53 protein-coding genes and 1 pseudogene (2 of these 54 only partly in view) are annotated in these 56,659 nt (G+C 62.8%); 30 read left to right on the forward strand and 24 right to left on the reverse strand.

Annotated features, from left to right (window positions below):
- Positions 1-266 carry the final stretch of a response regulator gene (locus ACJO2E_RS19025; protein WP_406965953.1) on the forward strand. Its footprint begins 568 nt before the window's first position, so the window shows 266 of its 834 coding nt (coding positions 569-834); its start codon lies off the left edge, out of view; the stop codon is at positions 264-266.
- Here ACJO2E_RS19025 and phoR read toward each other — a convergent pair.
- The 5 genes from phoR to ACJO2E_RS19050 all read right to left on the reverse strand — a co-directional run bounded on the left by phoR (position 237) and on the right by ACJO2E_RS19050 (position 4,569).
- Positions 237-1,577 carry a phosphate regulon sensor histidine kinase PhoR gene (phoR, locus tag ACJO2E_RS19030; RefSeq protein WP_406965954.1) on the reverse strand — a complete coding sequence of 447 codons (1,341 nt, stop codon included), beginning with the start codon at positions 1,575-1,577 and terminating at the stop codon, positions 237-239. The two genes, ACJO2E_RS19025 and phoR, sit on opposite strands and share 30 nt — an antisense overlap.
- Before the next feature lie 68 nt (positions 1,578-1,645).
- A complete protein-coding gene (gene phoB, locus ACJO2E_RS19035; RefSeq protein WP_406965956.1) occupies positions 1,646-2,335 on the reverse strand; it encodes a phosphate regulon transcriptional regulator PhoB in 690 nt (229 codons plus the stop codon).
- Positions 2,336-2,472: 137 nt separating this feature from the next.
- The gene (ubiA, locus tag ACJO2E_RS19040) at positions 2,473-3,360 is read right to left on the reverse strand and encodes a 4-hydroxybenzoate octaprenyltransferase (protein WP_406965958.1); all 888 of its coding nucleotides are present in this window, start codon (positions 3,358-3,360) and stop codon (positions 2,473-2,475) included.
- Positions 3,361-3,455: 95 nt separating this feature from the next.
- Positions 3,456-4,004 carry a chorismate--pyruvate lyase family protein gene (locus ACJO2E_RS19045; protein WP_406965959.1) on the reverse strand — a complete coding sequence of 183 codons (549 nt, stop codon included), beginning with the start codon at positions 4,002-4,004 and terminating at the stop codon, positions 3,456-3,458.
- Positions 4,005-4,011: 7 nt separating this feature from the next.
- Positions 4,012-4,569: a hypoxanthine-guanine phosphoribosyltransferase gene (locus tag ACJO2E_RS19050; RefSeq protein WP_406965960.1), complete on the reverse strand. Its 558-nt coding sequence runs from the start codon at positions 4,567-4,569 to the stop codon at positions 4,012-4,014.
- 248 nt (positions 4,570-4,817) lie between these two features.
- Between ACJO2E_RS19050 and ACJO2E_RS19055 the strand changes: the two genes are divergently transcribed.
- From ACJO2E_RS19055 to tesB, 3 genes are all read left to right on the forward strand, one after another.
- Complete coding sequence (locus tag ACJO2E_RS19055) at positions 4,818-4,985, forward strand: rubredoxin (protein WP_406965961.1); 168 nt, start codon at positions 4,818-4,820, stop codon at positions 4,983-4,985.
- A gap of 11 nt (positions 4,986-4,996) precedes the next feature.
- On the forward strand, positions 4,997-6,184 hold the full coding sequence (locus ACJO2E_RS19060) for an FAD-dependent oxidoreductase (protein ID WP_406965962.1): 1,188 nt from the start codon (positions 4,997-4,999) through the stop codon (positions 6,182-6,184).
- A gap of 127 nt (positions 6,185-6,311) precedes the next feature.
- Positions 6,312-7,178, forward strand: coding sequence for an acyl-CoA thioesterase II (gene tesB, locus ACJO2E_RS19065; protein WP_406965964.1), 867 nt, complete (start codon positions 6,312-6,314; stop codon positions 7,176-7,178).
- A 34-nt stretch (positions 7,179-7,212) separates the two neighbouring features.
- Here tesB and ACJO2E_RS19070 read toward each other — a convergent pair whose 3' ends face one another.
- Entirely contained in the window at positions 7,213-9,771 is a 2,559-nt protein-coding gene (locus ACJO2E_RS19070) for an EAL domain-containing protein (RefSeq protein ID WP_406965965.1), read from the reverse strand.
- 210 nt (positions 9,772-9,981) lie between these two features.
- Positions 9,982-10,431, reverse strand: a complete 450-nt coding sequence (locus ACJO2E_RS19075; RefSeq protein WP_406965967.1) for a flavodoxin — start codon at positions 10,429-10,431, stop codon at positions 9,982-9,984.
- Between the two features lie 215 nt (positions 10,432-10,646).
- Between ACJO2E_RS19075 and ACJO2E_RS19080 the strand changes: the two genes are divergently transcribed.
- Positions 10,647-12,209, forward strand: coding sequence for an inorganic phosphate transporter (locus ACJO2E_RS19080; RefSeq protein ID WP_406965968.1), 1,563 nt, complete (start codon positions 10,647-10,649; stop codon positions 12,207-12,209).
- Between the two features lie 153 nt (positions 12,210-12,362).
- Positions 12,363-12,629 (forward strand): hypothetical protein, encoded by a 267-nt coding sequence (locus ACJO2E_RS19085; protein ID WP_328190112.1) that lies wholly within the window; start codon positions 12,363-12,365, stop codon positions 12,627-12,629.
- A gap of 210 nt (positions 12,630-12,839) precedes the next feature.
- Here ACJO2E_RS19085 and panP read toward each other — a convergent pair whose 3' ends face one another.
- From panP to ACJO2E_RS19100, 3 genes are all read right to left on the reverse strand, one after another.
- On the reverse strand, positions 12,840-14,510 hold the full coding sequence (gene panP, locus ACJO2E_RS19090) for a pyridoxal-dependent aspartate 1-decarboxylase PanP (RefSeq protein WP_406965970.1): 1,671 nt from the start codon (positions 14,508-14,510) through the stop codon (positions 12,840-12,842).
- Positions 14,511-14,686: 176 nt separating this feature from the next.
- A complete protein-coding gene (locus ACJO2E_RS19095; protein WP_406965971.1) occupies positions 14,687-15,028 on the reverse strand; it encodes a DUF503 domain-containing protein in 342 nt (113 codons plus the stop codon).
- Positions 15,021-16,727, reverse strand: coding sequence for an isovaleryl-CoA dehydrogenase (locus ACJO2E_RS19100; protein WP_406965972.1), 1,707 nt, complete (start codon positions 16,725-16,727; stop codon positions 15,021-15,023). The genes ACJO2E_RS19095 and ACJO2E_RS19100 overlap by 8 nt, the downstream gene beginning before the upstream one ends.
- Positions 16,728-17,019: 292 nt before the next feature.
- Here ACJO2E_RS19100 and ACJO2E_RS19105 point away from each other — a divergent pair, with 292 nt between their 5' ends.
- The 4 genes from ACJO2E_RS19105 to ACJO2E_RS19120 all read left to right on the forward strand — a co-directional run bounded on the left by ACJO2E_RS19105 (position 17,020) and on the right by ACJO2E_RS19120 (position 21,974).
- Complete coding sequence (locus ACJO2E_RS19105; RefSeq protein ID WP_406965974.1) at positions 17,020-17,238, forward strand: hypothetical protein; 219 nt, start codon at positions 17,020-17,022, stop codon at positions 17,236-17,238.
- A 171-nt stretch (positions 17,239-17,409) separates the two neighbouring features.
- On the forward strand, positions 17,410-18,420 hold the full coding sequence (gene hemB / locus ACJO2E_RS19110) for a porphobilinogen synthase (protein WP_406965976.1): 1,011 nt from the start codon (positions 17,410-17,412) through the stop codon (positions 18,418-18,420).
- A gap of 1 nt (position 18,421) precedes the next feature.
- Positions 18,422-20,557 (forward strand): polyphosphate kinase 1, encoded by a 2,136-nt coding sequence (gene ppk1 / locus ACJO2E_RS19115; RefSeq protein ID WP_406965978.1) that lies wholly within the window; start codon positions 18,422-18,424, stop codon positions 20,555-20,557.
- 112 nt (positions 20,558-20,669) lie between these two features.
- Complete coding sequence (locus ACJO2E_RS19120) at positions 20,670-21,974, forward strand: DUF945 family protein (protein WP_406965980.1); 1,305 nt, start codon at positions 20,670-20,672, stop codon at positions 21,972-21,974.
- Positions 21,975-22,101: 127 nt separating this feature from the next.
- On the opposite strand, the gene coaD is transcribed toward ACJO2E_RS19120, so the two are convergent.
- Both coaD and ACJO2E_RS19130 read right to left on the reverse strand, forming a co-directional pair.
- Positions 22,102-22,581, reverse strand: coding sequence for a pantetheine-phosphate adenylyltransferase (gene coaD / locus ACJO2E_RS19125; RefSeq protein ID WP_406965981.1), 480 nt, complete (start codon positions 22,579-22,581; stop codon positions 22,102-22,104).
- Between the two features lie 34 nt (positions 22,582-22,615).
- On the reverse strand, positions 22,616-24,061 hold the full coding sequence (locus ACJO2E_RS19130) for a coniferyl aldehyde dehydrogenase (RefSeq protein WP_406965982.1): 1,446 nt from the start codon (positions 24,059-24,061) through the stop codon (positions 22,616-22,618).
- A gap of 183 nt (positions 24,062-24,244) precedes the next feature.
- Here ACJO2E_RS19130 and ACJO2E_RS19135 point away from each other — a divergent pair, with 183 nt between their 5' ends.
- Positions 24,245-24,928: a TetR/AcrR family transcriptional regulator gene (locus tag ACJO2E_RS19135; RefSeq protein ID WP_406965983.1), complete on the forward strand. Its 684-nt coding sequence runs from the start codon at positions 24,245-24,247 to the stop codon at positions 24,926-24,928.
- Between the two features lie 142 nt (positions 24,929-25,070).
- Here ACJO2E_RS19135 and yihA read toward each other — a convergent pair whose 3' ends face one another.
- Positions 25,071-25,688 (reverse strand): ribosome biogenesis GTP-binding protein YihA/YsxC, encoded by a 618-nt coding sequence (gene yihA / locus ACJO2E_RS19140; RefSeq protein WP_406965984.1) that lies wholly within the window; start codon positions 25,686-25,688, stop codon positions 25,071-25,073.
- A 207-nt stretch (positions 25,689-25,895) separates the two neighbouring features.
- On the opposite strand from yihA, the gene ACJO2E_RS19145 reads away from it, so the two are divergent.
- From ACJO2E_RS19145 to ACJO2E_RS19155, 3 genes are all read left to right on the forward strand, one after another.
- Positions 25,896-26,504, forward strand: coding sequence for a c-type cytochrome (locus tag ACJO2E_RS19145; RefSeq protein WP_406965985.1), 609 nt, complete (start codon positions 25,896-25,898; stop codon positions 26,502-26,504).
- 203 nt (positions 26,505-26,707) lie between these two features.
- On the forward strand, positions 26,708-27,346 hold the full coding sequence (locus ACJO2E_RS19150; protein WP_406965986.1) for a thiol:disulfide interchange protein DsbA/DsbL: 639 nt from the start codon (positions 26,708-26,710) through the stop codon (positions 27,344-27,346).
- 61 nt (positions 27,347-27,407) lie between these two features.
- The gene (locus tag ACJO2E_RS19155; RefSeq protein ID WP_406965987.1) at positions 27,408-28,268 is read left to right on the forward strand and encodes an endonuclease/exonuclease/phosphatase family protein; all 861 of its coding nucleotides are present in this window, start codon (positions 27,408-27,410) and stop codon (positions 28,266-28,268) included.
- A gap of 99 nt (positions 28,269-28,367) precedes the next feature.
- Here ACJO2E_RS19155 and rpmG read toward each other — a convergent pair whose 3' ends face one another.
- The 3 genes from rpmG to radC form a co-directional block, all read right to left on the reverse strand.
- Positions 28,368-28,523 (reverse strand): 50S ribosomal protein L33, encoded by a 156-nt coding sequence (gene rpmG / locus ACJO2E_RS19160; RefSeq protein ID WP_328189573.1) that lies wholly within the window; start codon positions 28,521-28,523, stop codon positions 28,368-28,370.
- Between the two features lie 11 nt (positions 28,524-28,534).
- Entirely contained in the window at positions 28,535-28,771 is a 237-nt protein-coding gene (gene rpmB / locus ACJO2E_RS19165; protein ID WP_328189572.1) for a 50S ribosomal protein L28, read from the reverse strand.
- A gap of 231 nt (positions 28,772-29,002) precedes the next feature.
- Positions 29,003-29,677, reverse strand: a complete 675-nt coding sequence (gene radC, locus ACJO2E_RS19170) for a RadC family protein (RefSeq protein WP_406965988.1) — start codon at positions 29,675-29,677, stop codon at positions 29,003-29,005.
- A 133-nt stretch (positions 29,678-29,810) separates the two neighbouring features.
- Between radC and coaBC the strand changes: the two genes are divergently transcribed.
- The 8 genes from coaBC to ACJO2E_RS19210 all read left to right on the forward strand — a co-directional run bounded on the left by coaBC (position 29,811) and on the right by ACJO2E_RS19210 (position 43,241).
- On the forward strand, positions 29,811-31,013 hold the full coding sequence (coaBC, locus tag ACJO2E_RS19175; protein ID WP_406965989.1) for a bifunctional phosphopantothenoylcysteine decarboxylase/phosphopantothenate--cysteine ligase CoaBC: 1,203 nt from the start codon (positions 29,811-29,813) through the stop codon (positions 31,011-31,013).
- A 76-nt stretch (positions 31,014-31,089) separates the two neighbouring features.
- Entirely contained in the window at positions 31,090-31,551 is a 462-nt protein-coding gene (dut, locus tag ACJO2E_RS19180) for a dUTP diphosphatase (protein ID WP_406965990.1), read from the forward strand.
- A gap of 123 nt (positions 31,552-31,674) precedes the next feature.
- Entirely contained in the window at positions 31,675-34,302 is a 2,628-nt protein-coding gene (locus ACJO2E_RS19185; protein ID WP_406965991.1) for a phosphomannomutase/phosphoglucomutase, read from the forward strand.
- A gap of 45 nt (positions 34,303-34,347) precedes the next feature.
- Complete coding sequence (gene argB / locus ACJO2E_RS19190) at positions 34,348-35,244, forward strand: acetylglutamate kinase (protein ID WP_406965993.1); 897 nt, start codon at positions 34,348-34,350, stop codon at positions 35,242-35,244.
- A 52-nt stretch (positions 35,245-35,296) separates the two neighbouring features.
- Complete coding sequence (locus ACJO2E_RS19195) at positions 35,297-36,592, forward strand: LSm family protein (RefSeq protein ID WP_406965994.1); 1,296 nt, start codon at positions 35,297-35,299, stop codon at positions 36,590-36,592.
- 51 nt (positions 36,593-36,643) lie between these two features.
- The gene (gene argE, locus ACJO2E_RS19200; RefSeq protein WP_406965995.1) at positions 36,644-37,825 is read left to right on the forward strand and encodes an acetylornithine deacetylase; all 1,182 of its coding nucleotides are present in this window, start codon (positions 36,644-36,646) and stop codon (positions 37,823-37,825) included.
- A complete protein-coding gene (gene argA, locus ACJO2E_RS19205) occupies positions 37,822-39,132 on the forward strand; it encodes an amino-acid N-acetyltransferase (RefSeq protein WP_406965996.1) in 1,311 nt (436 codons plus the stop codon). Before argE ends, argA begins: the two co-directional genes overlap by 4 nt.
- A gap of 323 nt (positions 39,133-39,455) precedes the next feature.
- Positions 39,456-43,241, forward strand: a complete 3,786-nt coding sequence (locus ACJO2E_RS19210) for a DUF1631 family protein (RefSeq protein ID WP_406965997.1) — start codon at positions 39,456-39,458, stop codon at positions 43,239-43,241.
- Between the two features lie 14 nt (positions 43,242-43,255).
- Here ACJO2E_RS19210 and ACJO2E_RS19215 read toward each other — a convergent pair whose 3' ends face one another.
- From ACJO2E_RS19215 to ACJO2E_RS19225, 3 genes are all read right to left on the reverse strand, one after another.
- Complete coding sequence (locus ACJO2E_RS19215) at positions 43,256-44,101, reverse strand: pirin family protein (protein ID WP_406965998.1); 846 nt, start codon at positions 44,099-44,101, stop codon at positions 43,256-43,258.
- Positions 44,102-44,245: 144 nt separating this feature from the next.
- Positions 44,246-45,037: an adenosylmethionine decarboxylase gene (gene speD / locus ACJO2E_RS19220; RefSeq protein ID WP_406965999.1), complete on the reverse strand. Its 792-nt coding sequence runs from the start codon at positions 45,035-45,037 to the stop codon at positions 44,246-44,248.
- 257 nt (positions 45,038-45,294) lie between these two features.
- Positions 45,295-45,714: an OsmC family protein gene (locus tag ACJO2E_RS19225; RefSeq protein WP_406966000.1), complete on the reverse strand. Its 420-nt coding sequence runs from the start codon at positions 45,712-45,714 to the stop codon at positions 45,295-45,297.
- Between the two features lie 310 nt (positions 45,715-46,024).
- Here ACJO2E_RS19225 and crp point away from each other — a divergent pair, with 310 nt between their 5' ends.
- The gene (gene crp, locus ACJO2E_RS19230) at positions 46,025-46,666 is read left to right on the forward strand and encodes a cAMP-activated global transcriptional regulator CRP (protein WP_092015555.1); all 642 of its coding nucleotides are present in this window, start codon (positions 46,025-46,027) and stop codon (positions 46,664-46,666) included.
- A 47-nt stretch (positions 46,667-46,713) separates the two neighbouring features.
- Positions 46,714-47,649, forward strand: a complete 936-nt coding sequence (locus ACJO2E_RS19235) for an alpha/beta fold hydrolase (RefSeq protein ID WP_406966001.1) — start codon at positions 46,714-46,716, stop codon at positions 47,647-47,649.
- On the opposite strand, the gene ACJO2E_RS19240 is transcribed toward ACJO2E_RS19235, so the two are convergent.
- Positions 47,639-48,379 carry a glutathione S-transferase family protein gene (locus tag ACJO2E_RS19240; RefSeq protein WP_406966002.1) on the reverse strand — a complete coding sequence of 247 codons (741 nt, stop codon included), beginning with the start codon at positions 48,377-48,379 and terminating at the stop codon, positions 47,639-47,641. The genes ACJO2E_RS19235 and ACJO2E_RS19240 overlap by 11 nt on opposite strands.
- Before the next feature lie 8 nt (positions 48,380-48,387).
- Positions 48,388-49,167, reverse strand: a complete 780-nt coding sequence (locus ACJO2E_RS19245) for a pseudouridine synthase (RefSeq protein ID WP_406966004.1) — start codon at positions 49,165-49,167, stop codon at positions 48,388-48,390.
- Positions 49,168-49,315: 148 nt separating this feature from the next.
- Here ACJO2E_RS19245 and ACJO2E_RS19250 point away from each other — a divergent pair.
- From ACJO2E_RS19250 to ACJO2E_RS19275, 6 genes and pseudogenes are all read left to right on the forward strand, one after another.
- Positions 49,316-50,311: pseudogene (locus ACJO2E_RS19250) on the forward strand (tryptophan--tRNA ligase); the annotation flags it as partial.
- Between the two features lie 87 nt (positions 50,312-50,398).
- A complete protein-coding gene (locus ACJO2E_RS19255; RefSeq protein WP_406966005.1) occupies positions 50,399-51,496 on the forward strand; it encodes a M14 family zinc carboxypeptidase in 1,098 nt (365 codons plus the stop codon).
- A gap of 13 nt (positions 51,497-51,509) precedes the next feature.
- A complete protein-coding gene (locus ACJO2E_RS19260) occupies positions 51,510-52,247 on the forward strand; it encodes an alpha/beta fold hydrolase (RefSeq protein ID WP_406966006.1) in 738 nt (245 codons plus the stop codon).
- A 61-nt stretch (positions 52,248-52,308) separates the two neighbouring features.
- Positions 52,309-52,923, forward strand: coding sequence for a glutathione S-transferase family protein (locus tag ACJO2E_RS19265; RefSeq protein ID WP_406966007.1), 615 nt, complete (start codon positions 52,309-52,311; stop codon positions 52,921-52,923).
- A 17-nt stretch (positions 52,924-52,940) separates the two neighbouring features.
- Positions 52,941-53,546, forward strand: coding sequence for a DUF4202 domain-containing protein (locus tag ACJO2E_RS19270; protein WP_406966009.1), 606 nt, complete (start codon positions 52,941-52,943; stop codon positions 53,544-53,546).
- 54 nt (positions 53,547-53,600) lie between these two features.
- Complete coding sequence (locus ACJO2E_RS19275) at positions 53,601-53,891, forward strand: DUF2218 domain-containing protein (RefSeq protein WP_406966010.1); 291 nt, start codon at positions 53,601-53,603, stop codon at positions 53,889-53,891.
- Here the strand turns inward: ACJO2E_RS19275 and ACJO2E_RS19280 are convergent.
- The 3 genes in view from ACJO2E_RS19280 to trpD are tightly spaced (at most 12 nt apart) and all read right to left on the reverse strand, a layout consistent with a single transcriptional unit that may run on beyond the window.
- Positions 53,867-55,276 carry an MATE family efflux transporter gene (locus ACJO2E_RS19280; protein WP_406966011.1) on the reverse strand — a complete coding sequence of 470 codons (1,410 nt, stop codon included), beginning with the start codon at positions 55,274-55,276 and terminating at the stop codon, positions 53,867-53,869. The genes ACJO2E_RS19275 and ACJO2E_RS19280 overlap by 25 nt on opposite strands.
- Positions 55,277-55,287: 11 nt before the next feature.
- Positions 55,288-56,100, reverse strand: a complete 813-nt coding sequence (gene trpC, locus ACJO2E_RS19285) for an indole-3-glycerol phosphate synthase TrpC (RefSeq protein ID WP_406966012.1) — start codon at positions 56,098-56,100, stop codon at positions 55,288-55,290.
- Positions 56,101-56,112: 12 nt separating this feature from the next.
- Positions 56,113-56,659, reverse strand: partial view of an anthranilate phosphoribosyltransferase gene (gene trpD, locus ACJO2E_RS19290; RefSeq protein ID WP_406966013.1) — the 3' portion only. 485 nt of this gene lie beyond the right edge of the window; only the last 547 of its 1,032 coding nucleotides appear in the window; the start codon falls outside the window, past its right edge — the gene reads right to left on this strand; the stop codon is at positions 56,113-56,115.

The following is a 56,659-nucleotide window of genomic DNA, read 5'->3' on the forward strand; positions in this document are numbered from 1 at the left end:
AGTGTGTGATCAAGGACATTACCCTGTCGGAGGTCCGGGTCATTGCCCGGCGGGACCAGGCCTTTCCGGGTATTCTCGACCAGGCGGTGGTGGACCTGGAGGTGGCGGACGGCCAGATGGCCCGGCTCAATGGCTATGTGCACCAGCTACAGGCCGTGGACAAGCGTCGGGATACGGATTTTGTCAGCGTGACCGTACGCTTCGTGGACGATGACCCGAAGAAGCTGGAAGACCTGTCACACTTCATTGCTGGTTTCAGGCGCTGATTCGTCTTCCGGGTCTGGTTCCGCCAGCCGTTCCCGGGGGAAGTGGCAGATGAACTCGCTGCCGTCGCCAATCTCGCTGAGGATCTCCAGTTCACCATCGTGGTTCAGCAGTACATGCTTGACGATGGCCAGGCCCAGGCCGGTACCGCCAGTTTCCTTGTGGCGGCTGGGGTCGGCCCGGTAGAAACGCTCGGTGAGCCGGGGAATATGGATGGGGTCGATGCCGATGCCGGTGTCCTTCACTGACAGGTGGGCACCGTCGCGGTTGGTAAACCAGGTCACGTAGATGCTGCCCCTGGCGGGGGTGTACTTGACCGCATTGAAGATCAGGTTGGAAAAGGCGCTGCGCAACTGGTCCTCGTCGCCCCGCAGGTGATGGCGGTCGCCGATATCCAGGTGGAATTCGTGGCCGGAGTCGCCACTGAGGGCCCGGGCGTCCTGACAGATCTGCTCGCACATGGTGCGGATATCCACCGCCGCTTCGGCGCCGTGCTGCTCCCCGGTTTCCAGTTTCGACAGCAGCAACAGGTCAGTGATCAGTGCTTCCATGCGGGTGGACTGCTGGGCCATGGTCTCGATGGCCCGCTTCCACCGGGCCGGCAGTTCGTCGGAATAGTCCACCATGGTTTCCAGGTACCCACTGATCACCGTCAGCGGCGTACGCATCTCATGGGACACGTTGCTGACAAAATCCCGGCGCATCTGCTCAAGCTGGAACAGGCGGGTGACATCCTTGACCACAATCAGGCGGTCATCCTCTCCGAACAGGCTGATCTGGATCTGCAGGTGCAGGTGGGATCGGGCGGGGGAATTCAGTTCCAGGGGCTCGCGGTAGTCGCGCTTTTCGAAGTAGGCCTGGAAGGCGGGCGCGCGCAGCAGGTTCTGGATGGGCTGGCCACGGTCGGTCTGGCGCTGGAGACCCAGCAGGTAGGACGCGGAACCGTTCCACCACACCAGCACGCCGTTGGCATCGGTCATCACCACACCGTCACGCATGGCATTGGTGGATTCCTGCAGGCGGTTGAACTGGGCGAGCAATCGGTCCTGGGTCGCCAGGTGGCCCTGGTGCAGCTTGTGCAACCCGTCGAAGATGTCACCCCACAGGCCGATGCTGGCCGGGGCTTCCTGGCCGGCGCCGGGATGGCTCAGCCACTGGTAGAGCTTGCGGGCCTGGGCGAGGGTCCAGCCCAGGTACAGCAGCAGGCCGGCAAGCAGGCCTTCCATGGGGTACCCGAAGATGGCTCCAACCCCGGTGGCCAGGGCCAGGATGACCAGGATCAGCCTCAGATATCGGGACCACTTGTAATTCATGGAAACCTGACCTGCTCCTGGTTGTTTTTGCGCGGATTGCGTCGGCATCGGGGACGCAAGCCCGGGCATCAGGCAGCCCTGGTCGAGAACCGGTAGCCGGTACCGCGCACCGTCTGGATCAGGTGATCATATTGGTCGCCCAGGGCCTTGCGCAAGCGTCGGATGTGGACATCCACCGTGCGTTCCTCCACATAGACGTTGCCACCCCAGACCTGGTCCAGCAATTGTGAGCGGGTGTAGACCCGTTCCTGGTGGGTCATGAAGAACTGCAGCAGGCGGTATTCCGTGGGCCCCATGCTGATGGCGCCTTCCGGTGCGGTTACCCGGTGGCCCACCGGGTCCAGGGTCAACCCATCCACTTCGATGGGGGACTCAACGCCCGCTGGCGTGGTCCGCCGTAGCACCGCCTTCAGCCGTGCCACCAGTTCCCGGGGGGAGAAGGGTTTGGTGATGTAATCATCCGCGCCTACTTCCAGGCCCTGGATCTTGTTGTCTTCCTCCACCTTGGCGGTAAGCATGATGATGGGGATTTCCGCCGTGGTTTCGTCCTTCTTGAGACGGCGGGCCAGCTCGACGCCACTGGTGCCGGGCAGCATCCAGTCCAGCAGGACCAGATCCGGCTGTTTGTCCACGATCAGGGCGTGGGCTTCGCGGGCGTCTGCAGCCTCCAGATAGTTGTAATCTGCCATCTCCAGGGCAACGGCGATCATCTCGCGGATCGGCGCTTCATCGTCAACGATCAGAACGGTCTTGGACATTGCGCTTATACCTGTAGTCCTTTAGTTGTTGCTGCCTCATTACAACGGGGAACTGTTACAAGTTTATGACAAAGGCGGCGTCCCATCCGAAAAAATACGGATTCCGTCGACGATCTGGCCGGCACCCGCAAACCGGCTCAGAAAAGCTTGTCCAACGCCAGGCCGGCAAACACCACGAAGCCGGCCCAGTTGTTGTTCAGGAAAGCCTCGAAACAGCCCTCGCGGCTCCGGTTCCGGGCCAGGTACTGGTGCCAGCCAAACAGCGCCGCCATCAGGGCCACACCCAGGTACCAGAAGAAGCCCAGCTCCGCCTGGGTACCCACCATCACCAGGGTGAGCACCACCATGGCCTGGAGGCAGCCGACAATCACCCGGTCCGCATCCCCGAACAGGATGGCGGTGGACTTGATGCCGATCTTGAGGTCGTCGTCCCGGTCCACCATGGCGTAGAGGGTGTCGTAGGCCACGGTCCACAATACGTTGGCGGTGAACAGCAGCCAGGTCAGGCGGCTCAGTTCACCGGCCTCCGCCGCCCAGGCCATGGGGATGGCCCAGGAAAAGGCGGCGCCAAGGAACAGTTGCGGCAGGTGGGTGTACCGCTTCATAAAGGGATAGATGAAGGCCAGCACCAGCCCGCCGAAGGAGAGGTAGAACGTCAGCGTATTGGTGAACAGCACCACCAGCAGGAAGGACGCCAGCACCAGCCCCAGGAACAGGGCGATGGCTTCCTTCGGCTGGATACGGCCGGAGGTGAGCGGGCGATCTTTGGTGCGCCGGACGTGCCGGTCCACCTTGCGGTCGGCGAAATCGTTGATGGCGCAGCCCGCCGCCCGCATGAAGAATACGCCGAGGGTAAACACCACAATATTGCCGATGGCGGGATAACTGCCGTCCGCCGCCAGCCACAGGGCCCACCAGGTGGGCCAGAGCAGCAACAGCGAGCCGATGGGGCGGTTGATGCGCAGCAGTTGCGCATAGTCCATCAGACGGTTGCGAAGGCTGGGTGAGAGGGTGGCCTGGGCCATCGGGTTACTCCATCGGCTGGTGATCGGACGACGGCAGTTTAGCATTATCGGGCTGTGTCGTAAGACTGCGCGATGGGCGACAGGCGTCGGGTCGTTTACCGGGGCTGGTCGAGCAGCGCGGGCAGGAAGTACTCGCCCACCAGCAGTCGGTGGTTGTCGCTGGAGAACACCGAGCGCCGGGCGCAACGGGGGGCGTCGGGGTCAACGCCGTGGCAGAGGCCCGCCTGCAAGGGGCCACGGCTCCATTCCCGGTGGCTGAACAGCCAGGCACCCAGGGGAATCCGGCCCAGATGGCGAAGGCGGCGGCCTCGGCCATTGAGGGTATCCAGGGGAATAATGGTGCGGGCCAGCACCCAGGGCCTGCCGTCGCCACAGAGCCGGACCTCGCGGATCCAGGCCCTCTGGCGGTGGGGGATGCCCAGGGTCAGGGCCTCTTCCCGGCTGGGGAGGGAGAAGCCTTCGTTGGCCACTTCCACGTGGAAGCTTTCCCGGCAGCGCAGTTGCAGGTGGCGGGTGAGGGAGCCCTCAACCTGTAGCCAGAAGGCAGCATTGCCCAGCAGGTCGGGCTGATGCAGCCGGGCCTGCCGGAACGAGCGACACCAGCGTACAGCGGGAACGATGGAGCGTGCGACGGGTTCGATCACTGCCGGGTCACAGTCCCTTGACCGCATAGATGCCCGGGGCGTTGCGCCAGTAGCCTTTATAATCCATGCCGAAACCGAACAGGAAGCGGTCTTCCACCTCCAGGCCGGTGAAGTCCGCCTTCAGGTCCGGGCGGGCCTTGCGGTCATGTTGCTTGTCCACCAGTACCGCCGTCAGTACCTCACTGGCGCCATGGGCGCGGCAGTAGTCGGCGATGGCGGTCAGGGTGGTGCCTTCGTCAAGGATGTCATCCACGATCAGCACGGTGCGGCCGTCCATGTCGGCGTCCGGGCGCAGTTTCCACTCCAGGATGCCGCCGGTGGTTTCCTGGCGGTAGCGGGTGGCGTGTAGGTATTCGGCCTGCACCGGAAACTTCAGGCGTGGCAGCAGTTGCCCGGTCAGGATCAGACCACCATTCATGACACAGAACAGCAGGGGGTTACGGTCTTCCAGGGCGGCGGTGATGTCCCGGGCCAGGGTGTCGATGGCCTCGTAGACCTGCTGCTCGGGGACCAGGCAGTCGGCTTCCGCCATTACCTGGTTCAGCTCGTCGACGGTGTTGGTCATAGTCGTCGGATCCTGTCGTAAAACGCGCAAGTATAGCGAAAATGATGGCGGTAAGGGAGTATCGGCGCCGGACGGCAGGTACGCAAAAATAACGATTGCCATGGTTTTGGCCATGGGGCGGGGCATGGATTACGGAATCGTCCTTTAGCGGTTTCCCGGGTATGCGTATTATGGGCCTGAATTCATGTGCCCCGGCCGGACCAGACATTCAGGGGGCGCGGACCGTTTTTTGTTTCAGGAGGACAGGCGTGAGGAAATGGCAGTGTGTGGTATGTGGCTTTATCTACGATGAGGCCGAAGGCTGGCCGGAAGATGGTATTGAACCCGGCACCGCCTGGGAAGACGTGCCGGAAGACTGGGAATGCCCCGACTGCGGCGTTGGCAAGGAAGACTTCGAAATGATTGAGATTGGTTGAGGAACAGCACCATGACAGCCACCCAGGGTAACCAGGCTCCCATCGTGATTATCGGCAGCGGCCTGTCGGGCTATTCCCTCGCCCGGGAACTGCGCAAGCGTGACCGGGACCTGCCGCTGATGATGATCACCGCCGACGATGGCGCCAGCTATTCCAAGCCCATGCTCTCCACCGGGTTCACCAAGGCCAAGACCGCCGATGAGCTGGCCCAGGCAGAGGCCGGTGCCATGGCGGAACAGCTCAACATGGAGTTGCGCACCCACACCCGGGTGACCGGCATTGATCCGGAGGCCCATGAGGTGCTGATCGGCGATGAACGTCTCGCCTACAGCAAGCTGGTGCTGGCCTGGGGGGCCGATGTTATCCGCCTGCCGGAGTCCGTCAGTGGCTGCGACCGGGTCTGCTCCATCAATGACCTGGAGGACTATCGACATTTCCGCACGCTGGTGGAGGGGCATCGCCGGGTGATCCTGCTTGGGGCGGGCCTGATCGGCTGTGAGTACGCCAACGACCTGCGCAATGGCGGTTACGAGGTTACCGTTGTGGCGCCGTCCACCCAGGTGATGCCGGGGCTGTTGCCGGAACCGGCGGCGGACGCGGTCAGGCAGGCTCTGGAGGCAGAGGGGGTGAGGTTCCATCTCGGTGTGGCCGCCGAATCGGTGTCGGAGGAAAACGGCCAGGCCCGGGTGCAACTCAGCGATGGTGCTATGCTGCAGGGAGATGTGGTGGTCTCCGCAGTGGGCCTTCGACCGCGCACGGAGCTGGCGGCAGCCGGAGGCCTGAAGGTGGAGCATGGCATCCGTACCGACCGGTGGCTGGCCACCAGCGCACCGGATATCTACGCCCTGGGCGACTGCGCGGAAGTGGAGGGGCATGTGCTGATGTACGTGATGCCGCTGATGGCCGGGGCCCGGGCCCTGGCGGCGACGCTCACCGGAGAGCCGACGCCGGTGAAATGGGGCGCCATGCCGGTCATGGTCAAGACGCCCTGCTGCCCGACGGCGGTCTGCCCACCGGCCCAGAGCAGCGATGGCCACTGGGATGTCCAGCGCGAAGGCAACAATGTGAAGGCCCTGTACCGTGACGCCCGGGGCGGCTTGCTGGGATTCGCCGTGACCGGCGACCATGTGATTGAAAAGCAGGCCCTGTCCAGGGAAGTGCCGCCGGTACTGGAACCGGCGTCGGAAGCCACCGGGTAGTCACGGATTCGCTATCTTGCGCTGAGGGGCAGTATCCGGTAGAAATTACCGCCTCGTAACCTACCGACCCTCAAGGTCGTCCCGACGAACCGGCGTGCTGCCGGATCAGTGTTTTTCAGGAGCAGGCATGCAGGACATTACCAGAGAACTGGTTGAATTGATGGATCTCGCCCCGATCGGCGATGACCACTTCCAGGGCCAGAGCGAAGACCTTGGTTTCCCCAACCTTTTCGGGGGGCACGTGCTGGGGCAGGCACTGATGGCCTCCACCCGCACCATCGAGGGCCGCATGCCCCACTCCATGCACGCCTATTTCCTGCGCCCCGGCAACGCCCGCGCGCCCATCGACTACGAAGTCCAGCGGGTGCGGGACGGCGGCAGCTTTTCGGTGCGGCGGGTGATCGCCCGGCAGGACGGCAAGGAAATTCTCACTGGTTCGGTGTCCTTCCAGGTGGAGGAAGAGGGTTTCGAGCACCAGATGGACATGCCGGAGGCACCGGCCCCGGAATCCCTGAGCACGGAGCAGGAGCTCAACCAGGACCTGCTGGACAAGGTGCCGGAGAAGTTCCACGACCAACTGACCCGCAACCGCCCCATCGAGATACGCCCGGTGGATCCGGTCAATCCGCTGGCACCGGAAATCAAGCCGCCGCAGAAACAGAGCTGGTTCCGCGCCCAGGGCGAGCTGCCGGACGATCCCATTCTGCATCGCTGCCTGCTGGCCTATGCGTCGGATTTCGCCTTCCTGGGCACGTCCCTCAATCCCCACGGTGTGGCATTCATGACCCCGAATATGCAGGTGGCCAGCCTGGATCACGCCATCTGGTTCCACCGGGATCTGCGCATGGATGACTGGCTGCTTTATCACAAGGACAGCCCCAGTGCCTCTGAGGGCCGGGGCTTCAACCGGGGCAGTGTCTATAACCGGGAGGGGGTGCTGGTGGCCTCCACGGCCCAGGAAGCCCTGATCCGGCGTCGCAAGTCCGGCAAGTAGTCAACGGCCTGGCTTGGTCGGGGTATCGCGACCGTTAGCGATGCCCCGACCGCATTGAGCGGACATCCTCCGACCGGAGCTGTCCGATAAGGTCCGCCAGCGGTTGTGGCCTGGCCAGGACGTAGCCCTGGACCATGTCGCAGTTCATCTCCAGCAGCATTGCTGCGGTTTCCCCGTCTTCCACCCCTTCCGCCACCACCCGGTAGCCCAGGTTGTGGCACATGTCGATGGTGGTCTTGACGATGATCCGGTCGTCGGTGTGGGTGAGCAGGTCGGTGATCAGTGAGCGGTCGATCTTCACTTCGCAGGCCGGTAGCTGCTTGATGTAGGACAGGGAGGAGTAGCCGGAGCCGAAATCATCGATGGCCAGGGGGATGCCGGCGTAGTCCAGGGAGCGTAGAGTGCGCATGGAGTTGTCCGGGTCCTGCATCATCGAGGTTTCGGTGACCTCCAGGATCAGCCGGCCCTGGTGCTGGTGATGGCTGGCCATCAGCCGCTGGACGAACAGCGGGAAGTCCCGTTCCCGCAGATTGTTGGGGGATATGTTGATGGAGACGGTCAGGTCCAGCCCGGCTTCCAGCAGTACCTTCCGAGCCTCCAGGGCCTGCTCCATGACCCAGCGGGTCAGCGGGCGGATCAATCCGCTCTGTTCCGCCAGGGCAATCAACTGGTCGGCATGCACCGGGGGCTGTCGCCCGGGCCAGCGGATCAGGGCCTCCACCCCCACGATTTCCTTCCGTCTCAGGCACTGCTTGGGCTGGTACCAGAGGGCCAGTTCATTGTTCTCCAGGGCGTTGCGCAATTCCGTCACCAGGGTCAGCCGTTCCGGGCTGTAGGGGTCCCGGGCCGGATCATAGTAGGCCAGGCCCTTCTCGATGGCGATGGCGGACTCCTGGGCGACATAGGCCTGTCGCACCAGGGTATTCAGGTCCTGGCCATGGGTCGGGAACAGGGCTACGCCGATACAGCTGTCCAGGGGGAGTTGCATGCCCAGGTAGTCGATGGGCTCGCGGAGTTGTTCCATGCCCTGGGCCACGCGTCGGGGGTTGCTGTTGGCGGCGCCGGCATCCAGCAGGTAGGCGAAGGTGGCCGGCTCCAGCACGGCGAGGCAGTCCTCGTCCCGGGGACCGATGACCTGGATGCCGGGCAGGTCCCGGGCAATCCGGTGCAGTCGCAGGGCCACCAGTTCCATCAGGCGATCGGAGTTACGGTGCCCCAGGGTCTTGGTGATGGCCGCGAGGTTGTTGAGCCTGAGTACACAGACAGCCCAGCGTTTGCCGGGTTTCAGGTTGAGGGCCTCGCTGGCGTTCATCTCGAAGCAGGTGCGGTTTGGCAGGTGAGTCAGGGGCTCCCTCATGGCCTGGTCCAGAGACCGCTGTTCCGCCCGGCGCTGGGCGGACAGGGCCGCAAGTTCCGCTTCCCGGGAACGGGTACGGGATTCCCGTTCCCGGTAGATCCGGTGTGCGAGGGCGGCCGTCAGCACCAGCGCCTGGAAGGTCGAACCAAGCTGGACGCCATAGGTGGTGATGAAGCTGTTGGGCAGCAGGCCGTAGAAGTTGGCACTGGTGATCAGGCTGCCAATGGTGAGGGCGCCCCAGGCGAGGGTGTAGATGCCGGCCTGGGGGTGGCCCCGCACCCAGAGGATGGGACCGATCAGCGCCAGCAACATGCAGGTGGGCAGGGCGATGGACACCGACAGCCAGATGGACAGGTTGTAGTCGAAGATCGCCACGCCCAGCAGGGCGAACAGGTTCAACACGGTGGCCGCCTGCACCGAGTGCTGGATCCAGCCCCCGATGCGGTTGAGCCCCAGAAACTTCCGGGAGAACAGGACGATGGAAATGGCCGCCAGGGGGAGGGCCAGCAGGATACTGTAGTTCTGCAGTGTCGGGCTGTCGGGCCACAGTACCGGGTAGGTGATGCCCCGAAGTGACGCCAGTAGCAACAGGAAGCTGGCAGTGGTGGCCAGGTAGTACAGGTAGATCTTCTCCCGGAGGCCGGCAAACACCATCAGGCTGAACAGGATGATGGTCATCAGGGTGCCGTAGTACAGGGAGTGGAGCTGATCCTCCTTGGATAACCGCGCGTAGAGCGCTTCTGGCTCCCATAGTTCCATTGGCACATGGTGGGCGCCCTGGGTCTGTACGCGCAGCAGGATGCCGTTGTCCGCACCGGCGTCCCGCTCCGCCGGAAACAGGAAGTTGGGATGGTCCAGCGGTCGCTGGTCGTAGGGGAGCCTGTCCCCGGTACGAACGATCTCCCCCGGCCGGCCGTTGGTGAGTGGCCAGAAGCGGATGTCATCCAGGTGGGGGTAGCGGATCAGCAGAATTAAAGGGGATGTCCCGGCGGGGAGGGACAGGCGATACCAGAAGATATCTTCCTGGTATCCGAAATTCGGTGTCTGTCCGGCCAGGGGCTGCCAGTCGTCCCTGGCCAGCGCCTGTTGGGCCGTGAGGCCGGCTTCTTCCGGGGCGAGCCGCAGGTACTCGATGTCGTCCAGCGTGTCCGCGCCAAGGGTATCCGCCAGCCCGGTCGCCGGAGTGGCCAGGGTCAGGATGCTCAGCAGGATTGTCAGAACCGCCGTTCGATGCACAGAAAGCCTGTCTTGTTATCGTTATGCCGTGGATGTTGAATGCACTTGTACTAACGAGCCTCTGATCAACATTAAAAGCATGTTACCCAAGTGTCATGCTGGCACAGCATCATTCCCGACAAACCCGACAGATAACAGTACAGGATGTGAATTTCGTCCCGGTTTGGGTGTGACCGGCTCGTCAGCCAGCCAGAAGGACATTACGAGCCCTCAGCTTACCTGGTCGATCCAGTCCTTCACCCAGGGCAGGGCTTCCTCCTCCGGCTCCATGGTTTCCATGGCATCGATTCTCAGGGTCTCCCCCACCTTGCGGGCGGCCACTTCCTGGAAGGCTTCCTCCATCAGTTCACCTGCGCCACAATAGGTGTCGCCGTAGGAGCTGTCACCCAGCACGATGATGCCGAATGGCCGGCCTTCCTGCATGGGCAGTTTGTCGCGAAGCTCGACATAAAAAGGTAGCAGGTTCTCGGGGATTTCGCCCTGGCCGGTGGTGGAGGTGCATACCAGGACCGGGCCGGAGGTCTCTGACAGATTCTCAAGTGTGGGCTTCTCATGGACGGTAATGGACACCTGATCTGACGCCAGCTCCTCCCTGATCCTGCGGGCGGTCATCAGAGCCCCGCCAAAAACGCTGCCTACGAGAATCTGGATATCGGTCATGGTGCCCTTGCCTCCGGGGAAGTGGTCGAAAGGCCGCTATGGTAGCGATGGCGCCCTGTACCCTCAACCGGTGGTTGTCCGGTCCGGGAAGCAGGCGGCGCCAACCGCGTCGTGGACTATACTCCCGGGCGTATCCCGGCAGAAATATTTCAATTCCGTGTCAGAAATTTTATAGTGCCGTCCACCAATCAATTCGCTGCATTGAGAAACCCGATATGGCGCAATCAACCGGTTTTACGGATCAGGTCCTCACCAGCCCGTCGACGGAACGATATCGCATCGGCATCAGCCTGTTTTTCCTGGTCATTGTTGGTCTGGTGGTTGGCCAGATCGGCGGTGATATCCCCAACAAGTCCCTGCTGATTGCCGCGTCGGTCATCGCCGGCTACATGGCAATCAACATTGGCGCCAACGATGTTGCCAACAACGTGGGGCCGGCGGTGGGTTCCGGGGCCATTTCGCTGTTTGCCGCAGTGATGCTGGCGGCGGTGTTCGAAGCCGCCGGGGCGCTCATCGCCGGTGGGGACGTGGTGTCCACCATCAAGGGCGGAATCATCGCGCCAGAGCGCCTGGACGATGTATCCAGCTTCGTCTGGCTGATGACGGCGGCGCTCCTGGCAGGGGCGCTGTGGTTGAACGTGGCCACCTGGATGGGGGCGCCGGTCTCCACCACCCATTCCATCGTGGGCGGCGTCCTCGGTGCTGGTATCGCCGCTGGCGGCTGGGGCATCGCCGACTGGTCGGTGATGGCCAAGATCGCCGCCAGTTGGGTGATTTCCCCGGCCCTGGGCGGTCTGATTGCGGCCCTGTTCCTCTACGCGATCAAGAAGACCATCCTCTACCAGGGGGACCTGGTGGCCAGCGCCCGCCGCTTTGTGCCTCTGCTGGTGGCCATCATGGCCTGGGCCTTTGGCACCTACCTGATGATCAAGGGCGTGAAGAAGGTTATCAGCGTGGATTTCATGGGGGCCGCGCTGGTGGGGCTGGCGGTGGCCGTTGCGGTGTTCCTGCTGGTCCGCGCCCGGGTCAGTCGCCGTGCGGCCACCATGGAGAATAATGCCGACGGTGTGAATGCGCTGTTCGTGTGGCCGCTGATCTTCGCCGCCGGCCTGCTCAGCTTTGCCCACGGCGCCAACGATGTGGCCAATGCCATCGGTCCGCTTGCTGCCATCAACGATGCCCTGGCGGCGTCCAGTATCGTCTCTGACGCCAGTATTCCCCTGTGGGTGATGATGGTAGGGGCCCTGGGCCTGTCCGTGGGTCTGTTGCTGTTCGGTCCTCGGGTGATCAAGGTGGTGGGTTCCGAAATCACCGAGCTGGACAAGACCCGGGCCTTCTGTGTGGCCCTGTCCGCGGCCCTGACGGTGATCCTGGCCTCCCAGCTCGGGCTGCCGGTCAGCTCCACCCATATCGCCATCGGCGGTGTGTTCGGGGTGGGTTTCCTGCGGGAATACCTGAAACGCAGCTACGCCAGTCAGATCCACTCCATCCTGGAGAAGCATGACGATGTGGAGCGGGAGCGGCTGCAGCCGTTCCTGGATGATTTCCGCAACGCCAGTGTGGAGGAAATGGAGGCGCTGCTGAAGGAGGCCCGCAAGCACAAGCAGGAGATTCCGCTGTCCAAGAAGGAGCGCAAGCGCCTGAAGAAGATCTACCGGGAGGAACTGGTCAAGCGCTCCCACCTGATCCGGATTGCCGCGGCCTGGGTCATTACCGTCCCGGTATCCGCGATACTGGCGGCCATTCTCTACTTCACCGTTCGCGGTGTCATGGTCTGATACGCCCGTATCGATCCTGAGCGCCCTCCCTTCCGTCGAGACCGGCAGGAAGGAGGGCCGGGTTTATGCTTTCCCATTAACGACTGGTCGCCGGTGTGGGGTATCCTGCATACTCTTGGTGATACCTTTCCCTGAACCTGTCCGGAGATGTCTATGAGTACAGCAACTGAGAGCCGTCAGGCGAAAGTGATTGATGAGATGCGGGTCTTCATCAAGAAGGTTCTGAGTGATCCCACGGTGGCCGTCAAGTGTGTGGAGGTGGCCCGCAAGCACCGGGGCAAGCCGGATGCCCATCAGCTGATGGCGGATGAGATCAGTGCCTCGACGACGGTCCGTATTCCCGAGAACTGGAGTGAGGCGGACAAGATCTTCCTCGAAATCCTGGATGATGTGCTGGATGACGAGGAAGCGCTTTACTGATTCTTTGTCAGGGTCAGCCTGAGGGTTTTGGTGCAGGGCCGGGCAGGTGCGGTTTTTCCGCCGCAATTCACGGCCCATCCCTGGACCGGCCTTGCTCCGGGCCATCCATGGCCCTGCTCCAAAACCACCCCTCACCTACCCGACCTTACGAAGTCCGCGTTAGCGCTGGCTGATCAGCTCGCATCAAATTGGGTTTGCGCCAGCCTGCAATCAGGCCCTCTTCGCCACCGGTCCCGCCAGCACAGCTTCTGTGTGCTGGTGCAGAATATCCATCTCATCCTTCAGCCCCGGCTCGCCGGCCAGCACCTTCTGCTCGTCCAGGATGTCATTGAGGATCTCTTTGGTGGTCAGCGGGTTGGCCAGCACCACCCGGAAGACGATGCAGGGGAACTTGCTGTAGCGGGCCGGCTCCAGCCGCGTCCGTGACACAAACGCCTTGCCCCGTTCCCGCTGGGTCTTCTGGATGTACTTGGTGACCCGGTTCAGGCTCATGTTGATGCGCTCCGCCTGGATCGGATCGGCGGCGGCCAGGGCCTGCTGGACCCGGGCCGGGCAGTAGCGGTAGGTGAGGATGTTCAGCTCCGGCGCGGTCACCAGCTCGAAATCCGGATGCTCGGTGATCATCTCCGCGAAGGTGCGGGCCTTGTCGATGCCCTGGTTGATCAGGATCTCATAGCCTTCCCGGGCCAGGATTTTGAGGCCCGAGTGGATCAGCATGGACATGCCCGGTCGAGAGCCTTCCAGGGTGTTGCTGCCCAGGTCCCGGGAGCCCTTGCGGATAATGTACTGGGCATGGTGCTCCACGGCGCTGGCCATGGTGGGATCGCGGAAGACCACCAGGCCCACGCCCATGGGCACGTAGAGCTGCTTGTGGGCGTCGAAGGTCACGGAATCCGCCTTCTCGATGCCCCGCAGCAGGGGGGCATGTTGCCGCGAGAACAGGGTGGGACCTCCCCAGGCGGCGTCCACGTGGAAGTGGGCACCGAATTCCCGGGCCACGTCCGCCATGGCATCCAGCGGGTCTATGTTGCCGGTCTCGGTAGTGCCGGCAATGCCGCAGATGGCCATGATCTTCACTTTCTGGCGCTGCAACTCCAGGCACTTGTCTCGCAGGTCGTCGATCTGGATGCGGTTATCGTCGTCCGTATCGACAGGTATCAGCGCGTCCCGGCCCAGGCCCAGCACGTCGGCGGCCTTGCGCAGGGAATAGTGACCACGGCGAGAGACCAGGATGGCCGCCCCATCGTGGCCATAGTACTTCAGCGCCCGGAACAGGCCTTCCTGGTGCAGGCCGCGGAAGCTGCCCTCCGCCGGGAAGGCCCGGTTGCGGGCTACCCACAGGGCGGTCAGGTTGGCAACGGTGCCGCCGGAGCACATGGCCCCCAGGGCGTGGCGGGGGTCGTGCATCCACTTGCGGTAGTAGGCGCCGTCCTGCTGATACACCAGCCGGTGGATCATGCCCAGTACCTGACGTTCCATGGGCGTGAACGCCTTGGAGGTTTCCGTTTTCACCAGGTTCTGGTTCAGGGCAATCATGATCTTGGACAGCGGCAGCATGAAGTAGGGCAGTGCCGAGGTCATGTGCCCGATAAAGCTGGGGGAGGCCGTGTGCACGGAGTTGGCCACCAGCTTGTCCAGCAGGAACTGGGCCTGCTCGGATACGAAGATGGGCTTTTCCGGAATGGCGGAGTCGGAGAAGTTCTTCTCCACCTCGCTGAGGTCACGCTCCACCGCAACAATATGCTCCTGCAGGAAACCGGCAAGGTTACCCGAGATATTCTGGTCAATCCGGCTCAGGGTGGATTCGGGGGCCTCGGGTACGGTAAATACCCGATACATCGCCTCTACCGACGCCTGGGCTGACTTTTTCTTACCGGTCATACGCGCCACGCAGTCTGTGGTATCCCCGGGCGTATCTTCCTGTCGCCCGGAGACTCTACGGAACTTTTATCAGGGGCGTCGTATCCTCGCCCCAGCACGGGTCCGTGGTCAGGGCCGCGTAGTATACGGCGTCATGCCATTGGTTGCCAAGCGAACAGTCATATCCGCACTGGCCCTTATAGCAGCTCCCGGTGTACCTCGAGTACCGGCGCGTCGATGCGTTGCTCGATCGCCTTCTCCACCTGGTCGAGCCGGGCGGTGAGCTGCTGTGAGGTGCCGCCGATGGCAACAATGCTCCACACGGCACTGTCCAGTGTCTCATAGTCTCCGGTTTCTGCCACGGCCAGGTCCGGCTCCCGGCCCCAGATCGCCCGCATGGGCGTGAAGACCTTGCGTTTGGCCTTCAGGTCCTCGACGCCGTAAAGCTGAAAGTGCAGCGTGACGATGCCGATATGGGGTGTAATGCTGGCGGGAGCGGCTTCCCGCTCTGCCAGCAGTTTTCGAAATGCATCAGACATGGGGGGTTGCCCGGTCCACGATGGCTTTCGCGTCCACGCCGCTGGGCAGGGCGCCGATGTTGTGGATGCCCCGGCTGTCGATGCGGGACGCGCAGTAGGCATCGGACACGGCCGCCGGTGCGTTGCGGATCAGCAGTGAGGCCTGCAGCGAGACCGCCAGGCGGTCCACCAGATCCCGGGCCTGGAAGGCGATCTGTTCCGGGTTGCCCATGGCGCCGCTGAAATCCTTCGCCAGCCGGTCCACGAATCCATCGAAACGGCGGTCGCTGCCCCGGGCCTGGTTCACCTCTGCCAGGAAAGCATCCAGGCTCTCCGGCGACTTCTGCAAGGCCCGCAGGGTATCCAGGCACTGCACATTGCCGGAGCCTTCCCAGATGGCGTTCACCGGGGATTCCCGGAACAGTCGCGGCATGATGCAGTCTTCCATCACCCCGCTGCCGCCAATGCATTCCATGGCCTCGTAGGCATGGTTGGGAGTGCGCTTGCAGATCCAGTACTTGCCCACCGGGGTGGCCAGTCTCAGGAACAGTTGTTCCTGCTCGTCGTTGCCGGCGTCCAGGGCCCGGGCGACGCGCATGGTGTAGCTCATGGCCGCCTCGTTCTCCAGCGCCAGGTCCGCCAGTACGTTCTGCATCAGCGGCTGGTCGCTGAGCCGGGCACCGAAGGCGCTGCGGTGATGGCAGTGGTGCAGGGCCTGGGCGGCGGCCTGACGCATGCCCGAGGAGCTGCCGATCATGCAGTCGAAGCGGGTCATGGCCACCATTTCGATGATGGTGGGCACGCCACGGCCTTCCTCGCCGATCATCCAGCCCAGGGCGCCCCGCAGTTCCGCCTCGCTGGAGGCGTTGGCGACGTTGCCCATTTTGTTCTTCAGACGCTGGATCTGCCACGGGTTCTTGGTGCCGTCAGGACGCCAGCGGGGCATCAGGAAACACGACAGACCACCCGGGGCCTGGGCCAGCACCAGGAAGGCGTCGCCCATGGGCGCGGAGACGAACCACTTGTGCCCCACCAGTTCATAGGCCTGGCCGGAGCCTTCCCTGCCGGTGGGAATTGCCCGGGTGGTATTGGCGCGTACGTCACTGCCGCCCTGTTTCTCGGTCATGGCCATGCCGATGGTCACGGAGCGCTTCTCGGAATCCGGCACGTTACGGGGATCGTAGCTGCAGTCCAGGATCTTGGGGGCCCAGGTTTCCGCCAGTTCCGGCTGCTTCATGATGGACGGCATGGAGGCAAAGGTCATGGTAATCGGGCAGCCGTGGGATGCCTCCACCTGGGTGTGCAGATAGTACTTGGCCGCCCTCGCCACATGGGCGCCGGGACCGGGCTTCTGCCAGGGGCTGCTGTGCAGGCCGTGCTCGGTGGCCAGTCGCATCAGCTCGTGATAGGCAGGATGGAAGCGGACTTCGTCGATACGGTGACCGAAGCGGTCATGGGTCTGGAACGTGGGCTTGTTGTCATTGGCCTGGAAACCCAGTTCGATGATATCGGGGCGGCCGGCCAGGGCGCCAAAGTCCGTCAGTTCCTGCCGGGCCCAGCTTGCGCCCTCGCGCTCAATGGCTTCCTGGAGGGCCCTGTCCTGCAGGAACAGGTTGTAGTTTTCCAGTGCCGGAGGCTGGTTGAAGACCTCGTGGGTCTGGGCCAGCCACTGGTCGGGAGTGAATCCGGACTTGGCGGGGGTTGGCTGTTTGGCGTTCATGTTAATGCCTCTCGGGGGTAACCAATTGTCTTTATTATAAAAATTTAAGGGAGCAGGCTTTCGTTCCGGCTGGTTACAAAAAGTTACAAAAAGATTTTGCGACATGATAGCGCTGTCATCTTTTACTGATTATAAAGACGCCAAGACGCTCATGCACGCCGTGCTTGTGATCAGCATGGTCAAGAGGTGTCGAACAGGAAACGGCCATCGGACTGCCTGGCTTTTCGGGGCGCGTTTCATTGAGCACGGGGGGCAGTGACGGGCTCCCGATTTTCGCTGATGGAGGCTAGCCATGAGTGAATTGGATGAAAACAGCCTGGAGCCGGCGGGCGGCTGGAACGAGATGGAAGACGATCATTCCATCGCCGGTCGTGCACGGATCCGGGCCCAGCTTGAAGCGGATATCCAGGCGTTCCTGAACGGGGGAGGCCGGATCCAGCAGGTCGACACCAGTTTCCGTAACGACGCCCCCCGCAAGGTCGAGGTGGGTTTCAACAACCGCAGTTTCTGATCAGGTCCGGGCGTTGCTGGCGATTGTCGGCAACGCCCCGCCCGCTGTTTTCCACGTCCGGCCGCTCCTGTGTCGCGGGGGACGATCCGCACTCTTATGTTTCAGGTCATGCCCCGGTAACATCGTGATGTGTATGATAGTCCGTTAAACAGTCCAGTTACGGAGGCTTTCGTGTTCTCACTTCCCAATCGAGGTTATCCCGGCACCCGTCTGCGCAGGAACCGGGTGGACGACTTTTCCCGCCGGCTGGTCAGGGAGAACCAGCTCAGCGTGGATAACCTGATCTATCCGGTATTTGTGCTGGAGGGTAAAGGGCAGCGGGAGGCCGTGCCGTCGATGCCCGGCGTGGAACGCCTGAGCGTCGACCTGCTGCTGGAGCATGCCCGCGAGGTGCATGACCTGGGCATTCCCGCCATTGCCCTGTTCCCGGTGGTGCCGCCGGAAAAAAAGGACCTGGATGGTTCCGGAGCCTGGGATACCGACGGCCTGGCCCAGCGTGCCACCCGCGCGCTCAAGGAACAGTTTCCGGCACTGGGCGTGATTACCGACGTCGCGCTGGATCCGTTCACCACCCATGGCCAGGACGGCATCCTTGATGACAACGGCTACGTGCTGAACGACCGCACCGTGGAAGCCCTGGTGAAACAGGCCCTGTCCCATGCCGAGGCGGGCGCCGACGTGGTGGCACCGTCGGACATGATGGATGGCCGGATTGGCGAGATTCGCCAGGCCCTCGAGCAGGCCGACCGGGTGAACACGCGGATCCTGGCCTATTCCGCCAAGTACGCCTCTTCCTACTATGGCCCGTTCCGGGATGCGGTGGGCTCGGCCGGCAACCTGGGCAAGGGCAGCAAGGAAACCTACCAGATGGACCCGGCCAACAGCGACGAGGCCCTGCATGAGGTGGCCATGGACCTGGCCGAAGGTGCCGACATGGTGATGATCAAGCCCGGCATGCCCTACCTGGACATCGTCCATCGGGTGAAGACCGAGCTGAAAGTACCCACCTTTGTCTACCAGGTCAGCGGCGAGTACGCCATGCACATGGCCGCCGCCCAGAATGGCTGGCTGGATGGCGACAAGGTAATGATGGAAAGTCTCATGGCCATGCGCCGGGCTGGTGCCGACGGCATCCTGACCTACTTTGCGGTGCGGGCGGCACGCCTGCTCAAGGGAGGTTGATATGAGTATGGAACAGGTACCGGAGGTCGGGAAGGTGGGCGAAGTGGCTGCGGTACCTGAACCGGTGGAGGTGCCGGAGCAGGTGCTGGACCTTACCGCCCGGGAAAACTATTTCAACCGCGAACTGAGTCATCTGCAGTTCAACTACCGGGTGCTCAAGCAGGCTCTGGATGAACATCATCCGCTGCTCAACCGCCTGATCTTCTGCTGTATTTTCAGCAGCAACATGGACGAGTTCTTCGAGATCCGCGCGGCCGGCCTGCGTCAACAGATGAAATATGGCCGCGAGATGGTGGGGCCGGACGGTATGCTGCCGGAGCAGGTGCTGCAGGAAATCAGCCAGGTGGCCCACGAATACATTTCAGAACAGTACGATATCCTCAACAAGGTCCTGATTCCGGAAATGGAGCGGGAGGGTATCCACTTCGTGCGTCGCCGCGACTGGACCCCGGCCCAGGCGGAGTGGGTGCGCCAGTACTTCGAGGATGAGATCCTGCCGGTGGTCAATCCCATCGGGCTGGATCCTTCCCACCCGTTCCCGCGACTGGTCAACAAGAGCCTCAACTTCATTGTCGAGCTGGACGGCAAGGATGCGTTCGGCCGGGAGACCGGCATGGCCATCGTACCGGCGCCCCGGTCATTGCCCCGCCTGGTGCGCCTGCCCGATGACGTCTGTGATGGCGGTGATAATCTGGTGTTCCTGTCGTCCATGATCCACGCCCACGCCGATGAGCTGTTCCCGGGCATGGAGATCAAGGGCTGTTACCAGTTCCGCCTGACCCGCAACGCCGACCTGGAACTGGAGGACGACCTGGAAGACCTGGCCTCGGCGCTGCGCGGCGAACTGCTGAGCCGCCGCTTCGGCGACGGGGTGCGGCTGGAGGTGGCTGACAACTGCCCCGAGGAACTGATCCAGTTCCTGTTGCGGCAGTTTGGTCTTACCGAACGGGATCTGTACAAGGTTCATGGCCCGGTCAACCTGACCCGGCTGATGGCCGTCAGTGGGCTGGTCAACCGGCCGGATCTCACCTATCCGGGGTTCTCGCCGGCGGTGCCCAAGCCGATCCGCAACAACGAGGTGATTTTCGACGCCATCCGCAAGCAGCCGATCCTGCTGCTGCATCCCTACGAGAGCTTCACGCCGGTGGTGGATTTCCTGCGCCAGGCCGCCAAGGATCCCCAGGTGCTGGCCATTCGCCAGACCCTGTACCGCACCGGGGCCGACTCGGAGATCGTCGAGGCGCTGATGGATGCGGCCCGTCGCGGCAAGGAAGTGACCGCGGTGATCGAGTTGCGCGCCCGTTTCGACGAGGCGGAGAACCTGGAGCTGGCCAGTCGCCTGCAGGAATCCGGGGTGGTCGTGGTGTACGGCGTGGTGGGGTACAAGACCCACGCCAAGATGATCCTCATTGTGCGTCGCGAGGAAGGTCGCCTGAAGCGCTACGTCCACCTGGGGACCGGCAACTACCACGCCGGTAACGCCAGGCTCTATACCGACTACAGCTACCTGTCCGCCGATGATGCCCTGTGCGACGACGTCAACAAGCTGTTCCAGCAGCTTACCGGTATGGGCAAGGCCCTCAAGATCAAGAAACTGTTCCACGCGCCTTTCACCCTGCACCGGCGGCTGATCGAGATGATTGACCGGGAAGCCGGCTTCGGCAGCGACGGTCGCATCATCTTCAAGTTCAACGCCCTGACCGATCCGGAAGTGATGCTCGCCCTGTACCGGGCCTCACAGGCCGGTGTGAAGATCGACCTGATCATCCGTGGTATCTGCTGCCTGCGTCCGGGGGTGCCGGGGCTGTCGGAGAACATCCAGGTGCGCTCCATTATCGGGCGCTTCCTGGAGCACACCCGTGTCTACTGGTTCGGCCACAATGGCAAGCCGGAGGTGTACTGCTCCAGCGCTGACGGCATGGTCCGTAACCTGGTAAACCGGGTCGAGGTGGCCTTCCCGGTGGAAGAGCGCAGCCTGGTCAACCGCCTTGAGGAAGACCTGGATGCCTGTTTACGTGACAACTGTCAGAGTTGGGTCTTGCAGCCTGATGGACGTTACCTGCAAAATCAGCCCTCACCGGAGGAGGAGCGCTTTGCGTCCCAGTCGGTCCTGCTGGACCGGCTAAGTGCCAAGTGATCCGGCGCCGGTTTCGCAGCCCGTTCACGAGGAAACGGGCGGGATCAGTAAACAGGGAGGTTTGAACGGTGCCACCGCGCCCGGGCTGACTCCCTGAATTGGAGTACAGGACATGAAAAAAACATGGATCATCGCCGGCGGCGTGGTCGTGGCGGCAGCGGCGGCTGCCCCATGGGCCGTGGGAATGCTGACGGAACAGCAATGGCAGGCAGCGACCGGGGACTTCAACCAGGCCCAGCCCCTCTTTATCATGGAAACGGCGGAGTATGACCGGGGTTACCTGGAGTCCACCATCACGGGCCAGCTCTATGTGGTGGACCCGGATACCGGAGAGCGGCATGCCATCGGCTGGACGGGCGATGTCTCCCACGGCATCACCAGCAGCACCATCCTGTTCAACTTCGACCTGCCCGAGGACGAGGAGTTCGAGAAGGTCTTCCCGGACGAGAAGCCAACCCTGACCGTCACCACCAGCGCCTGGGGTTCCTCCCTGGTGGAACTGGATGTGCCGGCCATTGATTACATGGACGAGGAAGCCGGTGAATCCCTGAATGTTTCCCGGAGCTATTCCACCCTGGAGTTCAGCGCTGGTGGCGAGCAGATGAATCTCGACATGCAGTGGCCCGGGCTGGTGCTGCGGACCCCGGATATGCGCCTGTCCATGGAAAACCTGGACATGGAACAGCAGGCCACTCTGTTGACGGGGCAGTTGTGGACCGGTGAAGGCAGCATGACCGTGGCCAAGGTGTCCGTCGCCGCCCGGGATGAGCCGGAGGTCGTGCTGGAAGGCCTGGAGGTTGTCTCCGATACTGAGGCGGTGAATGATGACCAGTCATTCAACCTCGACAGCACCATGACCCTAGACAAGGTCAGCTACGGCGATGAGGGCTATGGTCCCCACAGCTTTGATTTCCGGATGCAGGAGGTGGATGTCGCCGCCTGGAACGAACTGATGGAAGCGGCCCAGGCGATGCAGGAGCTCAGCATGGCCTCCGGCGACGATCCCCAGAAGGCTTTCCAGCAGCAGATGCAGGCCACCATGGCCATGACGGGCGGGTTGGAGAAGCTGATGGCCCGGGGTCTGACGGTGGTCACCGATATGGATATTTCATCGCCGGAGGGACCGGTGACCGGTCACCTGAAAGTCGCCCATCCGGAGCAGCCGGACAAGGACCGGGTGCCGTTCATGCTGATCGCCCAGACCATCGAGGGCGAGATGAACCTGAAGATCCCCGTGGCACTGGGAGAGCGCTATCCGGAGCTGGGAGATCAACTGATGCCCATGGTGATCCAGGGCGCCCTGGTGGAAGAGGGGGACTTCTACGTGATGGATGCCTCTTTGAAGGACATGACAGTCAACCTCAACGGTCAGGAGATGCCCATCCCCATGCCGGGAACCTCGCCGATGCTGCAGTAAGGTATCACCGGTCACAAAAAACCGGAGCCCGCGGGCTCCGGTTTTTTTATGCCTGACAGGCCGCGGTCAGGCTATTCGCCGGTAATGATCAGGGCCATGGGTGGTTACCTGATGGAAGGCTCACAGCTTACTTGGCGAACTTCGCCCTGAGAGCCTCGTGCACCACCGGTGACACGAATTCCGCCACGTCACCGTCCAGGGAGGCAATCTCCCGGATCAGCGACGAGGAAATGTACGACAGGTGGTTGGACGGTGTCAGGAACACGCTCTCCACTTCCGGGGCCAGGTGACGGTTCATGTCCGCGAGCTGGAACTCGTACTCGAAATCGGACACCGCCCGCAGGCCGCGCAGCAGCACAGTACCGTTCTGCTCGCGGACAAAATCCGCCAGCAGGTTGTTGAAACCCACCACCCGGATGTTATCCAGATGAGCGGTGGACTCTTCCGCCAGACGAACCCGTTCCTCCAGGGTGAACAGCGGGTTCTTCTTGGAGCTGTGGGCAACGGCGATCACCACCTCGTCAAACAGCCGCCTGGCCCGCTCCACCAGATCGGTGTGGCCGTTGGTGATGGGGTCAAAGGTTCCCGGGTAGATAACCGTTGTCATGGCGTACTCCTTCTGGTTTCAGAGGCCCGAGATACTAGCGAATAAAGAACCGATAGACCAGTTTGTGCAGGGGGCCGCCGTGGGGCGGATACACCAGCTTGCCGCTGTTGAGCTTCTGCTTGGCGAACACCGCGCGGCTGTGGGAGAAGGTCAGGAAGCCTTCCTTGCCGTGGTAGTGCCCCATGCCGGAGTCCCCGATGCCACCAAAGGGCAGGTCATCCTGGGCCACGTGCAGCAGCGAGTCGTTGATGCAGACGCCGCCGGAATGGGTGCCCGCCAGCAGGCGCTTCTGCTCGTCCCGCTCGTAACCGAAATAGTACAGGGCCAGTGGCCGCGGACGGCTGTTGATGTAGGCCATGGCGTCTTCCAGTCCCTTGCTGGGCACCACCGGCAGGATCGGGCCGAAGATTTCGTCCTGCATCACCTTCATGTCGTCGGTGGGGTTGAGCACCAGGGTGATCGGGATCTTGTGGCAACCGTCCTCGAAGGACTCCCCGGCCGGGTTTACCTCCACCAGTTGTGCGCCCTTGCTGCGGGCGTCCGCCAGCAGTTCCCGGAGGCGCTGGTACTGACGCTCGTTGATGATGCTGGTGAAGTCCGGGTTGTCCCGCAGGGTGGGATACATGCGGCCCAGGGCATCCTGGACGGCGTCCACGAAGGCGTTGACCCGGTCCGAGGGGCACAGCACATAGTCCGGCGCCACGCAGGTCTGGCCGGCATTGAACGCCTTGCCGAAGGCGATGCGTTCGGCGGCATCCTCCATGGGCACGTCATTGGAGATCACTGCCGGGGACTTGCCGCCCAGTTCCAGGGTGACCGGCGTCAGGTTCTCGGCCGCTGCTTTCATCACCAGTCGGCCCACGGTGGTGGAGCCGGTGAACAGCAGGTGATCGAAGGGGCGACCGGAAAAGTCGGCGGCGACGTCGGCCTCGCCATTGACTACTGCAACCAGGTCCCGGGGGAAGGTGGTCTCCACCAGGTTGGCCAGTAGGGCAGAGGTGTGGGGAGTGAATTCCGACATCTTGATCATGGCCCGGTTGCCCGCCGCCAATGCTGCCACCAGTGGCCCTATGGCCAGGTACAGGGGGTAGTTCCAGGGTACGATAATGCCCACCACGCCCTTGGGCTGGTAGAAGACCTTGTTGCTCGCCGGCTGGAACAGCACCGAGACATGCCGGCGGTCCGGCTGCATCCAGTCCTTGAGGTGCTCCATGGCGTAGTTGATGCCCTGAATGGACGGCATGATCTCCGCAATCAGGGTTTCATCCCGGGAGCGACCGTTGAAGTCCTTGTCGATCGCCTCGCAGAACTGCTCCTGATGGGCGATCAGGGCCTTCTTGAGGCGCAACAGGTTGTCCTTGCGCTCACTAAGGGTCGGTAACGGGTTGCGGCTGAAGGCCTGTTTCTGTTCGGCCAGTATCCTGGCGGTGAGCTGGATCTGTTTCTTGCTCTCGTTCATCGGGACGACGGTGGCGCTCATGATAGGATCCTCGGCGAGATGGTTCGACGCGGGCAGTCCACCTTCAGACAACCACGGTACCCTTGAAAGGTCTGAGAAAGGTCTGCGACTGATTAGAGTTTATACTCCAATTCGTACCGGAATAAATCCGGGATTGCCAGTGGTCCCCTGAAAAATCATTTGCGCCGGAAATCAGACCAGACAATGTCAGCATCCTCGCCGAAAAATACCGGGAATACCCGGGACCGGATTCTCCAGGTGGCCCTGGACAGCTTCAACTGCCAGGGTGAACGCAATGTGTCCACCAACCATATAGCGGCCGACCTGGGTATCTCCCCGGGCAATCTCTATTACCACTTTCGTAACAAGGCCGACATCGTCTACCAGCTATTCCGGCAGTATGAGTCCCTGGTGGATAGCTATCTGAAGGTACGGAGTGGCAACGCCCTGACAATCGATGACCTGGTGTTCTACCTGGAGTCGGTGGTGGATGGCCTCTGGCGGTTCCGCTTCCTGCATCGGGAGCTGGCGTTCCTGCTGGAGAACGACGACCGTCTGCGACGTGAGTACCGGGCCTTTACCGCACGCTGCCTGGTGGCCATTGAAAACATCCTGCACGGCCTGATCCGGGGTCGGGTGCTGCAGTCGCTGTCCGATGAATTGCGCCAGGCCCTGGCCCTGAACATCTGGCTGGTGATCACCAACTGGATGGCGTTCCTCAAGACCACCAATGAAAGCCGGGAACTGGTGCTGGCGGAGGTGCGCCAGGGCATCTATCAGGTGTTGACCCTGCACCTGCCCTACCTGGATCCGGCCCACCGGGACGAGGTGCTGATCCTGAGGGACCGATATCGGCCGGATATGCCCTGGGCCATGTCCGGAGAGTGATGTGACAGGAACTTTACGGCGACAGGGCGGTCATACTCCATACCGGCAACCACGGACGTGCCGGTAAGAGACTCAGGTCTCAGTACGTCGCAAACCCTGACGATTCCCGACCGGGACTTCCGGTCGGGTTTTTTATGGCGGGTTACCCCTCCAGCCAGCCGGTCAGGCCATTACGGCACTCTTCCAGGCCGGTTTTGGTGGTTGCCGAGAACATGATCAGGTGGTGCAGACACTGCACATCTTTCAGCGCCTGCCGGATACCCAGCATGGCGGTCTTTGCCTGGCCGAACTTCAGTTTGTCCGCCTTGGTGGCCAGGATCATCAGCGGCAGATTGTTATGTTCGCACCATTCCACCATCATCTGGTCAAAGTCGGTCAGTGGGTGCCGGATATCCATCACCAGGACCAGTCCCGCCAGGCTGCGCCGGTCAGTCAGGTAGTGGCTCAGGTGCTGCTGCCAGTCGTCCTTCATGTCCCGGGACACCTTGGCGTAGCCGTAGCCGGGCAGGTCCACCAGCCGGCAGTCGGCCCGGTTCAGCGAGAAGAAGTTGATCAGCCGGGTGCGGCCGGGCGTTTTGCTGGTGCGGGCCAGCTTGCCATTGGCGGTGATGCAGTTAATGGCGCTGGACTTGCCGGCGTTGGAACGACCGGCGAAGGCGACCTCGCGACCGCTGTCCGGTGGGCAGTCCGTTAATTGCGCGGCGCTGACCAGGAAGCGGGCACTGTTGTAGGAAATCGGCTTGGGTGTTTCAGTGGTCACGAATACGTCCTGAATGACACGGGTAAAGGGCGGGTGGCTGCAAACAGGGCCATGGCATTTATTCATGGGCTCCTTAATGTATAATGCTACACCAATTTCCGGACGGTGCGCAGGGTACCACGGCCAATGGCCCACCAGTCGGGGCTTTGCCCGGCTCTGCCGGCGGCACGAAGAATAATGTTTCTGATGAGAGATAGCGGAGCGAGCATGAAAAAACTGATCGCAGGTGTGGTTCTCGGCCTGGGCCTCTCCATGACAGCCCATGGCGCGGGAGATCCTGAAGCAGGTGAGGCAAATGCTGGTGTTTGTGCGGGCTGTCACGGGCAGAATGGCGCGGCTCCGGTTATGGCGGTGTATCCGAAACTGGCGGGGCTGGGGGAAACCTACCTGGTCCAGCAGTTGCGTGCCATTCGCGACGGTGATCGCGAGATCGCTGAAATGACCGGCATGCTGGACGATATGAGCGACGAGGACCTGCAGGATCTGGCGGCTTACTTCGACCAGACCGAGATGCCCGTCAGTCAGGCCAGCGAGGAAAACCTGGAGCAGGGGCGTAGCCTCTACAAGGGGGGCAACCTGGCCTCCGGTGTGGCCGCCTGTGCCGCCTGTCACAATCCCGAGGGCAAGGGCAACGGCCCTGCCGGCTACCCCCACCTGGGTGGCCAGAGTGCCGAGTACGTGATCAAATCACTGAAGGCGTACCGGGACGGTGAGCGGAACGGGGCGCCCCAGTCGCAGATCATGGTGGACATTGCCTCCCGTCTGACGGATACCGAGATCGAGGCCGTGGCCAACTACATTTCCGGTTTGCACTGATCGTTTTCCGATCAACGGTTGCCCGGAACAAAGCCCGCCTTGTGCGGGCTTTTGCGTTTCTGACATCCTGTCGGTGCTGTAAGGGTCACTGGCTGGACCTGAAGGGGCAGCATGGCATAATCCGTGGCAGATGAACCTTTTGCCGGTGAGCCTGTCTCACGCAAGTCCATGAAACAACCAAAAAACCAATCCAGAGGTGCTTGATGGGTATTTTCCGATCTCTTGCCGCCGGCGTTATCGCCGCGACCGTCGCTTTCTCCGCTTCAGCCCAGGATCAATGGGTGGAAGGCGAGCACTATGAACGCCTGCCCACTGAGGTATCCGCCTCCTCTGGTGAGGGAATCGAGGTGGTTGAGGTGTTCTGGTACGGCTGCGGCCACTGCAACGACTTTGAACCCTTCATGCAGGCCTGGAAGAAAGACCTCGGCGATGACATCAACCTGGTTCTGCTGCCCGCACCGATGAACAAGGCGGCCGTTCAGCATGCCTACGCGTATTATGCCACTGAGGCGATTGGTGCCACCGACAAGACCCATGGGGCCTTTTATACAGCGCTGGCCGAAGAGCGCCAGAATCTGACCAGCGCGTCCGCCCTCGCGGACTTCGTGGAGACCCAGGGGGTTGACCGGGAAGCTTTCCTCAAGGCCTTTAACAGTTTCGGGGTCAAGGCCCAGGTGCAGCGGGGTATGTCGGTACTGCGGGGCGCCCAGGTACGCGGTACCCCCACCATGCTGGTGGCGGGGAAGTACAAGACCGGACCCGGCATGACCGGTGGTCATGCGGAAACCCTGGAAGTCGTGGACTACCTTATTGAGAAGGAGCGTAGCGAAAGCACCGACTAACGACGACCTGGCCGAGCGTGGACGCCTGGCCCGGTGTCAGACTGTTTCCGGAGCCTGATCAATGTATCGTAGGTTGAAACATGGGTTCAGTAACATCTCTGGCCGCGCCTCGCCCTCGGGCGGGGCCTGCTCGGGTATGGATCATGTGCCGGATTTCGAGCCCCATCGCCATATCCGCCTGCTGACCTTCAATATCCAGGTGGGGATCAACACCGCCTCCTACCATCACTACGTGACCCGTAGCTGGCAGCATGTGCTGCCCCACCGGGGGCGTATCGATAACCTGGACCGTATTGCCAGCCTGCTGCGCAGCTATGACGTGGTGGCCCTGCAGGAGTGTGACGGCGGCAGCCTGCGTAGTGGCTACATCAACCAGGTCCAGTACCTGGCCGAGGCCAGTGGCATCCCCTACTGGCGCCAGCAACTGAACCGTAACCTGGGGCCGGTGGCTCAGCACAGCAATGGCCTGCTCAGCCGTTTCCGTCCGCTGGATGTGACCGAGCACCGCCTGCCCGGGCTGCTGCCTGGGCGGGGGGCCATTATCGCCCGTTTCGGCGATATCGACGATCCGCTGGTGCTGGTGATCATGCACCTGTCCCTCAGCAAGGCCGGCCAGGCCCGGCAACTGGCCTATGTCCACGAGCTGATCGCGGACTATCGGCACGTGGTGCTGATGGGAGACCTGAACAACCATGCCGAGGAGCTGCTGACCAACACCCCCCTCAAGCATGCCAACCTGATTCCCCTGCCGGATACCGCCCACAGCTTCCCAAGCTGGCGACCGGAGCGGGCGCTGGACCATATCCTGGTAAGCCCAAGCCTGGAAATCCGCAACTCCGAGGTGGTGAGCTATCCGGTGTCCGACCACCTGCCCATTGCCATGGATATCGCCCTGCCCAAGGGCTATCTGAAGACCTTCTGAGTTTACAGGGAGGGTGCTCGGGGCGATTCCTGACATCACTTCAAATGCCGGGCACAAAAAAACCCGGCCGGGGCCGGGTTTTTCCTGAAAGCAAAGACCTTACTTGATCTTGGCTTCCTTGTACTCAACGTGCTTACGTACCACCGGATCGTACTTTTTCATAGCGATCTTTTCCGGGGTGTTACGCTTGTTCTTCTTGGTCGTGTAGTAGTGACCAGTACCTGCTGATGAAACCAGCTTGATTTTCTCGCGCATGATGCGGCTCCTTATACTTTCTCGCCGCGGGCACGAAGGTCGGCCAGCACAGCGTCAATGCCTTTCTTGTCGATAACACGCATACCCTTGGTGGATACACGCAGCTTTACGAAGCGCTTCTCAGACTCGACCCAGAAGCGGTGGTTCTGCAGGTTGGGCAGAAAACGACGCTTGTTGTGGTTCATCGCGTGAGAAACGTTGTTACCGGTTACCGGTCGCTTACCGGTTACCTGACAGACTCTGGACATGTTTGCCTCCGACCTGAGCGTTGGTCCTGAATACGAAATCGTTTGTAAAGGAGCCTCTGAAAAAGGGCCTGATCTCCCTTTTCAGAGACTCCGGTATCGGGTCTCTGGTTGCGGTACGTGCCTGCATATTGCACGGTGCTCGCCAGACGCCGCCAGAAAGGGACGCTTTTATACCAGATGAGCACCCCTAACGCAAAAAATTGTTGGGAAATTGTGCAGCTTCCCGGCGGATCACATCAGCCCCCGTTCCGCCAGGGAGATCACCTCGCCATGGCCCACAACCATATGATCCAGAACCCGAATGTCCACCAGACCCAGGGCGTCCTTCAGCCGTCGGGTCAGGGAAATATCCGACTGACTGGGTTCGGCAATCCCTGACGGGTGGTTATGGGCGAAGATCACCGCCGCCGCATTGAAGTCCAGGGCGTGGCGAACCACCTCCCGGGGATAGACCGCGGCACCGTCAATGGTGCCACGGAACAGCTCCTGATAGCGGATCACCCGGTGCCGGTTATCCAGGAACAGGCCAGCGAACACTTCATGGGGCTGGGTACCCAGCCGGCTACGCAGGTAGCGGCGGGTATCCTCCGGTGACGTCAGCGGATCCCCCTGGCGCACTGGTTCGTCCATGACCCGCCGGGCCATCTCCATGGCCGCCTGTACCTGGGCGTACTTGGCGGTGCCCAGCCCCTTGACCCGACAGAAGCCTGTATGGGAGGTGGTCATCAGGCCTCGCAGGCTGCCGAATTCATCCAGCAGGTGACGAGCCATGGCCATCACCGGCATGCCGGCAGTGCCGGTGCGCAGGAAAATGGCCAGCAGTTCCGTGTCAGAGAGGGTTTCCGGGCCGTGGGCCAGCAGCCGTTCCCGGGGGCGTTCATCCCGGGGCCATTGAGTTGTTGTCATGACGTTCCCTGTGTGATGTCGATGCGTCCTGCATGGGCAGTGAGTTTAACATGTCCGTCGCACTGTCGGGGAGATTCCGGCAATGCTATCTTAGGGACCGTTTCAGCGGACAGTGGTAGACGACGGAGATCACATGGCCAATCCAAACATCCTGCTTGGCATTACCGGCGGTATTGCGGCGTACAAGAGTGCGGAGCTGGTCCGGCTGCTGAAGAAAGCCGGCTACCAGGTCCGGGTCGTCATGACCCGGGGCGCCGAGGCCTTTATCACGCCCATGACCTTCCAGGCCCTCAGCGGCGAGCCGGTACGCACGTCACTGCTGGATCCGGAGGCGGAGGCCGGCATGGGGCACATCGAGCTCGCCAAGTGGGCGGACCGGGTCGTGGTGGCGCCGGCATCGGCGGATTTCATGGCCCGGCTGGCCCAGGGTATGGCGGACGACCTGCTGGCCACCGTCTGCAGTGCCACCGAGGCACCGATTGCCCTGGCGCCGGCAATGAACCAGGCCATGTGGGGTAATCACCGTACCCAGCGCAATGTCGGCCTGCTCCGGGACGACCCCCAGGTTACCCTGTGGGGGCCGGATCAGGGCAGCCAGGCCTGTGGTGATGTCGGCCCCGGTCGGATGCTGGAGCCGGAAACCCTGCTCGGTCTGATCGAGCAGACCGTCAGGAGCAGCGGGCAGGGTGGGCCGCTGTCGGGCCGCCGCGTGGTGATCACCGCCGGCCCCACCCGGGAACCCATAGACCCGGTGCGCTATATCACCAACCACAGCTCCGGCAAGATGGGCTATGCCATTGCCGAGGCCGCAAGGGCGGCCGGTGCGACGGTCACCCTGGTCAGCGGCCCGGTCGCCCTTGCTGCCCCCGCTGGTGTGGAAGTGGTGCCGGTGGAGACCGCCGAGGACATGTTGCAGGCAGCCTCCGCGGAAGTGGACCGGGGGGCCGACCTGTTTATCGCTACCGCCGCCGTGGCGGATTACCGTCCCGCCGACCGGGCCGGGCAGAAGGTGAAGAAATCCCATGAAACCATCGCCCTGGAACTGGTCCGCAACCCGGATACCCTGGCCACCATCGCGGCCAGACCGGACGCCCCGTTTACCGTGGGGTTCGCCGCGGAAACCAACGATGTCGAGCAATACGCCACCGACAAGATGAAGCGCAAGAAGCTGGGCATGATCGTCGCCAATGACGTGTCCGTACCGGGCATGGGGTTCAACAGCGACCAGAATGCGGTCACCGTGTTCTGGCCCGGTGGCCAGCAAAGCATCGGCCCCACCAGCAAGCACGAGATCGCCAGGACGCTGGTTGCGCTGATTGCCGACCGACTGGCCTGACCGAAAACCTGAACACCATCCGGGTGCCGGGGCGCCCGGCCATCCAGCCACCAGACCGCCCAATTGAGGAAGCAGTATGAGCCAGCAGCCGGTTCAGATGAGAATCCTGGACAAACGAATCGGGGATGAGATCCCCATGCCTGCCTATGCCACCGACGGGTCCGCCGGCCTTGACCTGCGGGCCTGCCTGAAGGCATCCCTGACGTTGGCCCCCGGGGAATCCGCACTGATCCCCACCGGCCTGTCCATCTACATCGAGGATGCCTCCCTGGCCGCGATGATCCTGCCCCGCAGCGGGCTGGGGCACAAACACGGCATCGTCCTGGGGAACCTGGTAGGGCTGATTGATTCTGATTACCAGGGAGAGCTGATGGTGTCCTGCTGGAACCGGGGGAATACCACGTTCACCGTCAACGTTGGCGAGCGTATTGCGCAACTGGTGCTGGTGCCGGTGGTTCAGGCGCGTTTCGATGTGGTGGACGAATTCCAGGCGACCGGGCGGGGTGATGGTGGCTTTGGTTCCACCGGGCGACATTGAAGAAACTTTTCCAATACGCCAAATGTGTCATTAACCAATTCATGTAAACAACTATACTAACAGCAAATTAATGTGCCTGGTGTCTGGGTAGGTAAAGAAGCAGGCGTCAATACGGAGCCGACTATGAAACTTGGCAAGAAAAAGGGGACCCCGGAGGCTGACAGTACACCAGCCGGCCAGGACGCCCCGGATAACAAGAAAGCCGCCAAACCCGCAAAGGGAAAGGCCTCCAGGGGGGGCGGCGCCAAGGTGCGCAAGCTCTCCTCGGTCGCCGTGACCCAGGCGCTGGTGGTCGTTCTGGTGGGCGTCGTGGTCGCCGCCGCCCTTTACCTTGGGTTGCTGCAGCCAGCCGAGGACCAACGCCGGCAACAGGTGGCCGAGAACCGGGCCGAGCTCATCGCTGACCGGCTGGAGGACCGAATCCGGCTGATGCAGCGGCTGACGGATGGTCTGGGGACCCAGGTCTCCGTGCGCGAGGCCCTGGACGAGGTTGGCGGTGCGCGGGAACTGGCGAACGAATTGCAGACCCTGATGCCCGGCATTGAGCGGGTGTTCCTGTTCCCGTACCGGGCCATCCCGCGTCGGTCCGACGACGAGGCGGGCCTCGGCTTCGCCACCCTGGACCTGGCCCGCCGGGCGGAATCCGGGCGTGAGGTTGCCCCCGATGCCTTTCCCCGCAATGACCAGTGGCTGATCCAGACCGCTGCGCCTGTAACCAACCCCTCCAATCAGGCGGTTATCGGGACGCTGGTCATCCAGTTTGACGCCGGCACCCTGTCGGAGGTCCTGGGCGGGCCCGGTGGCCAGGGCTCCCTGGTACAGACCGTGGATGGCCAGTCCCGTGATGTGATTGGCGCCGGGCAGGGCGATGGGCCGGAAGTGACCCGATCATTGTCGGTTCCCGGCTGGAGCCTGAACTACCGCCCACAGGTACCGCCTGCCAGCCTGAATCCCGTGGTTATAGCGGGTCTGGTGGTGGCCGGCTTCCTGGTCGCGGCGGTGATCGCCTGGCTGATGCTGTCGTCGGCCCAGAGCGCCCTGCGCAAGGAAACCACCCGCATGGTGCAGTGGGCCCACAAGGTGTTTGCCGGTGACCGGTCGGCGCCGCCGCAGATGCGGTGGGAAATCACCTCGGTGATTGCCGAGGTACTTCACCGCATCAGCAAGGCGGTGGAAAAACGGGTGGAAGACACTCCCCGCAAGGCGCCCGCCGCGAAGGCGAGCAAGGCTCGACCGGAACCGGAGCCGGATGAACCCCTGTTCCAGGACCGGGACATGCCGGACATCGATATGCTCGATGGTGACGAGGACGTGCTCGGTTTTGGCGAGAGCCCGGCGGGAGCCACACCCGAGGTGGCGGAGACCCGGGCCCCCGCGGCCGACATTTCTCCATCCATTTTCCGGGCCTACGACATTCGCGGCATTGTCGGTGACACCCTGACGCCGGAGATCGTGGGGGTCATTGGCCGGGCCATCGGTTCCGAGGCCATGGACCGCAGCCAGGATACGCTCTGTATCGGCTACGACGGTCGCCATTCCAGCCCGGAACTGGCGGAGGCCCTGGCTCGGGGCATCATGTCCACTGGCTGCAACGTCATTACCCTTGGCGCCGTGCCCACGCCAGTACTCTATTTTGCCACCCATCACATCGGCACCGGCTCCGGGGTCATGGTGACCGGCAGCCATAACCCGTCCAACTACAACGGCCTGAAAATCATGCTGGGGGGCGAGACCCTGTCGGAAGACAGCATCCAGAAGCTGTACCAGCGTATCCAGACCGGCGACCTGCACCAGGGGCAGGGCAGTTCCACCAGCCAGGACGTCCGCCGGGACTACCTGGACCGTATTGTCAGCGATATCGCGGTGGCGGCGCCGCTGAAAGTGGTGGTGGATGCCGGCAATGGCATCGCCGGTGAACTGGGTCCGCTGCTGCTGGAGGAACTGGGCTGCGAGGTGATCCCGCTGTACTGTGATATTGACGGCAGCTTCCCCAACCATCACCCGGACCCGGGCAAGCCGGAGAACCTGCAGGACCTGATTGACCGGGTTCAGCAGGAAGGGGCCGACGTGGGTATCGCCTTTGACGGCGATGGCGACCGCCTGGGTGTGGTCACCAACGACGGCAAGATCATCTGGCCGGACCGGCTGATGATGCTGTTTGCCCGGGATGTGGTGTCCCGCAACCCGGGGGCGGATGTGCTGTTCGATGTAAAATGCAGCCGGCGCCTGAGCGGTGTGATTTCCTCGGCGGGCGGCCGTCCGGTGATGTGGAAGACCGGACACTCGCTGATGAAAGCGAAGATGAAGGAAACCGGCGCGCTGCTGGCTGGTGAGATGAGCGGCCATGTCTTCTTTGGTGAGCGCTGGTATGGCTTTGACGATGGCCTGTACGCCGCCGCCCGTCTGCTGGAGATCCTCGGCATCGAGGACCGCCAGAGCAGTGACGTGTTCGCCGAGTTCCCGGAAGACATCAGCACGCCGGAACTGAACCTGGAGGTGACGGACGAAGGCAAATTCCGCATCATCCAGCGTCTGGCAGACCTGGCGGATTTCGGGGAGGCCAATATCACCACCATCGACGGGGTGCGGGTGGACTACCCGGACGGCTGGGGCCTGTGCCGGGCGTCCAACACCACGCCGATGCTGGTGCTGCGTTTCGAGGCCGAGAGTGACGCGGCCCTGGAGCGCATCAAGCAGATATTCCGGGGGCAGCTCAAGGCGCTGGCCCCGGATGTGACCATCACTTTTTGAACCTGGCCCGGCGCTCCCGGGCGTAACACCCTGAAGGCGGATTGAATGGCACTGGATCGTGAAACAGCAATGCACGTGGCGGATGTACTGAGCAAGGGTCTGCCCTATATCCAGCGGTTTACCGGCAAGACCGTGGTCATCAAGTACGGCGGTAACGCCATGGAGAACGAGGAGCTCAAGAGCAGCTTCGCCCGGGACATGGTGCTGATGAAACTGGTGGGCATCAATCCCATCGTGGTCCATGGCGGCGGCCCCCAGATCGGCGAACTGCTCGACCGGCTGAACATCAAGTCCCACTTCGTCAATGGCATGCGGGTCACCGACTCGGAAACCATGGACGTGGTGGAAATGGTGCTCGGTGGCCAGGTAAACAAGGAGATCGTCTCCCTGATCAATGCCCAGGGCGGCACCGCCGTGGGCCTGACCGGCAAGGACGGCAACCTGATCCGCGCCCGTAAGCTGGAAGTGATGGGAAAGACCGATGAGGTCAGCCGGCCGGAAATCATCGATATCGGCCATGTGGGCGAGGTGGCGTCGGTCAACACCAAGGTCATCGACATGCTGACCCACAGCGACGTGATCCCGGTGATCGCCCCCATCGGGGTCGGGCCCGACGGCGCGTCCTACAACATCAACGCCGACCTGGTGGCGGGCAAGGTGGCCGAGGCGGTCAACGCCGAAAAACTGATCCTGCTGACCAATGTCTCCGGGCTCAAGAGCCGGGATGACAAGGTGCTCACCGGCCTGACCGCGGCCCAGGTCAATGACCTGATCGAGGATGGCACCATCCACGGCGGCATGCTGCCGAAGATCCGTTGTGCGCTGAGTGCGGTGGAGAACGGCGTCAGGACCGCCCACATCATTGACGGCAGGGTTGCCCATGCCACCCTTCTGGAGATCTTCACCGACGAAGGCGTTGGCACACTGATCTCCCGTAACTGATGGGCCTGACGGGCACCGGTGCGGGGACTGATGAGCAGGGAGAGATGGAACCTTGAAAAAACTGTTGTCGCTTATCGTGATCCTGGCCCTGGTGGCCTGGGGAAGCTACAAGGGTGCGGTCTGGTGGCTGGCCGACCAGACCCTGAACGAACTGCGCCGGTCCCTATCGGACCACGGGGCGCTGGAGCGGGGGGATATCGCGTCCGCCGTTGGTGGGGAGCTGGTGCTCACCGGCACTCGCTTCCAGTCCTTCCAGTTGACTCAGCCGCTGGAGATCCAGCGGCTGACCTATCGTGCCGGCTCTCCCCTGGCGCTGTTGGCCAGCCTGTACGGCCAGCACGACCTGCCCCGGAGCTGGCGCCTGGACGTGGCCGGCTGGCGGCTGCCGCTGGATGCGGCCATGCTGCGCAACTGGGTCACGGATACCGACGAACAGGCGCCACAGCCGCTGTTTGCCCCGGTGTGCGGGCCCGATGCCCGTCAGCAACTGGGTAGCGGTGACCTGATCCGCATGGGCGTCACTGAACTGGCCGGCGATGCCCAGCTCAGGCAGACCTCCGGCAGCGTTCGCCTGGAGCTCTTCACCCGGGAATCCGGCAGCCTGGAACTGACCTGGGATAATGCCCGCCTGCGCCTCGACAGCGACGGCGTGAACCTGAACCCGGGCGCCGACAGCGTTGAGGTCATCCTGCGTGATGGCGGTCTGATGCGCCGGGTGACCGCCTACTGTGCCCGGGAAACCGGCATGTCGGAATCGGACTGGGCCGACCGGGTGATGGATGCCTTCCGCGAGGGGCTGGCCAGCCGGGGCCTTGAGGCCTCGCCCCAGTTACTGGCCCTGTACCGGCAATGGCTGACGGAAGGCGGGGAACTGGCCCTGACCCTTGACCCATCCGTCGGCTGGCAGGGACTGCCGGTCCGGGAGGCCGGGACCGGAGAAGCAGGTGAAGGGAAAGGCACTGAAGAGGGCGATGCCACCGCTGACGGCTCCTCAATGATTGTCTCCTACAATGGTTCCTCAGTACCGGATGTGTACCTGAGTCCGGTGGCGCCGGTGACTCCGGCGGTACCGGAACAGGCCATGGAACCCGTGGTGGACCCGGACCTTACGGAAGTGGTTGCCGGCTGGCAACGGGTGGTCCTGGATGAGGCGGAAGGCTGGCTTGGCTATACTGTACGGGTCACCCTGAGCAATGGCCGCACCGTGGAAGGCCGCCTGACCCGTGTGGATGAACGCGAGGTGGAGGTAGCCCGTCCCGTGGACGGTGGTGAAGTGGCCTACCCCATGGTCAGGCGTGCCGTCGAGCGGCTGGAGGTGTGGCGCCGGGGTGGCCAGTCCGGGGAATGACCACAAACAGCCGCGCTATCGTTCACCCGTTTCCAGCAGGAGCCTGACACCATGACAGATCCACAAGGCAAGGCCGCCGGCGTCGGGCAGGGCCCGCCGGATGTTCGCACCATGCTGGAACAGCTGGTGGCCATCCCTTCCATCAGCAGTGCGTCTGCGGAATGGGACCACAGTAATGAGGCCGTCGTGAACCGGCTGGCGGAGTGGCTGGCCCCCCTGGGGTTCCGCAACGAGATCCTGCCGGTACCGGGCATGCCCGGCAAGTTCAACCTGGTGGCCACCCTCGGGGCCGGCCCCGGCGGTCTGGTCCTGTCCGGCCACACCGATACCGTACCCTATGACGACAAACGCTGGCAGAGCGATCCTTTCACCCTGACCGAACGGGACGACCGTCTCTACGGTCTTGGCACCTGCGACATGAAGGGCTTCTTTGCCCTGGCCATCGAGGCGGCCCGGCAGGCGGCGCAACAGCCCCTGAAGCAGCCTCTGATCATCCTTGCCACCGCCGATGAGGAAAGCTCCATGAACGGTGCCCGGGCGCTGGCGGAGGCGGGCTACCCGAAGGCACGGTATGCCGTGATCGGGGAGCCCACCACCCTCAGGCCCATCCGCATGCACAAGGGCATCATGATGGAGCGGCTGGTGTTCGAGGGACAGTCAGGGCACTCCTCTGATCCGTCCCTGGGGCGCAACGCCCTGGAGGGCATGAACGAGGCCATGAATGAACTGCTGGCCCTGCGGACCGGCTGGCAGGAAAAACACCGCAACCCTCATTTCCGGGTCCAGTACCCCACCATGAACCTGGGGTGCATCCATGGCGGTGATAACCCTAACCGCATCTGTGCCCGCTGCGAGCTGCATTTCGACCTGAGGCCGTTGCCCGGCATGGACATGGCGGAACTGCGCCAGACGATCCTGGACCGGCTGCAGCCGCTGGCCAGCCGCCGTGACCTGTCCCTGGCCTTTGAGCCGCTGTTCGATGGTGTGCCTCCGTTCGAAACACCAGCGGAAGCGGAGCTGGTGCGGGTCTGCGAGAAGCTGACCGGCCACCAGGCTGATGCCGTGGCCTTTGCCACCGAGGCTCCCTGGCTACAGAAGCTTGGCCTGGAAACCCTGGTGATGGGGCCGGGCTCCATTGACCAGGCCCACCAGCCGGACGAGTTCCTGGCCCTGTCCCAGCTCGACCCCACCATCTCCCTGCTGAAACAACTGATCAGGCACTTCTGTCTATGAGCGTTTCCGACTGGCTGCACAGCTTCCGTCACTCGTCACCCTACATCAACGCCCATCGGGGCAGCACCGTGGTGCTGGTGCTGGGGGGCGAGGCGCTGGCTGGCGACAACCTGCTGAATATCATCCACGACATTACCCTGCTCAGCAGCCTGGGTATCCGCCTGGTGGTCACCTTCGGTGCCCGCCCGCAGATCCAGCAACGGCTGGACCAGGCCGGCCATGATTCCCGGTTTGAGGGCGGGCTGCGTATCACCCGGGAACAGGACCTGCCGCTGATCATGGAAGCTGTGGGCGGCGTCCGTTCCTGGCTGGAGAGCCGTCTGTCCATGGGGCTGGTGAACTCCCCCATGCACGGGGCGAAAATCCGGGTCAGCAGCGGCAACTTCCTGGCCGCGCGGCCGGTGGGGGTGCTGGATGGCGTGGATTTCGGTTACACCGGCCGGGTGCGGCGGGTGGACACGGTCGGCATCGAACGCCTGCTGGAACTGGGCCATATCGTGCTGGTGCCGCCCCAGGGCTATTCGCCCACCGGCGACATCTTTAACCTGTCCTACGAGGATGTTGGCAGCCAGGTGGCCTCTGCCCTGAAGGCCGACAAACTGATCGTGTTCACCGACGACCAGGGCGTGCTGGACGAAGATGGCTCCCTGATCCGCGAGCTGACGGTGCGCCAGGCCCTGCAGAAGGTCTCGGACCATGTGGTGTCCGGCCATGACGCAGACCTGCTGCGGGCCGCCTGCGACGCCTGCACCAGGGGCGTCAGACGGGCCCATATCATCAGTTACCTGCGGGATGGAGCCATCCTGGAGGAACTGTTCACCCGCGATGGCTTTGGCACCCTGGTCAGCGACGATAACTACGAACAGATCCGCCGGGCCCGGGTGGAGGATATTGGCGGCATCCTGGAACTGATCCAGCCCATGGAGGAGCAGGGCATCCTGGTGCGCCGGTCACGGGACATGCTCGAGACCGAGATCGACCAGTTCGTGGTAGCGGAGCGGGACGGCATGATCATCGGCTGTGCCGCCCTGTATGGCTACCCGGACGAACAGGCCGGGGAGCTGTCCTGCTTTGCGGTCAATCCCGATTACCGTCGCGGTGGTCGCGGGGACAATATCCTCGCCATGGTGGAGCGTACGGCTCGTGCCCAGGGGCTTGCGCGCCTGTTTGTGCTGACCACACAAACCGAACACTGGTTCCGGGAACGGGGGTTCGAACCGTCGTCCGTGCAGTCATTGCCCGGCCCGAAGCTGGCCTCCTACAACACCCGTCGCAACTCCAAGGTATTCGTGAAAACCCTGTTGTGAGGGGTGGCCGGGGTTGCACTGGGCCGGTATGGTTACGCGAGACGCTATTTTGCGAACAACCGTTCGGATTTGTCTTGACGGACCGTCGCCAGAATAGTCATATTGAGCAACCGTCTCGTGAATGGGCCCGTCCGCTGCGCCGGTTTTTCACGTTTCTTGACATTGTTTTCGCCGCATCGTGGCTATACTGCTGGGTACATGAAATCTCCCCGGTCGTTGCCGGCTGTCTACTGATGCGTTGCGGGAGCCGCCGGTAACCCGCAGGAAAGGAAACGACCCGCCGCCCCGACCGGGCGCGGGCTTTACCATCGATCAGGTAGTCAATGGATCCGAAGGAACGACGCTCCAGTCCCCGCCGCCCCATCAAGCTGGCTGCCCAGGTCGATCTGGGTGAGTTCGGGGTGTGGCCATGCCAGATCGCCGACTTCTGTGCGGAAGGCCTGTTTGTCCGCTATTCCGGCGATACCTCCGAGAAAATCCGGGGCTACCTGCAGGATCGTCCCGGGCAGGACCTGGGCATCTACTTCCGCACCGAGGACAGCCGCGAGCGCCATGAGCTCAAGGCCCGCCCGGTGCGCCTTATCGACGGCGCCATGGGGGTCGAGTTCACCGGTGCCAGCCCCCAGGCCGTGGACGCCATGCTCAACCAGTGCGGCGCGGACAGCGGAACTCAGGAACGCTCGGCCCTGAAACCACCCAGCGAACGGGTCCAATTCATCCTTCACCAGTGCGCCAGGGCGGTGTCCCAGCATATAGAGCCGCTGATGGCTGACTGCTTCGCGGGCATGACCGAGAATCTCCGCCAGGCGGCGCTGAAGGCCCATAATGATCAGCAGGCCAACGAGTACATGGATGCTGCCGCCCAGGTGGAAAGCCGTCAGCGTTCTATCTGGCTACTCATGTCCCGTTCCCTGGAATCGCCCCTGAAGCCGGCCCGGGAAAACCAGAGTGCCGCCAGCCTGTCGCTGGTGGACAAGGGCGAATTTGAGGACTGGCTGGCCATCAAGGTCATGGTCACCAAGGCGGACACCCAGTATCGGGCGGAACTGTTGCAGCTACGCATGCGCCTGGACCGGCTGGGCGTAACCAACGCCACTGGCCACCAGAATCCGCTGGGACCGTCCCTGGTCTGCGAAGCCTTCCACTCCGGCCTGGAGAGTCTGAGGGCCAGCCGGGCCGTGGAAAAGGTATGCCTGAAGACCTTCGAAACCCTGGTGCTCCAGAAGATCGGGCCGCTCTACGAGGAACTTAACCGGATCCTTATCCGCCACGGCATCCTGCCGGACCTGGACCTGGGCCGCTACCTGAGCGAGCGACAGCCCCGACCGGCGGAGAAGCCGCCAACGCCGAAACCGGACGACGCGAAAGCGGAGAAGCCCGCCAAACCCTCGCCTCCCCAGGACTCCCGGGGTGTCAGCCCGGCCACGGCGGGTCCGTTTTCGTCCCGCTCCCCGGATGCCCGCAGTCAGGGGTTCCTGGAGCAGATGACCCTGGCCCGGTCCGCGTTTGCCACTGTGCGGAACCTGATCGGCACCCTGAAATCCGCGGGCGTGGTCAGTGACCAGCCCGTACCCTTTGCTGAGGGCGCCCGGCCCCTGTCCCAGGGGGAATTCCAGAAGGAACTGCACACCCTGCAGGTAGCGCCAGTAGCCGAGGATGAGCCCGGAACCCCGCTCAGGGACCGGGTTATCGAGCAGGTAAAGACCTCCGGCAACCACGGTCTGGACGAGGAGCAGCAGGCCACCCTGGATGTGGTGGACCGTTTCTTCCGCAGCGTGGTGGAGAGCCCCAAGATTTCGGAGCGCACCCAGCGCCAGATGCGGCAGCTTGAGGTGCCGGTGCTGAAAGTGGTGCTGCGGGACCCCGCCTTCTTCGATGATATTGAAAGCCCGGTCCGGGGTGTGATGAACCGCCTGGCCCAGCTTGGTATCCGTGGCAGTCGTACCAATCCCGCGGTTCAGCGCCGGGTGGACGACCTGGTCAACCGCATTGCCTCAGAGTTTGAGCAGGATACCCGGGTCTTCGACGGCGCCATGGATGAGCTGGACACCCTGATCGATCGCCAGAACCTGATCTACCGCCGCAACGTGGAACGGGTGACCGCGGCTGCCGAAGGCGCCCAGAAGGTGGCCGAATCCAAGTCGGCGGTAACCCGGGCGCTGGACGAGCGTCTCGGGGGGCGGGAGGTGCCCCGGGCCATTGTCAGCCTGCTGAATGCCGGCTGGCGTGACCTGCTGTCCCTGACCTGGATTCGCCAGGGGCCGGACAGCCAGTTGTGGCAGGACTATCTCTCCGTGCTTGATACCCTGATGGCCTTCGCGGATGATCCGGACATCGAAGTCAATCTGTCGGAATTGCTGCGCCTTATCCAGGAGGGGCTGAGCTCCATCTCCAGCAATCATCTGCCGGCTTCCCAGGTGCGTGAGGAACTCAAGCAGTTCCTGGTGCGCAAGCCTGATCGTCCGGTGGAGCGGGTACCGGTGCCCAGGGCGGAACCGGAGGAGGGCGACAGGCGCAAGCAGGAGGAACGTCTGCAGAAACGCCTGCAACGCTGGATTGCCCGGGCCCAGAAACTGCGCACGGGGGACTGGCTGCGGGACCAGACCAACCCGGACCAGCCCCAGTACGTCCGTCTGGTATGGATTGCCCGGGGCTTCAACCGGTTTGTGTTTGTCAACCACCAGGGTATGCGGGTGGTGGAACTCGACCTCGCGGAGCTGGCGGAACGCATGCAGAAGGGCATTATCGTACCGGACAGCCAGTACGAGCGCCCGCTGGTGGACGAGAGCATCGACCGGATGGTGCGCAAAGTGTACGACCAGTTGTCCTGGGCCTCCACCCACGACGAGCTCACCGGCCTGCTGGAGCGCCGGGAATTCGAGCGGGTGCTGGAACAGCAGCTCAGCCGCCATGAGGATGAGCGTACCCTGGTCCGGCTCGACCTGAGGCAGTTCCGGCTGCTCAATGACACCGCGGGCCGCCCCGCCGGCGATGAGGCCCTGCGCCGTGTGGCGGATATCCTCAGGGGGCAGGTTGGGGAAGGCATGCCCCTGGCCCGCCTGGATGGTAACGAATTCGCCTTCCTGCTGCCTTCGGAAGAAGCCGGCGGTAACGTGCTTGGTATTATCCGCGCGGTGGAAGCCCTGGACCTGAACTGGAAGGGGCGTCGCTACCAGCTGTCCGCCAGTGCCGGCCTGGCCCCCCAGCTACCGGCCCTGACCACTGCCGAGCGCTGGCTTCGGGCTACCGAGGAAGCCTGCAAGGTGGCCAAGACCCGGGGGCCCGGCAAGTACGTGGTTTACAACCTGGAGCAGGCACATTACGACCAGCAGGAACAGATTGCCGCCAAGGTGGCCGCCCTGGGCGACCTGGACGAGGAGCGCATGCTGCTGCGCTGCCAGAAGATCATTCCCCTGCACAAGCATACCCGGCTGACGACCCAGTTCGAGGTGCTGATCAGCATGTACGACGACCAGGGTAATCTGATCACGGCGGCGGATTTCGTGCGCATGGCGGAACGCTACAACCGCATGCAGTCGGTGGACCGCTGGGTGGTGGGCTATATGCTGGACTGGCTGCGGGAGAATGGCCCACGCCCGGGCGCGTCGGCGAACGACAGCCAGCCGGGCTACTGCATCAACCTCTCGGGCTATTCCCTGAATGACGAAAGCCTGCTGGAATTCATCTACGGCAAGCTGAGCGAGAAGGATGCGCCCATTGAGCAACTGTGGTTCGAGATCACCGAGGCGGCGGCCATCCGCGACGTGCATTCGGTGGCGGAGTTCATCGGTGAGATGAAGGAGCTGGGCTGCCGTTTCTGTCTGGGTAATTTCGGTGCCGGCCCCACGTCCTACCAGTACATGCGTAGCCTGCCGGTGGACATGATCAAGCTGGACGGTGCCTTCGTGGGCGAGATCAGCGACAGTGAAACCGATCAGGCCCTGGTCCGCTCCATGGTGGAGATGGCCCATTACCTTAACCGTGAGGTGATCGCCACCCATATCGAGAGCCGGGAGGTCCTCGATATGCTTCGCAAGCTGGGTGTCGATTATGGCCAGGGGTACGTGATCGAGAAGCCCAGGCTGCTGGAGAGCCTGGGCATTCCCTAGGCCGGAACGTCACTTCAGGCCGTCAGTTGGCCACTCTGATAGTCCCGCAGGGTCTGTTCGATCTCCTCGCGGGAATTCATCACGAACGGACCGTACTGAACCACGGGTTCCCCCAGCGGTTTCCCGGCAATCAGCAGCACCCGGGCGCCGTTCGCTCCGGCGCTGAGGGTCACTTCATCCCCCTCATCAAGGACCGTGGCTGCACTGGCCGGAAGGGCCTGCTCCCCGATGTTCACCTCCCCCTGGTACAGGTAGGCGAAAGCATTCAGGTGGGCGCCCACAGGCAGGGTGACCTGGCTGCCCGGTTCAAGCTGCACATCGGCGTATAACGGCTCGGTGGTACCGCCGCTCACCGCTCCCCGGTGGGTCTGTCCGTCCAGCTCGAGGGTGCCGGCGATCAGCAGGATCTCCGCCCCCGCCTGAGTGATCCGTGGGATCTCCTCCGGCTGGATGTCGCGGTAGCCCGCCGCCTTCATCTTCTCCGCCGCCGGCAGGTTGAGCCAGAGCTGGAAGCCCCGCATCATGCCCTGCTCCTGCTGGGGCATTTCCGAGTGGATGATGCCACGGCCGGCGGTCATCCACTGCACGCCGCCGTTACGCAGGTCACCCCGGTTACCCAGGTGATCCTCGTGGAGCATGTGCCCCTCGATCATGTAGGTCACCGTCTCGAAGCCCCGATGGGGATGGGATGGAAAACCCGCCAGGTAGTCCTGGGGCTGGTCGGAGCCGAATTCATCCAGCATCAGGAACGGGTCCAGGCGGACCATCTGTGTCTGGCCCAGGGAACGACGAATGCGCACGCCCGCGCCATCCGAGGTTTCCTGAGAAGGAATAACGCGCTTGATGAGTCGTTGGGTCATGATAGCCTCCGTCGTCCGGTTGGTGTTGTCCCTATTAGATGACGACGGGGCTGGAGAAGAAACCGGAAAATTCCGGCGACACCATTCAGAAAAACTGAACAATCTTCAGGTGGGGCGCCGATCCCTCCCTGGATCGGTGAGGGATTACTCCACGTTGCGGGAGTAGAATATTTCCAGCATTTCCCGCTTCAGGCGTTCCTCAATGGAGGATGCTTCCGCCTCACCCAGGTCCCGGGCATTGACGCCAAACACGTAATTATCCAGATCGAAATTCTTGAGCATCATCTTGGTGTGGAACAGATTTTCCTGGTACACATTGACGTCGATCATCTGGTAGGCGTTGCGGGTATCCTCGGTCAGGTAGTTCTGGATCGAGTTGATGTCGTGGTCGATGTAGTGTTTGGTGCCGTCCACATCACGGGTGAAGCCCCGCACCCGGTAATCCACGGTGACCACATCGGAATCGAAACTGTGGATCAGGTAGTTCAGCACCTTCAGCGGTGAGATCAGGCCACAGGTGGAGACATCTATGTCCGCCCGGAAGGTGCTGATGCCCTCGTACGGATGGCTCTCCGGATAGGTATGTACGGTGACATGGCTCTTGTCCAGGTGCGCGACAATGGAATCCGGCAGCGGGCCCGGGGATTCCTCGTTGTCCGCCTGGTCACCGGTCAGTTCGTGCTCGGCAATCAGCATGGTCACCGAGGCGCCATGGGGCTCATAGTCCTGGCGGGCGATGTTAAGCACGTTGGCGCCGATGATCTTCACCACATCCGTAAGAATCTGGGTCAGCCGCTCGGCATTGTACATCTCGTCGATGTAGTCGATGTACGCCATCCGCTGCTCTTCCGTCTGTGCGTAACAGATGTCGTAGATGTTGAAGCTCAGGGATTTGGTCAGGTTGTTGAAACCGTGCAGCTGGAGTTTCGGTTCCATGTTCAGCCCCTCCGGATGATGGAGTTGAATAGGTGCAGACACGTCAACACGTCAACACGTCACGGTCCGGTCTGCCGAGGCCGCCACCGAATGCAGGGCTGGTTGTACAGCGTATGTGCAGACCGGCGGAGAAGGGTGCGTATTATGCACACCGCTCCGTCGATTGAATAGCGGTTTTGTCACCATTCTAGCAGCGGCGTGCCGACTGTCAGGCGAATGCCGTCAAAGCCAGGGGTGGCCGAACCCCGTCAGGCGTATCAGGCTTCACGGATCTCGTGGCTGTGGGTGATCTCGACGCCGGCCTGCTCAAGCATGATGGAGGCTGAGCAGTACTTCTCCGCCGACAGGCTGACCGCCCGTTTCACCAGGTTTTCCTTGAGGTGGCGGCCGGTCACCACGAAATGCAGGTGGATCTTCGTGAACACGGCGGGAACAGCGTCGGCCCGTTCCGCCTCCAGCTCGGCGTGGCAGGCGGTGACGTCCTGACGGCTCTTCTGCAGAATGCTCATGACATCGAAGGAGGAGCAGCCCCCGAGGCCCATCAGCAGCATTTCCATGGGCCGTGGGCCACGATCCTCGCCGCCATGGTCGGGAGGGCCGTCCATCTGTACCTGATGGCCACTGCCGCTGGTGGCCTTGAAGCTGGCTTTGCCGGTCCAGTCAATGGTTGCTTTCATGCTGTTGTTCCGTTGTGTAAATTAGGGGAGCTACTAAATAGTTGCCAAGGGCAAGCATGCTAGCATAAAGCATCAATAAGCTGTGAAATGGGTCTCTATTGAGACTTGAGTTATAGACGATTTTACGGGCACGGCTTAAGATCGTGAGTCGTAGTATTATTTCGTCTAAAAAAACGACATACCTGAAGCCGGGTATGCGGGCGGGAAGCCCCTGCGCACCCGTCACAACAAGAAAACCCTGCCGGAAAGCAGGTCACCTATCAAAAAAATGTCCATGGATGGCGACAGTTGAGGAGGCACGACACTTACCATGGCTACTATCGTCCGGCCTGTTGAGCAGAAAACCAAGCATCTGGACTATTTCCTGTCCCAATGCCACCGCCGTCGCTATCCGGCCAAGAGCACCATTATCTATGCCGGTGACAAGAGCGACTCCCTGTTCTTTATTGTCAAGGGTTCCGTCACCGTTATCATTGAGGATGAAGACGGTCGCGAGATGATCATGGCCTACCTGAACGCCGGGGACTTCTTCGGGGAAATGGGGCTGTTTGACAACATGGACTCCCGCAGTGCCTGGGTGAAGGCGAAAACGGAATGCGAGGTGGCGGAGATCAGCTACACCAAATTCCGCGAGATCGCCCAGCAGGATCCCCGGGTGCTCTACTTTATCGGTGAGCAGATGGCCACCCGCCTGCGCCAGACCACCCGCAAGGTGGGGGACCTGGCCTTTCTGGATGTCACCGGCCGTGTTGCCCGTACCTTGCTGGACCTGTGCAAGGAACCGGACGCCATGACCCATCCCGACGGCATGCAGATCAAGATCACCCGCCAGGAAATCGGCCGCATCGTCGGCTGTTCCCGGGAAATGGTCGGCCGCGTGCTCAAGACCCTGGAGGAACAGGGCCTGGTGCAGGTGAAGGGCAAGACCATGGTGGTCTACGGTACACGCTAGCCTGCCCACTGCCGGGATGACCAGGCTGGCCGGAGTCAGAGGATGATATGAAAAAGGGCCACCTGGCCTGGCCAGTCTTGCTGCTTGCGCTGCTGCTGGCCAGCTGTTCCCGCTATGACCTGTATAACTGGATCATCCATCATGAGCGTGATCAGGCCGGCCTTGAGCCGGCGGAGCTTGAACTGGATGATCTCTCCATTGCCTACCTTCGCAACCAGTCGCCGGTGAGCGGACGCCCTCTGCTGATGGTCCACGGCTTTGGCGGCAACAAGGACAACTGGACACGGATGGCCGCCCACCTTCCAGAGGACTACCGGCTGCTGATTCCCGATTTGCCCGGCCATGGTGACAGCAGCGTCGCCTCCCCGGACGACTACACCGTGGAGGCCCAGACCGCTACCCTGGTGGCCTTCCTCGATGAGCTGGGCGTTGACAAGGTGGACATGGCCGGCAATTCCATGGGCGGGGGCATTACGGTCTACTTTGCCAGCCGCTACCCGGAACGGGTCAATTCCATTGCCCTGTTCGACCCCGCCGGCTCCGACCGGTACCCATCGCAACTGGACGAGGCCCTGGCTGATGGCGACAACCCGCTGGTGGTGAAGGAGTCCGGTGATATGGATAACCTGCTGGATTTCGTCCTGGAAAAGCGACCGTTCATACCCTGGCCGCTGACGTCGGTGATGGAGGAAAAGGCCATTGCCCGGCAGCAGACCAACGAGGCCATCTTCCAGGCCATCCTGTCATCCAGCGAGCACATTGCCCTGGACCGGATCCTGCCCGCTATCAAGGCCCCCGCGCTGATCGTCTGGGGCCAGCAGGACCGGGTGCTGGCGCCGGAGAATGCCGAGGTGTTCGCGCAGGGCATTCCCGATGCCAGGGTGGAACTGCTGGAGGGGGTCGGGCATGTGCCGATGGTGGAAGTGCCGGAACGCTCCGCCGAATTATGGCATGGCTTTCTACAGCAGATTCCTACCGATTAGCCTGGTATAGCTCTGCCATGGGCGTCAGCAGGGCTTTGTTGTGCTGGTTCCAGGCCCGCAAGTCGGGGGGCAGGCGTTGTGGCTTGGGCCAGGGCACGGGATACCGGGAGGGCATGAACAACGGGGAGAACAGGGCGCCGGCAGTCAGGTCCGCCCGGCTGAAGGTTTCCCCGGCCAGGAATCGACCGTCCCGGTAGATGGCCGTGATCTCCGCCAGCAGCGTCTCAATGACCTCCCGGGACCGGTCCGCGGTCTTTTCATTGATGGCCAGTCTCTCCCGCATGATTTCCTCCACCCGGCTGAAGCCCAGCCGCAGCAGGTACTGGTTCCAGAACGGCGTGCCGGCGGCCAGGAGGGGAGCCACCACCTTGGGGCGTTGCAGCAGGTGGTGGTAGGCAAAGGTCCGCACCGCCGGGCCGGCCTCGTCGTCCAGCCGCTTCTCCCAGGCCAGGGCTGAGGCCCGGGCATTGGGGGCCTCCGGCAGCAGCGGGTTGTCCGGAAAGGTGGCATCCAGGTGGTCCAGGATGGCTCCCGAGCCCTGCACCACCCGGCCATTGTCCACCAGTACCGGCACCGAGGTCGTTTTCTGGCCGGTCAGGCCGCGAATGGTCTTGACGTGCATGCCCGGCAGCAGGAACTCCGGCTGGCAGGATACGCCCTTGTAGTCCAGCGCCCAGCGCACCTTCTCGGAAAAGTGGGAAATGGCAAACTGGTAGAGCTGTACGGGCATGGTCCGGGTTACTCCTGCCGGGGGGTATGGGCTTGGGTGGTGGCGTTTTCATCATAGCAGCCCTCCGGCGACCATCCGAATGCCTGGCAGACCTGCCGCCAGCTGTCCGGCAGCGGCGCCTGGAGGTTCAGGTATCCGCCGCTGACCGGGTGCGGCATGGTCAGGCGGCTGGCGTGGAGGTACAGCCGGCTCTCGCCAAACCGGTCGGCAAAGGCCCGGTTGTGGGGGCCCTTGCCATAGCTGCTGTCCCCGATGATGGGATGGCTGATGTGCTTCAGGTGCCGACGAAGCTGGTGGCGGCGCCCCGTGGCTGGTCGGCAGTGGATCAGGGCATAGCGGCTGGTGGGGTAGCGCTGGTCCACCGGCCAGTCCACGATCACCGTGGCCAGGCGATGGTACAGGGTCAGGGCGGACTGGGCCTCACCGTCCAGGGTGCGTCGTGAACGGCGGTCATCTTTCAGGGTCAGGGGGTGGCGGATGATGCCCCCCAATGGTGGATGGCCCCGCACGATGGCCAGGTAGTCCTTGCTCACGCGCCGCTCCTCGAAGGCCGTGGCCAGGGTGCGGGCGATGTCCGGCGACAGGGCGAACGCCAGCAGGCCGGAGGTGGGCCGGTCCAGCCGATGCACCGGATACACCCATTGTCCGAGCTGGTCCCGCAGTATCACCATGGCGGAGCGGGTTTCACGGCGGTCGATCTCACTGGGGTGTACCAGCAGGTTGGCGGGTTTATTCACCACCACAAGGTGTTCATCCTGGTAAACGATTGGCAGGGTTTCCTGGGGCATGACGCCATGATACCGGCACCCGCCCCATTCGCCTATCCAGAGGCGCGTGAATCCACTAGCTGCTGACGCAATCCGTTTGCCGGTGGGCGCCGGTTTGGGTATGGTTCAGCTTTCTTTAATGACCTCTTCCCGGAATGACGCAATCACCATGAGCAAGACACGAGTACTGACGGGTATCACCACCACGGGCATCCCCCACCTGGGCAACTACGCCGGGGCCATCCGGCCGGCTATCCGCGCCAGCCAGGACCCGGACACCGAATCCTTCCTGTTCCTGGCGGACTACCACGCCCTGATCAAGTGCCAGGAGCCGGCCCGGGTGCAGGAATCCGTGCGTGCCATTGCCGCCACCTGGCTGGCCTGTGGTCTGGATCCGGCGCGGGTCACCTTCTATCGTCAGACCGATGTGCCGGAGATCACTGAGCTGAGCTGGGTGCTCACCACCGTTACCGCCAAGGGCCTGATGAACCGGGCTCATGCCTATAAGGCGGCGGTGCAGGAGAACGAGGAGGCCGAGGGTGCCGACCCGGACCGGGGCATCACCATGGGCCTGTTCTGCTACCCCATCCTGATGGCGGCGGACATCCTCATGTTCAACGGCGAGAAGATCCCGGTGGGCCGGGACCAGACCCAGCACATCGAAATGGCCCGGGATATCGGCCAGCGCTTCAACTACCTGTTCGGCGACACCTTCACCCTGCCGGAGGCGGTGATCGAGGAATCCGGCATGGTGTTGCCGGGGCTGGACGGGCGCAAGATGTCCAAGAGCTACAACAACACCATCCCCCTGTTTGAGGGCGAGAAGAAGTTCCGCAAGCTGATCAACAAGATCAAGACCAACCTGCTGGAGCCGGGTGAGCCCAAGGACCCGGATGATTCCGCCCTGTTCGACATCTATTCCGCCTTTGCCACCCCGGCCCAGGTGGAGGCCATGCGCCAGGAGTACGCCAACGGCATCGCCTGGGGCGAGATGAAAAAGCGGCTGTTCGAATTCCTGAACGAGGAACTGGCCCCGATGCGGGAGGAATACAACACCCTGATGGACGATCCGGCCCAGCTCGACCGTATCCTCCAGCAAGGCGCCGAAAAGGCCCGGGACTATGCCACGCCGCTGATGGCGGATGTGCGTCGCAAGGTGGGCATTGGTCCCATCGCTGGTTGAGCCAGGGCTTCATCAAACTGTCGTAAACATCGGTCAGGCTGGAGCTATGCGACACCGACGGACTCCGCCATGGCCGAACTCAAGAGCATCACGCCTCACATCTCCGTAGCGGCGGAGCAAGCCAGCCGCGACAGTGGCCAGCGCCGCCAGCTACGCACCTTCATCCCCGAGATGGTCCAGCTCGAACGGCTGTTGGCAGACGCGCCGGAATCCGTCCAGAGCCGGGTGCTGACGCGAATCCCGGTCAGGGGCATGTCGGTGCCTATCTACCGCACGGACATCGGCTCACGGGCCAGCGATGCCCCGGTAGTGCTGCTGGTAGGCGGCGTCCACGGCCTGGAGCGGATCGGTGCCCAGGTGGTGATTGCCTGGCTGGCCAGCCTGATCTCCCGGTTGCGCTGGGACGACCACCTGAACGAGTTGCTGGAAAAAGTCCGCATTGTTGCGCTACCGATCATGAACCCCGGTGGTATGTTCCTGAACCAGCGGGCCAACCCCGCCGGTGTCGACCTGATGCGCAACGCCCCGATCCTGGCCCAGGGGGACAGCACCTTCATGCTCGGCGGGCAGAGGCTTTCCCCCAGGCTGCCCTGGTACACCGGCGAGCCGGAGCAGGGCATGGAGCCGGAAAACGTGGCGCTGAAATCGGTGATCGACGAGCTGCTGCCAGGCAGCCGTTTCAGCCTGGCCCTGGACTGCCACTCCGGGTTTGGCTGGCAGGATCAGATCTGGTTCCCCTACGCCTACCGCCGCCGGCCCATGCGGCGCATCGACTCGGTGATGGCCCTCAAGCTGCTCTGGGAGCAGGCCTATCCCAATCACAACTATGTATTCGAACCGCAATCCGCCCATTACCTGACCCATGGCGATCTGTGGGACTACTTCTACAAGCAGGTCAACAAGGCCGGCAAGGGCACTTTTATACCCCTGACCCTGGAGATGGGATCCTGGCGCTGGCTCAGGAAACGTCCCCGGCAACTGTTCCGCCTGGATGGATTCTTCAACCCCCTGGCGCCCCACCGGCACCAGCGGGTGTTGCGTACCCACCTGCTGCTGATGGATTTCCTGGTGCAGGCGGCGGTCAGCCACGAGAACTGGCTGCCGGCCGGTGACCAGGCCCGCATGCTGCGGGAGGCTGCCCTCATGCACTGGTACCGGGAGGTGTGATGAGCGGGACATCGTGGCTACCGTTATGAACTGGATACTGCTCCGAGGCCTGACCCGGGAGCGGGCCCACTGGGGGGGGCTGGATCGCCGGTTGGCCCTGGGCTTTCCCCAACACCGTTTCCACTGCATCGACCTGCCGGGGACCGGAACCCGTTTCCGGGACGCCTCTCCGGCCTCCATAAGCGGCATACGTGAGCGGGTACAGCAGTACGCGGCTCATATTCCCGGGCCGGTGGGGCTGCTGGGTCTGTCCATGGGTGGTATGGTGGCCCTGGACTGGGCCCAGGCGGAGCCGGAGCGTGTGGCCGCCCTGCTGCTGATCAACACCAGCAGCGGCTTCAGCCCTCCCTGGCATCGCATGCGGCCAGCCGCCTTCAGCCGGGCCCTGGCGGTGGCGCTGAATCCGGATATGGAGGGCCGGGAGCGCCGGATCCTGCAACTGACCTCCAACCGTCCGGTACCGCCGGCCCTGGAAGCCCGATGGCTCCTGATCCAGCGACAGCGACCGGTCACCCGCCGCACCGCCCTGGCCCAGTGGAAGGCGGCCGCGGCGTACCGGCCACACCCCGGGGCGCCGCCGGCCCGGGCGCTGCTGCTGGCCAGTACCGGCGACCGGATCGTGCACTGGCATTGCAGTCGCACGCTGGCCCGGCGCTGGCACTGGCCGCTGCGGGTCCATCCGGACGCCGGCCATGACCTGCCCATGGACGCTACGGACTGGGTACTGGCCCAGTTCGAAGCGGTTGCTTGACGCAACCATCGTTGCGCGCCAGTCTGTTGTCCTGCGATTGACCCCAACAAGGTGTACAACAATGAAAATCTACGAAACCAGTACCGCGCCCAACCCCCGCCGTGTCCGTATGTTCCTGGCCGAGAAAGGCCTGTTGGACAAGGTGGAGTTCGTGCAGGTGGACCTCCAGAAGGGTGAGAACCTGACCCCCGAGTACCAGGCCATGAACCCTATGAAGAAGGTGCCGGTGATGCAGTTGGACGACGGCAACTGCGTGGCGGAAACCATGGCCATCTGCCTGTACTTCGAACAGATGTACCCGGAGAAACCGTTGATGGGAACCACGCCCCTGGAGAAGGCCCAGCTCGAGCAGTGGCAACGGTGGCTGGACTATTATTTCTTCATGCCCACCGGCATGTGCTTCCAGCACACCACCGGCTACTTCAAGGATCGCATGAATCCCATCAAGGAGTGGGGTGAGGAGGCCGGGCGCCAGGTGGCGGAATTTTTGGCCTTCCTGGACAAGCACCTGGAAGGCCGGGAATTCATCTATGGCGACGACGTCACCGCCGCCGACATCACCGCGTTCTGTACCGTGGATTTCGCCCGGGTGGTGAAGATCCGCATTGCCCCCGAGCAGACGAACCTGCAGGCCTGGTACGATCGTATGAAAGAACGCCCCTCGGCAAAAGCCTGAAAAGGATAGACAGCACCATGAGCAACGGGCAACAACTCGGATGTGCACTGGACGCCATCGACGCGGCCAACCGCCAGGACCCCAACGTGGAGGTGGTGGACGACCAGTCGCTGCCCCGTGAGTACGCCTACAGCCTGCATATGACCCGCTGGCTGCTGGCACTGGAGGCGGAGCCCTCCGACCGCATGCAGATCGCCTGCCGGGCCCAGCACATCGAGCGCTGGACCCGGCCACGGACGGACTACCCCGAGGGCCGCAAGGGCTACTACCAGTGGCGCCAGGATTGCGGAAAATTCCATGGTGAGCGTGCCGCTCAGATCATGGCGGACTGTGGCTTCCCGGAACAGGAATGCCAACGAGTGGCCACCATCCTAACCAAGCGGGAACTGCGCCAGGACCCGGACACCCAGTTACTGGAAGACGTGGCCTGCATGGTGTTCCTGGAGCGCTACTTCGCGGATTTCTACGAAGAGAAGACCGACTACGACAAGGACAAGTGGCTGCGCATCGTGCGACGCACCTGGGGCAAGATGACCCCCCGGGGCCACGAGGCGGCCCTGCAACTGGCTGGCAGCATGCCCGCCCATCTCCAGGCCCTGTTGCAGGAAGCCCTGTCGGAATAGGCCCGGCCCAGTCGTTCCCACTTTCTATTCCCTGATCCGACAGGAGAGTCTTACATGCCAGCCATGAACGCTTCCGTTACCACGACCGACCCCAGCCGACTGATCAATCGTCTGTGCAAGCACTTCCAGCATAAAGTGCATGCCCAGTGGACGGAGGAGGCCGGTGAGCTTCGCTTCGTTGTCGGTGACTGTCATCTGAAAGCCGCTGATGGCGCCCTGCTGATGACCTGTGAAGCAGAGAACGAGGAGAAACTGGAACAGGTGGGCGAGGTGGTTTCCTCCCACCTGGTGCGCTTTGCCGGTGGCGAGGTGGAATCCGTTCAGTGGCAGCCGTCCGCCGCCTGAGCGGGAGCCGCCATGCCCGCCTGACCTGGTGATGGAATCAGCCGATGGGGTCGGGCCTGGAGGAATAGCGCCAGGGCCAGTCCGAAGGTCAGCCATTCCGCCAGGGGAAGGGCCACCAGTAGCGGCCACTCCGGCGCCAGGGTGGCGATCAGCACCAGCAGCAGGCCCGGCAGCACCAGGCTGCGGGACAGGGCCACCATCGCCGACGGCAATGGCCGGTGCATCGCCGTCAGGTACACCGACAGCAGCACGTTCACACCGTTGATCAGGAACAGCGGCCAGAGGATACCCAGGAACCGGTCCGCCAGCAGGGCCGTGGTGGAGTCGGCCGAGGTGTCCAGGAACGCCCGCACCAGCGCACTGCCCTGGAGCCAGACCCCCAGCACCAGCACCACGCCCAGCCCGAGGATCACCGTCAGCGCGCAGCCCATGAACCGGCGGATGCGCTCCGGGTTGCCGGCCCCCAGGTTGTGGCTGAGCAGCACGTGCATGGCATCGGAAATGCCGTAGAACACCATCAGGCTCAGGAAGATCAGGTAGTTGACCACGGTAAACGCGGCCACACCATCCACCCCCTGCTCGCGCATCAGCAGCCAGTTGATCAGCAGCATCACCAGCCCCACGGACACCTCGTTGATCCACTCGGAGACACCATTGGCCAGGGCCTTGAACACTTCGCCCCAATGGGTCTGGCGCAGGCCAAACACCAGGCGACGACCGGGCCGGGTCAGGTAGAATAACTGCACGCCAAGCTGCAACACCTGCGCCATGCCGGTGGCCAGCGCCGCCCCGCGCAGGCCCTGGTCCAGGTAGCCCACCAGCACCGCATCCAGCACGATGTTGGTGCCCGCCCCAACAATCAGCGCGGTGGTGGCCAGTAGCGGGAAGCCGTCCACCCGGATGAAGTAGTAGAACACCATGGTCACCAGTTGCATCACCATCACCCCGGCGATCACCTGGAAATACTCCGCCATGAGCGGGAACAGCGATGGTGAGGCCCCCAGCAGCCGGTACAGGGGCTCCTGGAACAACAGGCTGGTGACCGTGATCACCAGGGAGATGACGAGGGTGGCCATCAGGCACTTGCTGTAGATGGCCGAGGCAGCGCCGATGTTGCCTTCCCCCAGGTAACGCCCCGCCCGCACGGTGCCGCCAATGGCCATGGCCAGGGCGATGCCGAACAGGAAGGTGAACCAGGGGATCAGCAGGGTAATGGCCGCCAGGGCATCGGCGCCGACGTAGTTGCCGATAAAGAAGCCGTCGACAATGACGGCGGTGGTGATCGCCAGCAAGCCCGCCACCGAGGGCAGGGCGTAACGGAAGAAGACCGGCCACAGCGGGCCGGTCAGTATTGGATCGTCTGGTTTGTCAGCGGTGGCTTCCATACCGGTCGCCACTATCCGAAGAATTCCCGCAGTTTCTCGCCGGGCTCCTCCGCCCGCATAAAGGACTCGCCCACCAGGAAACCGTAGATGCCCCGGTCGGTCATGGCCGCCACATCATCCCGGGTCAGGATGCCACTCTCGGTGACGGTCAGCCGGTCAGCCGGAATGCGCTCGTGCAGGTCAAAGGTGGTGTCCAGCGATACCTCGAAGGTATGCAGGTTGCGGTTGTTGATGCCCACCAGCGGTGTGGTCAGGGTCAGTGCGTCGTCCATTTCCTCGCCGTCATGCACTTCCACCAGTACATCCAGGCCGATTTCGTGGGCGATGCCTTCCAGCTCCTGCATCTGATCCCGGGTCAGGCAGGCGGCGATCAGCAGGATGCAGTCGGCGCCGATGGCCCGGCTCTCATAGACCTGATAGGGCGACACCATGAAATCCTTGCGGATCACCGGCAGACCGCAGGCGCTCCTCGCCTCCTTGAGGTAATCCTCATGGCCCTGGAAGAAATCCTGGTCAGTGAGCACTGACAGGCACGCCGCACCGCCCTGCTCATAGCTGTCAGCAATGGCGCCCGGGTGGAAGGGATCCCGCAGCACGCCCTTGCTGGGGGAGGCCTTCTTGATTTCGGCAATCACCGCCGGCTGTCGTGCCCCGATGCGATCGGCCATGGCCCGGGTAAAGCCCCGGGCAGGCGGCTGGTCGCCGGCCATGGCCTTCAGGTCGGCCTCGGTGGTGCGGCGCTTGCGCTGGTCGATCTCTTCCCACTTGCGGTCCACAATCTTGCGGAGGATCGTGGGGGTGCGGTCAATGTGTCGGTCGGTCATCGTTATGCTTGCTCAGTCGAAACAGTGGGAGAAGTCGGCCAGTTCGGACATCTTGCCGGCGGCCAGGCCGCTGCCCATGGCATCCAGGGCCATTTCCACGCCCATTTGTGGTGTTGTGGCAAGCCCTGCTACGTAGATGGCAGCGCCGGCATTCAGGGCAATCATGTCCCGGGCCTTCTCGGCCATTTCGTCGTGGCCCCGGCCGAAGGCGGCGCGGATCAGGTTGAGGGAATCCTCGGAGGTATCCACGGAGAGGCCCATCAGCGACTGGCTCTTGATGCCCAGGTCTTCGGGGGTTATCTCGTATTCGGTGATCTTTCCGTCTTTCAGTTCGGCGACGTGGGTGGCGCTGGCCAGGCTGATTTCGTCCAGGCCATCCTTGGAGCACACGACCATGATGTGTTCGCTACCCAGCTTGTGGAGCACTTCCGCCATGGGTCGGCACAGGGCCGGGGTGAACACACCCAGCAACTGGCGTTTGACTCCGGCGGGGTTGGTCATGGGGCCGAGGATGTTGAAAATGGTGCGGCAGCCCAGTTCTTTCCTGGGGCCGATGGCG

The organism is Marinobacter shunpengi, from assembly GCF_045449695.1.
Taxonomy (GTDB): Bacteria; Pseudomonadota; Gammaproteobacteria; order Pseudomonadales; family Oleiphilaceae; genus Marinobacter.

Excerpts from the sequence above, each read along its gene's own strand:
- phoR (WP_406965954.1), bottom strand. The coding sequence starts at position 1,577 with ATGAATTACAAGTGGTCCCGATATCTGAGGCTGATCCTGGTCATCCTG.
- phoB (WP_406965956.1), bottom strand. The coding sequence starts at position 2,335 with ATGTCCAAGACCGTTCTGATCGTTGACGATGAAGCGCCGATCCGCGAG.
- ubiA (WP_406965958.1), bottom strand. The coding sequence starts at position 3,360 with ATGGCCCAGGCCACCCTCTCACCCAGCCTTCGCAACCGTCTGATGGAC.
- ACJO2E_RS19050 (WP_406965960.1), bottom strand. The coding sequence starts at position 4,569 with ATGACCAACACCGTCGACGAGCTGAACCAGGTAATGGCGGAAGCCGAC.
- ACJO2E_RS19060 (WP_406965962.1), top strand. The coding sequence starts at position 4,997 with ATGACAGCCACCCAGGGTAACCAGGCTCCCATCGTGATTATCGGCAGC.
- tesB (WP_406965964.1), top strand. The coding sequence starts at position 6,312 with ATGCAGGACATTACCAGAGAACTGGTTGAATTGATGGATCTCGCCCCG.
- ACJO2E_RS19075 (WP_406965967.1), bottom strand. The coding sequence starts at position 10,431 with ATGACCGATATCCAGATTCTCGTAGGCAGCGTTTTTGGCGGGGCTCTG.
- ACJO2E_RS19080 (WP_406965968.1), top strand. The coding sequence starts at position 10,647 with ATGGCGCAATCAACCGGTTTTACGGATCAGGTCCTCACCAGCCCGTCG.
- ACJO2E_RS19085 (WP_328190112.1), top strand. The coding sequence starts at position 12,363 with ATGAGTACAGCAACTGAGAGCCGTCAGGCGAAAGTGATTGATGAGATG.
- panP (WP_406965970.1), bottom strand. The coding sequence starts at position 14,510 with ATGACCGGTAAGAAAAAGTCAGCCCAGGCGTCGGTAGAGGCGATGTAT.
- ACJO2E_RS19095 (WP_406965971.1), bottom strand. The coding sequence starts at position 15,028 with ATGTCTGATGCATTTCGAAAACTGCTGGCAGAGCGGGAAGCCGCTCCC.
- ACJO2E_RS19100 (WP_406965972.1), bottom strand. The coding sequence starts at position 16,727 with ATGAACGCCAAACAGCCAACCCCCGCCAAGTCCGGATTCACTCCCGAC.
- ACJO2E_RS19105 (WP_406965974.1), top strand. The coding sequence starts at position 17,020 with ATGAGTGAATTGGATGAAAACAGCCTGGAGCCGGCGGGCGGCTGGAAC.
- ppk1 (WP_406965978.1), top strand. The coding sequence starts at position 18,422 with ATGAGTATGGAACAGGTACCGGAGGTCGGGAAGGTGGGCGAAGTGGCT.
- ACJO2E_RS19120 (WP_406965980.1), top strand. The coding sequence starts at position 20,670 with ATGAAAAAAACATGGATCATCGCCGGCGGCGTGGTCGTGGCGGCAGCG.
- coaD (WP_406965981.1), bottom strand. The coding sequence starts at position 22,581 with ATGACAACGGTTATCTACCCGGGAACCTTTGACCCCATCACCAACGGC.
- ACJO2E_RS19130 (WP_406965982.1), bottom strand. The coding sequence starts at position 24,061 with ATGAGCGCCACCGTCGTCCCGATGAACGAGAGCAAGAAACAGATCCAG.
- ACJO2E_RS19135 (WP_406965983.1), top strand. The coding sequence starts at position 24,245 with ATGTCAGCATCCTCGCCGAAAAATACCGGGAATACCCGGGACCGGATT.
- ACJO2E_RS19145 (WP_406965985.1), top strand. The coding sequence starts at position 25,896 with ATGAAAAAACTGATCGCAGGTGTGGTTCTCGGCCTGGGCCTCTCCATG.
- ACJO2E_RS19150 (WP_406965986.1), top strand. The coding sequence starts at position 26,708 with ATGGGTATTTTCCGATCTCTTGCCGCCGGCGTTATCGCCGCGACCGTC.
- ACJO2E_RS19155 (WP_406965987.1), top strand. The coding sequence starts at position 27,408 with ATGTATCGTAGGTTGAAACATGGGTTCAGTAACATCTCTGGCCGCGCC.
- rpmG (WP_328189573.1), bottom strand. The coding sequence starts at position 28,523 with ATGCGCGAGAAAATCAAGCTGGTTTCATCAGCAGGTACTGGTCACTAC.
- rpmB (WP_328189572.1), bottom strand. The coding sequence starts at position 28,771 with ATGTCCAGAGTCTGTCAGGTAACCGGTAAGCGACCGGTAACCGGTAAC.
- radC (WP_406965988.1), bottom strand. The coding sequence starts at position 29,677 with ATGACAACAACTCAATGGCCCCGGGATGAACGCCCCCGGGAACGGCTG.
- coaBC (WP_406965989.1), top strand. The coding sequence starts at position 29,811 with ATGGCCAATCCAAACATCCTGCTTGGCATTACCGGCGGTATTGCGGCG.
- dut (WP_406965990.1), top strand. The coding sequence starts at position 31,090 with ATGAGCCAGCAGCCGGTTCAGATGAGAATCCTGGACAAACGAATCGGG.
- ACJO2E_RS19185 (WP_406965991.1), top strand. The coding sequence starts at position 31,675 with ATGAAACTTGGCAAGAAAAAGGGGACCCCGGAGGCTGACAGTACACCA.
- argB (WP_406965993.1), top strand. The coding sequence starts at position 34,348 with ATGGCACTGGATCGTGAAACAGCAATGCACGTGGCGGATGTACTGAGC.
- argE (WP_406965995.1), top strand. The coding sequence starts at position 36,644 with ATGACAGATCCACAAGGCAAGGCCGCCGGCGTCGGGCAGGGCCCGCCG.
- argA (WP_406965996.1), top strand. The coding sequence starts at position 37,822 with ATGAGCGTTTCCGACTGGCTGCACAGCTTCCGTCACTCGTCACCCTAC.
- ACJO2E_RS19210 (WP_406965997.1), top strand. The coding sequence starts at position 39,456 with ATGGATCCGAAGGAACGACGCTCCAGTCCCCGCCGCCCCATCAAGCTG.
- ACJO2E_RS19215 (WP_406965998.1), bottom strand. The coding sequence starts at position 44,101 with ATGACCCAACGACTCATCAAGCGCGTTATTCCTTCTCAGGAAACCTCG.
- speD (WP_406965999.1), bottom strand. The coding sequence starts at position 45,037 with ATGGAACCGAAACTCCAGCTGCACGGTTTCAACAACCTGACCAAATCC.
- ACJO2E_RS19225 (WP_406966000.1), bottom strand. The coding sequence starts at position 45,714 with ATGAAAGCAACCATTGACTGGACCGGCAAAGCCAGCTTCAAGGCCACC.
- crp (WP_092015555.1), top strand. The coding sequence starts at position 46,025 with ATGGCTACTATCGTCCGGCCTGTTGAGCAGAAAACCAAGCATCTGGAC.
- ACJO2E_RS19235 (WP_406966001.1), top strand. The coding sequence starts at position 46,714 with ATGAAAAAGGGCCACCTGGCCTGGCCAGTCTTGCTGCTTGCGCTGCTG.
- ACJO2E_RS19240 (WP_406966002.1), bottom strand. The coding sequence starts at position 48,379 with ATGCCCGTACAGCTCTACCAGTTTGCCATTTCCCACTTTTCCGAGAAG.
- ACJO2E_RS19245 (WP_406966004.1), bottom strand. The coding sequence starts at position 49,167 with ATGCCCCAGGAAACCCTGCCAATCGTTTACCAGGATGAACACCTTGTG.
- ACJO2E_RS19255 (WP_406966005.1), top strand. The coding sequence starts at position 50,399 with ATGGCCGAACTCAAGAGCATCACGCCTCACATCTCCGTAGCGGCGGAG.
- ACJO2E_RS19265 (WP_406966007.1), top strand. The coding sequence starts at position 52,309 with ATGAAAATCTACGAAACCAGTACCGCGCCCAACCCCCGCCGTGTCCGT.
- ACJO2E_RS19270 (WP_406966009.1), top strand. The coding sequence starts at position 52,941 with ATGAGCAACGGGCAACAACTCGGATGTGCACTGGACGCCATCGACGCG.
- ACJO2E_RS19275 (WP_406966010.1), top strand. The coding sequence starts at position 53,601 with ATGCCAGCCATGAACGCTTCCGTTACCACGACCGACCCCAGCCGACTG.
- ACJO2E_RS19280 (WP_406966011.1), bottom strand. The coding sequence starts at position 55,276 with ATGGAAGCCACCGCTGACAAACCAGACGATCCAATACTGACCGGCCCG.
- trpC (WP_406966012.1), bottom strand. The coding sequence starts at position 56,100 with ATGACCGACCGACACATTGACCGCACCCCCACGATCCTCCGCAAGATT.